The sequence below is a fragment of the Catenulispora pinistramenti genome, assembly GCF_018274385.1.
GTDB lineage: Bacteria > Actinomycetota > Actinomycetes > Streptomycetales > Catenulisporaceae > Catenulispora > Catenulispora pinistramenti.
Genome location: NZ_JAAFYZ010000043.1, coordinates 1 through 57,671 on the forward strand (window position 1 = coordinate 1; position 57,671 = coordinate 57,671).

The 57,671-nt window shown below is 71.5% G+C and carries 18 protein-coding genes; 5 read left to right on the plus strand and 13 right to left on the minus strand.

Annotated features, from left to right (window positions below; all coding sequences use genetic code 11):
• The first annotated feature begins 62 nt into the window (after positions 1-62).
• On the plus strand, positions 63-39,683 hold the full coding sequence (locus KGQ19_RS14990; protein WP_212009746.1) for a hypothetical protein: 39,621 nt from the start codon (positions 63-65) through the stop codon (positions 39,681-39,683).
• A gap of 57 nt (positions 39,684-39,740) precedes the next feature.
• Here the strand turns inward: KGQ19_RS14990 and KGQ19_RS14995 are convergent, their stop codons facing one another.
• Positions 39,741-40,832 (minus strand): hypothetical protein, encoded by a 1,092-nt coding sequence (locus KGQ19_RS14995; protein ID WP_212009747.1) that lies wholly within the window; start codon positions 40,830-40,832, stop codon positions 39,741-39,743.
• Entirely contained in the window at positions 40,829-41,158 is a 330-nt protein-coding gene (locus tag KGQ19_RS15000; RefSeq protein WP_212009748.1) for a YbaB/EbfC family nucleoid-associated protein, read from the minus strand. Before KGQ19_RS15000 ends, KGQ19_RS14995 begins: the two co-directional genes overlap by 4 nt.
• Before the next feature lie 140 nt (positions 41,159-41,298).
• Between KGQ19_RS15000 and KGQ19_RS15005 the strand changes: the two genes are divergently transcribed.
• The 4 genes from KGQ19_RS15005 (at position 41,299) to KGQ19_RS15020 (ending at position 44,021) form a co-directional block, all read left to right on the plus strand.
• Entirely contained in the window at positions 41,299-41,607 is a 309-nt protein-coding gene (locus tag KGQ19_RS15005) for a hypothetical protein (RefSeq protein ID WP_212009749.1), read from the plus strand.
• Positions 41,608-41,886: 279 nt separating this feature from the next.
• The gene (locus KGQ19_RS15010; RefSeq protein WP_212009750.1) at positions 41,887-42,459 is read left to right on the plus strand and encodes an ATP-binding protein; all 573 of its coding nucleotides are present in this window, start codon (positions 41,887-41,889) and stop codon (positions 42,457-42,459) included.
• Between the two features lie 8 nt (positions 42,460-42,467).
• A complete protein-coding gene (locus KGQ19_RS15015; RefSeq protein ID WP_212009751.1) occupies positions 42,468-43,643 on the plus strand; it encodes an ROK family transcriptional regulator in 1,176 nt (391 codons plus the stop codon).
• 90 nt (positions 43,644-43,733) lie between these two features.
• Positions 43,734-44,021 carry a transglycosylase SLT domain-containing protein gene (locus tag KGQ19_RS15020; protein WP_307856424.1) on the plus strand — a complete coding sequence of 96 codons (288 nt, stop codon included), beginning with the start codon at positions 43,734-43,736 and terminating at the stop codon, positions 44,019-44,021.
• A gap of 118 nt (positions 44,022-44,139) precedes the next feature.
• Here KGQ19_RS15020 and KGQ19_RS15025 read toward each other — a convergent pair whose 3' ends face one another.
• The 11 genes from KGQ19_RS15025 to KGQ19_RS15075 form a co-directional block, all read right to left on the minus strand.
• On the minus strand, positions 44,140-45,672 hold the full coding sequence (locus tag KGQ19_RS15025; protein WP_212009753.1) for a right-handed parallel beta-helix repeat-containing protein: 1,533 nt from the start codon (positions 45,670-45,672) through the stop codon (positions 44,140-44,142).
• 39 nt (positions 45,673-45,711) lie between these two features.
• Positions 45,712-46,242: a sigma-70 family RNA polymerase sigma factor gene (locus tag KGQ19_RS15030; RefSeq protein WP_212009754.1), complete on the minus strand. Its 531-nt coding sequence runs from the start codon at positions 46,240-46,242 to the stop codon at positions 45,712-45,714.
• 463 nt (positions 46,243-46,705) lie between these two features.
• On the minus strand, positions 46,706-49,294 hold the full coding sequence (locus KGQ19_RS51885; RefSeq protein WP_212009755.1) for a helix-turn-helix transcriptional regulator: 2,589 nt from the start codon (positions 49,292-49,294) through the stop codon (positions 46,706-46,708).
• A gap of 9 nt (positions 49,295-49,303) precedes the next feature.
• Positions 49,304-49,783, minus strand: coding sequence for an anti-sigma factor family protein (locus tag KGQ19_RS15040; protein ID WP_212009756.1), 480 nt, complete (start codon positions 49,781-49,783; stop codon positions 49,304-49,306).
• A gap of 221 nt (positions 49,784-50,004) precedes the next feature.
• A complete protein-coding gene (locus KGQ19_RS15045) occupies positions 50,005-51,039 on the minus strand; it encodes an integrase core domain-containing protein (protein WP_212009757.1) in 1,035 nt (344 codons plus the stop codon).
• Between the two features lie 464 nt (positions 51,040-51,503).
• Positions 51,504-51,845 carry a calcium-binding protein gene (locus KGQ19_RS51060; RefSeq protein WP_212009758.1) on the minus strand — a complete coding sequence of 114 codons (342 nt, stop codon included), beginning with the start codon at positions 51,843-51,845 and terminating at the stop codon, positions 51,504-51,506.
• Positions 51,842-52,375 carry a DUF6398 domain-containing protein gene (locus tag KGQ19_RS15055; RefSeq protein WP_212009759.1) on the minus strand — a complete coding sequence of 178 codons (534 nt, stop codon included), beginning with the start codon at positions 52,373-52,375 and terminating at the stop codon, positions 51,842-51,844. Before KGQ19_RS15055 ends, KGQ19_RS51060 begins: the two co-directional genes overlap by 4 nt.
• A 557-nt stretch (positions 52,376-52,932) precedes the next feature.
• The gene (locus KGQ19_RS15060; protein ID WP_212009760.1) at positions 52,933-54,813 is read right to left on the minus strand and encodes a non-ribosomal peptide synthetase; all 1,881 of its coding nucleotides are present in this window, start codon (positions 54,811-54,813) and stop codon (positions 52,933-52,935) included.
• Between the two features lie 43 nt (positions 54,814-54,856).
• Positions 54,857-55,564, minus strand: coding sequence for a thioesterase II family protein (locus KGQ19_RS15065; protein ID WP_212009761.1), 708 nt, complete (start codon positions 55,562-55,564; stop codon positions 54,857-54,859).
• A gap of 42 nt (positions 55,565-55,606) precedes the next feature.
• Positions 55,607-57,037, minus strand: coding sequence for an AMP-binding protein (locus KGQ19_RS15070; RefSeq protein WP_212009762.1), 1,431 nt, complete (start codon positions 57,035-57,037; stop codon positions 55,607-55,609).
• The gene (locus tag KGQ19_RS15075; protein ID WP_212009763.1) at positions 57,034-57,375 is read right to left on the minus strand and encodes a hypothetical protein; all 342 of its coding nucleotides are present in this window, start codon (positions 57,373-57,375) and stop codon (positions 57,034-57,036) included. Before KGQ19_RS15075 ends, KGQ19_RS15070 begins: the two co-directional genes overlap by 4 nt.
• Positions 57,376-57,671 lie beyond the last annotated feature (296 nt).

A 57,671-nucleotide genomic window follows, 5' to 3' on the forward strand; every position in this document is an offset into this window, starting at 1 on the left:
ATGTGGGGCCGGTATCTGGTTTGGGCGCGGTCTCGCATCTGGATCCGGGCGGGGTTTTGCCCGTGGGCCGGCTGGAGGGGTTGTTGCCGGGGGTCGCGAGCGGGCATGTGGAGTTGGGCGGGTTCCAGCGTGACGTACTCGGCCTGGCACCGGGTGATCGCGGGTTCTCCGGCGCCACGGTGGGCCGTCTGGATCTGGGCGGGATGCGGTTCAACGATGTGGCGTTGAACCCGGCGAACGCGTTCTCACCGCTGCACATGACGTTGGACCGGTTCCAGACCATCGGTGGCGCCTCCCGGGCCGGCGGGCACGGGGAGGCGGTGCTGGATCTGCGCAGCCCGTTGGAGATCTCCTCGGTACACATGGGGACTTCACAGATCGTCCACATGGATGATTTCTCACTGGTGATCCGACGCGCCGACCCCCACCCCGGCACCACACCGACCGGCACCATCGGGCCCCTGGACACGGCTGCGACACGCCCGGCACCGCTGCTGGAGTTCACCGGCGGCGAGGCCAAAACCCCGACCACGACCACCACGACTCACGTCCCCACACTCGACACCGGCAACGTCACCGTGCCGGCCCGCACCGCCGATCCCGCCACCACCGACCGCGCGCTGCACCTGCTGGATGACACCGCCACCGCCCATTCCAGTACCACCGTGGCTTCGACCCCGGACAAGGCCGGTGTCCCGGGCGTGCTGGGACTGCCGCAGGAGCGGCTGGCGGTGCGCTGGAGCCCCAGCACCGAACACGCCCCGGTGGCTCAGGCCGACCGGATCCTGGCCGCCCGCCTGGAGTTGCGCAACGAATACACCGCCCGCCTGGACTTCGAGCACCAGCTGGCCCGGCACCTGGACACCGCCGAGGACCGGTTCGATGAGACCGCACTGTTCCGGGAAAACCAGGCACGCCAGGGACGCGTCATCGCCTTGTCTGCCGAGGGCCGCGAGCATGTTCTGACCGGCTACCTCGACGACGTGAAGACAGCCTTCACCGACACCCACGGCACACCCGACAACCTGTGGCAGCCCACCGGCGCAGCCCGCACCGCCTTCAACGACCGCCTCACCGTACTGGACCGGGACCTGCCGGGACGGCTGCAACGCCAAGTCGACTTCGAACACACCCTCACCGAAGCACGGCTACGCCTTTCACAAGCCGAAATCCAGCACCACGGACGGGACTGGCAACAAGCCCGGGCCCAACTCCTCGGCCCCGAACACACCAGCACATCCCCCGCATGGGACAGCCTGGAGAAAGACCTCACCACAGCGTTCCAGGAACTGCGGACACACCCGGACTTCGACAGCGCCTGGGCCGGCAGGGTGCACGAGCTCTACGACAGCCTGGACCGTCGTATCGTCTACGCCGACGGCCAGCCCGCCGCCATCGACCAGGTGACCAGTCTCATCGAACACCTGGCCATCAACGAACACTCCGGACTCCCAGCCAACCTGCTGGACCGGCTACGCCAAGACTTCACCGAACAAGCCGCCACCGAATACCGGCAACTCCGTGACGGCCAGGACTGGCAGCAGCACTTCGACACACTCGCCGACACCATCCGACACAACTACCTCCGGGAAAACCACCACTACTTCGCCGGTGAGGCATTCGACCAGCGGGCCGCCACATGGGCGGCACGCCGTGAACGCGCCGGCACCGCACCCCTGGGCGAGGAGGCACTACAACAAGCCCGCAAAGACTTCCAGGAACGGGTCATGACCTTCCTGGACAACCAGGTCCCACCCGGGGGGCCACTGACCCGGTTCAACAAGTGGTACACCAAACAACTGAGCCTCCTACCCCGCTGGCTCGACCACGAGGCAGCGTTCCAAACCGAACTCGGCCGCGCCCGCCAACTGTTCGAAGACCACACCGACATCTGGAACAGCGGCGACGCCGGCGTCAGCGAACACGCCACCACCGTGGTCCGCCAAGCATTCGAAACCCGGCTACGCAGCGCCTTCTTCAACACCCGCATGCGCCAAATCCACGGCCTGGACACAGCCCGCAAAGCCGACCCCGAAACCGCCACCGCCACGCTCGACCACTTCCGCGAAACCATCCTCATAGCCGAAGACAGCAACCTCGAAAGCCGCTTCCACCTCGAAAAAGCCCTCGAAACCGGGCTGGCCCAAGCCGCCACCGACTTCCACCAACTCGCCCAAGACTTCACCATCCCCACCGACCGCTACACCGCCCTAGCCAACGACTACCGCACCGCCGCCACCACCTACATCCACAACACCCGCGACGAATTCCGCCGCGACCCACACACCTGGCTCAACAACGAACACGAACACGAACACGCAGACACCTTCACCACCACCCTCACCAACCTGCGCACCGCACCAAAGCCCGAACCAGCGCCCCCGCCCGCCGACGCCGCACCAGTCACCGGCCACCCACGCACCGACCTCCCCAAGACCGACCAACCGCCGACAGACCATTCACCGACAGACCACCCGCCGACAAGCCCTCCCCCCGCCGACTACGCCAGCACCCTGACAGACCAGCTCCTGGCCCACCACCCGGCGACCGATCATCTTGTTCAAGACGAAGGCGCCGTGCTCCGGACGCCGGCCTCGAACGTCGTCGAATCCCTGGTGGAGCAGCACGTTGAGCTACCGCGTCCCAGTGTGCGCATGGAGATCGCGCTCACCAGGGACATCAACACGATCACCGGCAGCTGGCTTCAGGCCGGGCGGCCTCCCGAGGTCGTGCGGGCGGCGGCCACGTCCTTGGCCGGCGCTGTTCGCGGCGAGTTCGCCCGGATGCACATCGGGATGACGGACATCGGACCGGCCGTGATGTCCCCGGGGTGGGACGCGCGGTATCAGGACCTGGTCAGCCGGTCCGACAGGTGGTACGACCTGCATGTCGCGCACCGGCAGGCCGTGGACGGGCTCGGGTCGGACCTGCGTGCCCGCGCCGCCGAATGGGATCGGCCGGACTACGCCGACTGGGAGCGGCAGCAGTTGGCGGCCGTGGGCGAGCAGCTGAACCGCTCGATCGACGTACAGCTCGGCCACGAGGCGCGGCAGGTGTTCGTGCGGTCCGCATCGACGAGTGCCGAGCCGCAGAAGTGGATCAGTCAAGCGGTCGGTCGGCGGATCGACAAGGTCGTGGCCGATTGGCAGGACCGGGTGGAGGCCAGCCCCGCGGTGCTGGCGGCGTTGCCGCGGTTGCGGGCCGCGACGCTCGCCGCGGTGGCTCCCGCTATACAGCCTGCTGTCGTGAGCGGGAGCGCGGTGGTCGCGCTCCAGCATTCGGAGGAATGGCAGCGGCAGCACACCCAGCTGTCCGACACCTACGCCGCGCGCATCGCAGTCGTCGAACAGGTGGAGCGGTTGCGGCCGGACGCCACGGCGGTGTACCGGGCGGTGCTGGCGGACACGCTTGCCGGCGGCGGGGCTGACGCGGTGGGCTTGTCGGCCCTGTCGAGCCCGCCGGCGTTCCGGCAGCAGTTCGATCAGGCCTTCGACCAGTCCTGGCGCGCTGTCGTCGTCACCGGGGCGGATTCACGGTCCTCGATCTGGCGGGAAGCGCAGAGCCGATGGCAGCAGGAACTCCTGCGCCTGCGTACATCGCTGGAGTCGCAGGCGCGGATCGTCGAGCTGTCGCAGGTGCGGACCGCCGAGGCCCAGACCCTCGCGCAGGCGGCCCGCCAACGCTGGTCCGATCGCGGCGAGACCGACGAAGGACTCGTAGACGCGGTGCTGGCCGACTTCAGCACACAGGCGAGGGGCCTGTTCACGCAAACCCACGTCGTGCAGAAGTCCTCCGGGCAGGTCGACGCCAATGCCCGTCTCGTCTACGACGAGGTTTTGGGAGAGCTTGTCGCCGGACTGGATGTGCGCCGGGACATCGAGCGCGAGCGGCGTGTCATGGTCGCCCAGGCGCGTGAACGCCTGGCCGAGGTGCTCGCGCCGCTGACCGAGGCGATCGAGCCCGCGGCGGCGAGGACCGTCGCCGATTCCGCGGAGGGCTCGTTCGGGTCGGCGTTCGCCGGGACGACACGTCTGGTGTCGGCCCACCTTTTCAGGGCTCTTATGACCGAGGCCGACGCCCTCGGTGGCGGCCTGCGCTGGGCCACGCAGCCGCAGGAAGCGCGGGACCGTTTCCGGGCCGAGAAATCCGCATTGCTCGACAAGGCCGCCGCGGCACTCGCGTTCACCGCCGCGTTGCCCCGACTCGGTGACCATCTGCGCCCGGTGGTCGAAGCGTCGTTGGAGGGGCTGGACCACGAAAACGAGACGCAGGCGGTCCAGCAGACCGCAGCCGGGATCATGGTTCAGGCCCAGGGAATCTACCGTCAGGTCACCGCTCTTGGCCCCACCTCTGACGCGCAGTCGCTGGTCCGTACCCGCTTGGACCGGCTGGCCGGGGACCTGCGGGCGCTGTTCGCCTTCCGGGCCCAGGCCCGATCGCGGATAGCCGATGCGGTGCGCGAGTCCGCCGGCGGCGTCACGGTCGCGGTCGCCGACCAGGTCCTGCACGACCTCGTCACCGCCGCCGACACCTGGTACGGACGCACCGTCGCCGACCGCGCCCGCCCGGCGGACGACGTGGACCTCGTCCAGCGGCGGCTCGACACGATGCTGATCGGCGTCGAAGACCGCCTCGCCTGTGAAACACGGATCCATCCGCAGGTGGAACAGGCCCTCACCCGGGACGCGGGAATCGTCGAGCACTACATCCAGGACTCCGTCACGCCGCTGGCCACCGACGGCGTGCGGCGTGTCATGAGCGAACAGTCCGCCGCCGTGCGGACCGCGGTGTCCGCCGTCCGGGATGAGATGGTCGCGGGGCGGTTCGCAGCAGAGCAGTTCGATCCCTCCGCCGAGCTCGACCGCGCTCTGGACATACTCAGCGTGGCGTTGCCCCCGCGCCTGACCACGGAGACGGAGCTCACCGAAGCGGTGAGTGCGGCCGGATCCGCCTTCGCCGCGCTGGCCGCCGGCCGGGTTCTGCCCGAGACGGTGCTGCACGGGCTCGGCGACGACTTCCGCCATGACTGGACGTCCGGACGAGTCCGCACGCTGGGAGCGCCGGCCGGCGTCGTCGACCTCGAAGCCTGGCTCGCCGACGAGGCGGCGCACGGCGACCGGTTCGCCCAGGCCTGGACGGCTGCGGCGCATCCGGTCCCGGTGGTCGAGGCGGCGACGTCGCGGACCGAGTCGTCGGCCGAACATGCTCCGGTGTCCGGCCTGCCGTTGGCGGACCCACCGGCCGGGGTGTCGCGCGGATCGGGTCGCGCGGCTGTTCCGGTGGGCGAGGTGAATTCCGCGATGAAGCGCCTGTTCGGTGAGGACGCCGCCGTGGCGGACGTCGCAATGGTCGCGCGCCACCAGCAGGAAGCACTTCGCAGACGCCCGAACGTGAGCTATCCGCAGTTGGTGGAGGAGATCGCCCACTCGGTCCAGCACGGCGGCCGGTTGGCTGCCTACGCAGGGATGTACCGGTCGGGAGAGGTGTTCGACCCCACCGCGGCGCACGCGGAGAGCAGTACCGCCGGTGCGCTCGGACATGGAACGGCGAGCACTGTGGCCCCGGTGGACGCGCCTCCGTCCGTGATCGACCACGAGCAGGGCCTCTATCGCGCCATGGTGGAACCCGTCTGGATCCCCTTCGCGACCGACGGGACGCTGCTGGGCAGCTTCGGCCAGGACAAGCTCTCGGACCTCGGCATGGCTCTGGCCCGGGCCTTCGGACACTGGCGGGGCCAAGGGGCGCAGGTCATGCCCGGCCTGCACGTCGAGATCATCGGTACGTCGTCGTTGGCCGGTGTCAGGGAACAGGAGATGAGTGCGGCGCTGGCCGCGGTGCTGTCCGGCGTCTCCGACTCCTTGGGCATCCCCAAAATCCAGGTTCCTCTCACGGTTGTGCACACGGCGTCGTCGGCCGGCGTGGACGGCGTTCAGGTGAGTCTGAAACAGGACGCGGCGGTCGATGCCGTGCTCGCCGATCCGCAGGGGACGGCACAGCGGCGGATGACGTATCCGATGTGGGCGCCCCCGGATGTGGCAGGGTTGCGCAGCGAGCTGATCGGTGCGGATCAAGCTTCAAGACTGCGGATACTCAAGGGTCTGCCGAGGCCCTACCTCCGTTGGATGGCGGCGGATCGCGACCTGATCAGCTCTATGGCGTTCGCGCTTTCCCCGCAGGAGTTCGCGGCCTTCGCGGCGGTGCTCTTGATCGAGCTGCCCGACGGCGTCGAGGCGCCGTCGGGGGCCTACGAGGGCCTGACACGGCTCGTCGGCCACATGCTCGGGCCTCGTGCCCTCACGGAGCTGTTGCTGCGGGGAACGCGCCTGGTCGTCGTGCCGCGCGGCGGCCACGCGCGGTCGTTGGGGTATCTGTCGTCCCGATGGACCGGAGTCGAGCAGCTGCCCGCGGCCGACTTCGCCGATCTCACGTTCCCGCCGGTGTCCCTGTTCGCGGAAGCAAGTCTGGCGGATGTCCCCGGCCCGTTGGAGGATCTGGCCGGATTCCTGCCCGCGGTGCGCGTGATGGCCGCGCTCGTCCACTCCGTCCTGGATTCCGAAGGGCGCGGCCTGGTCGGGGATACCATGTCCGCGATCCGCACCGCGGACCAGACTGAGCTGATCTTGACCGGGGCGGGGCTCGGAGCCGAGATCCAGCTCGAGTCGCGGTGGCCGGACGGGCCGCTGTACTCGGTCGAGCGCGGAGCGGACCGGATCAACGTCTCTGCGAGCCATGAAGGCCGGTTCTTCAAGGCCCTGGCCAGTACGTGGCTGGGAGCGAACACCGGCTCCGATCCGGTGACCGGCTTGGCGCGGAACAACGGAAACAGCTGGGTGGCCGACAAGTACCCGGACCTGGCCGAACTCCTGACCGAACTGTTCGGTCCCGGCCATGAGCTCAGGACGTATCGAGCTGAGGTGGACCCCGTCCGGGTCACCTTCGACGCCGCCACGCTGAGCCGGATCGCCCAGGACCGGATCGCCGATTTCGGCGTGGCGGTGGCCCGAGCCCTGGGGCACTGGCGGGGTCAGGGCGCGGAGGTTCTGCCCACCGTCCGGGTCGAGATCACCAGCGGCGGGCCGTTGGCCGAGACTCGGGAGCGGTTCGTCCGCGACGTCTTGGAGGCGGCGATCGCCACGCCGCTCGCGAGGATGGGGATCGAGGGATTGCTGGTCCCGATCGGGCTGTCGCGAACAGAGCTGGCGTTCGGCGAACTGGCGAGTGTCGCGCTCCGTCTGGACGAGGAGGCGGCGGTCCGTGCCGCCGCGGTGGATCCGGAGGCGATGGCGCGGCGACGGTTGACCTATCCGATGCGGATGCCTCCGAACGTGGCGGAGCTGCGCAACCGGCTGACCGGTGTGGACCGCTTGACCCGGTCGCGGATGTTGGCCGAACTCCCGAAGCCGTACCTGCGCTGGATGGCGTCGGACCAGGGCCTGATCAGCGCCCTGTCGTTCACGCTGACGCCCGGGGACTTCACGGTCGAGACGGCGGCGCTGATGGTGGACGTCGCCGGCGGTGTCGAGGTGCCGCAGGCTGTGCTCGCGGATGCCACGTACCTGGCGAGCCTGGTCATGGCCAACCACGTCGTCGCCGGCGAGATGTTGTCGCGGGGCGCGCGCGTGGTCGTCGTCCCATACGGCCACACGCTTCGATCGGTCGACTTCGCGCAGGCCAGGTGGCCAGGCCTCACCGAACTGCCGGGCACCGTCGTGTCCGTCGGCAGCGGCGGCGCGCCCCCGGTGTGGCTGATCGGCGCGGCCGACCTCGCGGGGGTCCGGAGCAGGCTCGAGGTCTCGCACGGCGCCCTGTTCCTCGTCCGGGAGATGGCCCTGTCGGTGTTCGGGATGCTGCCCGCCGGAAAGAGTCGCCGGCTGCGGATCGGCGAGGCCTTCGCCGCCCTGCGGGCGGCGGACGCCGCTGAGCGGACCCAGGTCGGGCCCGGCGTCGACCTCTCGGCGCGCTGGCCGGACGGCCCGCTGTCCTCCGTCGAGCGCGAAGCGGACGGGACCAACATCTCAGCGCTCGACGAAGGCCGGTTCCTCGCCGGCCTGGCCGCCGCTTGGCTGGGCCTGAACGCCGGCCGGGACTACCGGACCGGCCTGCGGCGCAACGACGGGAACGGCTGGGTGGCTGAGAAGTTCCCTCAGCTGGTCGGTGTCCTCACGGAGCTGTTCGGTCCCGGTCATGCCGGCCCGGACGTACTCCTGGCCGAGCAGGCGGACAGGGAGTTGCGATACGGCCGGCTGGACGACGCCACCTTCGTGTCGGTGGTGGCGCGGCAAGAAGCGGAATTGCTGGACGCGGCGCAGGGCGACGCAGCCATGGACGACACGGTCCTGAGCGACGCAGCCGTGGACGTCATGGCCCTGGACGACGTCGAACACCTGGCGGAGACCCCCGCGCAGGCGGTCGTGGCGATGACGCGTGAGCAGGTCTGGTCGGCCTGGCTGGCGGCACACGACGCGGTATACGACGCCCGTGAGTCCCGAGACGCGGTCGCGCTCGGAGCCGCGTTGGTGGCGGCATCGGCGGTCGACCAGCAGTTGGCCGCGTTCGGGGCGGACTCGGCGTCCTTGGCGGAGGAGTACGCGGGGATCCGGGACGGACTGGTCGGGATGACCGCCGCGACGGCCCGGCGGCATCGGGACGCGTGGAACGAATATCAGGCCGCTGTCCTGCAGGCGGCGGAGCCGCCGTCGCCGGCCGCGCTCACGAGCGGTGATGAGCTGGAGGCGTCCGAAGCGCCGCTGACAGACCAGGCGCGTCAGATCGCCGCCCTGGTCGACGAGGTGAACCGGGAGCGGCGTTCGCAGAGTCCCGGCGCGGCGTCGATCGGCTGGGAGCAGATTGAGCCCTACAGGCGGGACTTCCTGCGCAGAGTGCCGCACGCGAACCCCCGGCAGTTGGTGGCGGGGATCGCCGCGGAGTCGCTGGGCGGCCTGCGGGCGGGGCGCGCGGCCGGCGGCGTCCTGGTCGACGTCGAGCCGATCGACGCGACCGCGGCGCCGGCGGAGACCAGTGCCGCCGGGGCCCGGTTCGCTGCCCCTGAAACGGCTGCCGTGCTCACGGCGGCGCGGACGGAGGCGTGGCTGCTCTGGCGGGCGGCGCAGGATCGGGTGAGTGAAGCGCGTGTTTCGGTGGCTGAGCACGAGCGCGTCGCGGGGGCTGCCACCGGGCAGTCGCCGACGTGGCAGGACGCCATGGGAGTCCTCGCGGAGGCTCTGGCGACGGCGAATGTCGCTGACGGGCGGCTGCGCGCGTCGGGGATGGACCCCGGGGAACTGACGGCTTGGCGAACAGCGCAGAACACGGTCGACGCCGCACGCGAGTTGTTGCACGGCCTTGAGCGGAAGGATGAGGCTGAGGCCCAGTCTTTGGCGGAGGCGAAGTGGGCCAAAGCGGTGGGCGATCTGGGGGAGGCCCTGGATGCGGTAGACCGTTTCGAGAACCAGTTGCGTGCGGCAGGGCTTGGCTCCGAGGATCTGCAGGCTTGGCAGGCCGCGCAGGAGCGCGCGGATGAAGCACGAGCCTTGGTGGCTGAGCACGAGCGGTTCGGCGAGGCGGCCGCCGCCGGGCAGTCGCAGGAGTGGCAGGACGCCATGGCCGCCCTCGCCGCGGCGCTGGCGGCGGCGGATGCCGTCGAGGACCGATTGCGCGCCGCGGAGCTGGGCCCTGAGGATCTGCGGGCTTGGCAGGGTGCGCACGAGCGCGCGGATGAAGCACGTGTCGCGGTGGACGGCGTGGAAAGGGGCCGGGAGGTCGTCACCGATCCGTCGCGGGAGTGGCGGGACGCCATGGGTGCCCTCGCCGCGGCGCTGGCGGAGCGGGATGCCGTCGAGGACCAGTTGCGCACGGCGGGGCTGGACCCTGAGGAACTGACCGTGGCGTACGAGGCGTTCAGTCAGACCTCGGACCAGGAACCGCCTGTCGATGTGGAGCAGGAAACGACCGGTGCCAGGGCGGAGCGGCTGCTGGCGTCGGCCGTGCTTGCCTGGTCGAGCGCTGTGACGCGGAACGCGCCCTATGCGCTGGCCGGGCGAGAGGAGGGCGCGTACCGCGCGGCGATGGAACCCGTCGGCGCCGTCTACCCGGTCGGCGCCTTGCTGGACGGCGCCGGCCGGGACCGGCTCGATCAGGCGGCGCTGGCCGTGGCCCGTGCCATCGGGCACTGGCGCGGCCAGGGGGCCGCGATCATGCCGAGTGTCCACATCCAGATCACCGGCGAGCCGTCCTTCGCCGTCGACAGGCAGGGTGAGATCCACGCCTACCTGACGGCTGCCCTCTATCGGAACTTCCAGCACCTGCGTGTCCCCACGGTTCCTGCCCGCATCGACTTCGACGTGGTGGGGCGGCCGGAATCGTTGGCCGACCCGGGAACCGTCGTGGTGGGTCTGAACGAGGACGCGGCGGTCCGGGCGGCTCTGGCCGACCCCTCGGGGCTGGAGCTGAGGCGGCGGACCTATCCCCTGCGGATGCCTCCCGAGATGCGGCAGCTCCGTGCGAGGTTGACCGGTGTCACCCTCTCCAAGGACGCCATCCTGGAGGGGATCCGAGAGCTGCCGACGGCCCAGCAACGGTGGGTGGCGGCCGATCCACGGTTCATCGACGCCTGGCTGGCCCGGCTGGAGAAGGAGGACTTCGCCGCGGTGGCGGCGCAGTTGCTGGCGGAGGTGCCCGAAGGCGCCGAGGAGCCGCTGGCCCTGCGCTACGAGGTGGTACGGCAGCTGACAAGCATGCTGAGCTTCAACAAGCAGGTCGCCGCAGAGCTGTTGCTGCGTGGCACACGCCTGGTTGCCATGCCGCGCTACACCGTGGCGCGAACGGTGGGCCACTCGAATATCCGGTGGGCCGACTCCACGGCTCCGGCAGGCGTGTCCGATTTCAACTTCCCCCCGGTCGCCCTGGTCCCGGAACAAAGCGTCATCGGTCTCCCCGCGCAGTACAGGGACCCGGACGGGTACGCGGTCCTCGTGCACGAGGTGACCCACCTCCTGCAGTGGCTCACCGCGCTCCACAGCCTGGGAGGCATCCTGAAGTCTCTCGCCGTCCGGGAGATCTCGACCCTCCTCACCCCCGAGAACTGGCAGCGGGTCGTCGACGCCTTCCTCGAGCTCCAGCAGGCCGACGCCGCCGAGCTGGCCGTGGTCGGACCGGGGTTCGAACTCGCCTCGCGCTGGCCGGACGGGCCGCTGTTCTCGGTCGAGCGCGGAGCGGTGGCGAAGTGTTATGCGGCGACCACCGTGGGGGAGTTCTTCGCTCAGCTCGTCTGCGCCTGGCTGGGGACGAACACGGGGGCGGACTCTGCCACCGGCCTCAAGCGGAACAACGGGAACCGCTGGGTGACCGAACGTTTCCCCGCCCTGGTCGGACTCCTGACCGATCTGGTCGGTCCCGGCAACCGCGGCGCGGGCGAGTTCCCGTCGGCGAACCCGGTGAACGTCGAGCTGCAGTACGGCAACCTGGTCGAATTCGTGTCGATGGCAGCACTGGAACACGGTCACGAGGCCGATCTCCCGTTCATGGGGACCGTGTCCGCGCGCCAGGATGTATGGCGGACGTGGCGCGCGGCGCACGACGCGGTCTATCGCGCGCGGGTTCAGCAGGATGTTCGGGAACGGAACGGGGAAGGCGCCTCCGGGTCTTCGTCCCGGGAATGGCTCGGGTCGGTGAACGCCGTGGCGGCGGCCCTGGCGGAGGCGGATGTCGCCGATGCGCGGATGCGCAACTGGGGTCAGGATGTTGCTGCCCTGTCCGGGGCGTATGAGGCGTTCCGGGGATCGTTGGGCCCGATGCCCGCCGCCGCGATGAATCAGGCCCTTGACGCGTGGATCCGTTGGCGTGCCGCCGCCTCGGAGTTCGAGGCCCGGTCGGCGGTGGCCGCCGCCGGGGCGGTGCGGACCGGCGAGGAAGCGCTCCAGGCGGACCGGCCGGCGATCCGAGACGTCGAGCAGGCCCGGGCGGCACTGGACGCCGCCGAGGTCCGGTTGCGCGTTCTCGGGCAGGATCCCCGGGCTCTGACCGAGGTGTATTCGGCGTTCCACGCGAGGTCCGGCGGGGAGTCCGGGAGCGGGGCGGCGCAGGTGCTGGACACCTGGCTCCGGTGGCAGGACGCCTGGTCGAGGTTCGAGGTCCGGTCGTCGGTGGCGGCCGTGGGAGACGTGCGGGGGCTGACGGCGGACGAAGCGTTCGGGGCGAAGCGGGCGGCGACAGAGGACATGCTGCGGGCGTACACGGACCTGAGTTCCGCCGAAGGCGGGTTGGACGCGCTGGGGGTGGATCCGGCGCAGACGGACGACGCGTTCGCCGCGTTCCGCGCGGCGCTGGGCGAGCTGTCCGATGTCGCGGTCCGGAGCCGGCTGGACGCGTGGGTCCGTTGGCAGGCCGCCCGGACGGTGCGCGAAGCCGGGCCGAACGCGGCGCGCCCAGCCGAGTTGGACGAGCTGGACGAGTTGGAGGAGCTCGCCGAGTCCGAGAGCGTGGCCCACACTGCCCGCTTGAGCATGGTGAGCCAGGCCGGTGGGCGGCCGCTGTCCAAGTACGACGACGACCATCTGGTGGTGATGGTCAACTCCGAGCTGCGGAAGCTGGGCGATGACGAAACCAGGACCCCGGCGCAGATCGAAGGCTACAAGCTGAACCTGACCGCGACGGCGCCGAAATGGACCACGAAGTGGCTGGCGGAGCAGATCGCCAACGCGATCCTGCACGACGTCCGGCTCGTGGGGCGCGGCGGAGCCTCGCCGCGGGCGCTGATCGGCGAGCTGATCGGTGAGACGGTCGATCTCACCGCCGCGCCGGCCGAGTCCACCGCCCAAGCCCAGGCGCATGCCCAGACCCAGATGCGTGCGGCGGCGGTGGAATCGGCGGTGCTGGCGGAGACGGTGGCGGCGCAGGCCCGGGCCGCGGCGGTGGCGGCTCAGGCCAGAGCGCGGGCGGCGTCCGCGGAGGCGCAGGTGAACCCCAGTACCGGGGTGCACCTGCGGGCGGCGGTGGCGGCGTTCAAAGCCGCGGAGTTGCGGCGTGCGGTGGACGCGCACCAGGAGGTGGCGGCCATTTACAAGTCCGCGGTGTCCAGCACTGCGACGGATGTCCTCGCCGAGCCCGGCGCGTTCGAATCGCTGCCCGCGATCGGCCTGCGGCAGGCCACGTATCGCGCGGCGCTGGAACCCGTCGGGGTCCTGTACGCCGACGGCCAGGAGGAGGCCAACAGGGCTGTGCTCTACCGGGCGGCGCTGGATCTGGCCCGTGCCCTCGGGCACTGGCGGGGTCAGGGCGCTACGGTCCTGCCCGTCGTCCGGGTCACGATCAGGGGCCACCTGTCCATGGCCCGCCGCAGAAGAGAGCAGATCCAGGGCTATCTGACCGCTGCGATCAGTCAGCGCGCAGCGTTCCTGAACCTTCCGCCGCAAGCCGTCGAAGTCGCGGTCACCCTGGACCTTCAGCACGAGTCGACCGACGCCCCGGGCAGCATCGTGGTGGGTCTGGACGAGGAGCGCGCCGTCTGGGCGGCCCTGCGCGATCCGGAGGCGATGGAGCGGCGGCGGCTGACCTATCCGATGCGGATGCCCGCGGACGTGGAGGGCCTGCGGGCCAGGCTGGTCGATGCGGCCGGCCGGCATTCCGGGGCGACCGATCCGGCGACCGGACAGCTGTCGGCGGACGCGCTGCAGGACGGCGAGGCGCCGCTGGAACCGCGCACCGAGCTGGAGCGGCTGGTCCAGGAGATCCCCCGGAAGGAGCTTCGCTGGCTGGCGACCGATCCCGGGACGGTCACGGCGTTGTCGGCTCTGCCGCAGGCGGACTTCGCGCCGGTGGCGGCGATGCTGGTGGTGGAGGTCGCCGACGGGGTCGAGGCGCCGTGGGCCGCGTACACCGACGCGGCGTACCTCGTGAGCCAGGTGGTGGGCCACCGTCTGACGGCCTCGGAGATGCTGCTGCGGGGGACGCGGGTGGTGGTGGTCTCGCGCGGTGGCGGGCTGTGGTCGGTGGAGTTCGCGCACGCACGCTGGGCCGCCGGGATCCAGGAGGCGTCCGGCACGATCGTGTCGGCCGGAAGCGACGTGGCGCCGCCGGTGTGGGTGATCGACGAGGCGGAAGTGATGGGGGTCCGGGACCGGTCGGGGGTCCTGGACGGGGCCGTGTTCGTGGCGCGGGAGTTGGCACGTTTCGTGTTCCGGATGCTGCCCGCCGGCCGGAGCCGTCGGCTGCGGATCGCGGAGGCGTTCGCGGCCACGCAGCAGGCGGATGCCGCTGAGCGGCAGCTGGTCGGGCCCGGGATCGAGTTGGCGTCGCGCTGGCCGGACGGACCCTTGTCCCCGGTCGGGTACGGGGAGGATCAGAGCAATGATTCAGCGACGGACGAGGCCCGGTTCTTCGCGGGCTTGGTCGCCGCGTGGTTGGGACTGAACGCCCGCGACGACTATGGGACCGGTCTCGCGCGGAACAACGGAAACGGCTGGGTCGCCCAGAACTTCCCGGTCGCGGCTCGGGTGCTGGCGGAGTTGTTCGGCCCCGGTCATCCGGGTGGCGCCGTGGTCTCCGACGACCTGGCGGGATCCGCCGGGTGGCAGTACCGCGACGCGGCCGGCCTCACCTTCCTGACGCGGGCGGAGGTGCCGGAGCTGTTCGCCGATGCCGACGCGCAGGAGCGCGAGGAGCTGTGGCGGGCTTGGCGCACCGCGCACGACGCGCTTCGCGACGCGCGCGCCGCGGTGAGCGTGCTGCTGTCGGACGGGGAGGCTCCCGCCGAGTCCGCCGCGACCGGTGTCCTGGAAGCGGCGGAGACGGCGGCCGACGTCACCGACGCGGTGTTGCGTCAGGCAGGTCAGGACCCTGAGGAACTGGCCGGGCAGTATGCGGAGTTCCGCGCGCTGGCGGGCGGGGCGCCCGAGGCCGAGTCGCTGCTGGACGCGTGGATCCGCTGGCGGTCCGCGCGGTTCGGGTTCGAAGCCCGGACGAGAGCGGCGGCCAGGGAGGGCCTGCTGCATGCGGACGTGGACGTACTCGTCGAGCAGGACCGGCCGGCGACGCAGGCGATGGTGCGGGCGTTCGTGGCCGCGGACGCGGCCGAGGTTCGGTTGCGCGAGTCGGGGCTGGACCCGGAGGTGCTGGCCGACGACCTGCTGGCGGTGGGGCGGGAACAGGCAGGCCTGCGGGCGGCGCCGGTGCTCTTCCGCGTCGGGTTCGGCGCCGGCGTGGACGTGCTGGACGACGTCGCCACGGAAACACTCGCCGAGATGGCCCCGGTGCTGGCCCGTGCGATCGCGCGCTGGCACGGCCAAGGCGCGGAGGTCGTGCCGGCGGTCCACGTCCTGATCATCGGTGACGGGTCGTTGTCCGACACCAGGGCGTCGAACGTCCAGCAGGATCTGACCGACAGGATCGGGAGGTACCTCGGAGAGGTCCTGGACATCCGCTCGGCGTCGGTCTCGGTCGTGGTCGAGAGCGTTGTGCGGGCGGAGTCGGCTGTTGCCCCGGGCTTCGCCACGGTGCGTCTGAACGAGGCGTCGGCGATCCTGGCCGCCGAGGCCGATCCCCAAGGGATGGAACGCAGGCGGCTGACCTTCCGGACCCGGATGCCCCGCGACGCGGCCGGGCTGCGCGCCGCTCTGGTCGGCGCCGACCGGGAATCCCTGCTGGCGATGCTCGCGACGATGCGCGACGAGGAGCGCCGGTGGTGGGCGGCCGATCACGAGCTGATCGACGCCTTGGCCCGGACCCTGGAACCGGAGGTGTTCGCCGAGGCGGCCGCGGACCTGTTCACGGAGATGCCCCCGGGTGTCGAGAATCTGCAGGACGTGCGCCGTGGAGTGCGGCGCGTGGTCCGGATGCTGTTCGGCAACAAGCGCGTCGCCGCCGCGCTGCTGCTGCGCGAGACCCGCCTGGTCGTGGTGCCGCGCTCCGGCGACGTTCTGTCCATCGGCGAACTGGACGGTCGGTTGCCTGTCGCGCGGCCCTCTGCCGTGGCGACCACCTCGTTCCCTCCTGCGGCTCTGGTCGCGGCGGAGCATGTGACCGCCGGCCCGGGCTCGGCCCGGGTCCCGGACGGGGATCCGGTCGTCGTGCGCCAGTTGGCTCGCCACCTGATGGCGGTGCTCGACGTCCTCCCAGGGGGTGTGGCGATCTTCCGCCGCGACCTCCACACGGCGTTCGAAGACCTCACGGCCGCGGACGAGGCCGAGGCCGTCAGGGTCGGGGCCTCGGCCCAGCTCACATCGCGCTGGCCCGACGGGCCGTTGTACGCGGTCCGCGAGGCGCAGAGCCCGCGCGGAAGCACGAGCAGCATGGACTATGAGGCCCTGATGGCGGCCTCTGATCACGGAGAGGACCAGCACAGCGGCACCAACAGCTCGGCGACTCACGTGGTGGCGTTCTTCGCGGCGGTCGTCGCGGCGTGGCTGGGGGTGAACGCCGGGCCCGACCCGCAGACCGGGCTGGAGCGGAACAACGGCGCCGACTGGGTGACCGCGAACCTCCCGACCCTGGCCGGGGCGCTGGAGTACCTGGTTGGTCCGGGCCGGTCCGGGTCGGAGGGCGTACTGGCCGACCCCGTCCCCGACGCCGTGCCCGAAGTGCCGATGGTGTCCGGTGATCTGGCGCGGACCGCGGTCCCGGTCACCGGGTTCGGGCCCGTGCCGAGACGGCTCCCGGCGGAGGTCCTGACCACGGCGTTGGAGATGGCGAAGTCCGCCGAGATGCGGTGGCGCGGCTGGCGTCAGGACCCTGGTGTCTTCGCCGCCGTCCATGACGCGTTCCGCGAGACGCTGGAACTGGACTCCGGCGGTACCGACGGGGCGGCCGAAAGCCTGGTGCTGGAGGCGTGGATGCGCCTGCGCGCCGCCCGCTCGGAGGTGAGCGCCGGCGCGTCGGCGGCGGCGTATCTGGCTCTGGGCGCAGCCGAGGACGGGTTGCGTTCCCTGGGGTTGCACCCGCGGTATCTGAAGGCGCAGTTCGACGAGATCGAGGGTGCCGCGGAGGAGACCGTCGCGGCCGGCGAGGCGCCGGTGTACGTGGTGCCCGCCGCGAATCAGGACGAGCTGCACGTGAACCTCGGGGCCGCGGCGGCCGGCGTCGGGGAACAGGACGTGATCGGTGCGCTGCCCGAGATCGTGCCGGGACGGTTCGCCTATCGCGCGGCGGTGGAACCCGTTCGCGTCGGCTTCGCGGCCGGCCAGGCCACACTGGACGACTCCGCCCGGAACGCGCTCGGCGACGCGGGTACGGTACTGGCTCTGGCCCTGGGGCACTGGCAGGGCCAGGGCGCTGAGGTCATGCCGGTGGTCCGCGCCGTGATCACGGGGGAGCCGTCTCTGGCCACCGCCAGGGCGGGGGAGATCCGTGCTGTCCTGGAGACCGCGCTCGCGGGGTCCTTGGAGTCCCTGAACGTCTCCGGACTCCAGGCTCCGGTGACGATCTCGTCGGCGGTGTCGCTGGACGATCCCGGAAGCGTCGTGGTCGAACTGGTCCAGGCCGAGGCGGTCTGGGCCGCGCTGGCCGATCCCTGGACGATGGCGGCTCGGCGGCTGACCTATCCGATGGCGGTGCCCCGGGACGTCGCCGGGCTGCGAGACCGGCTGCTCGCCGCGGATCAGGCTTCGCGGTTGCGGATCCTGATGGAGCTTCCGCTCCCGGAACTGCGCTGGGTGGCCACGGCTCCCAGGATCATCGAGGCCCTGTCGTCGGCGCTGACCGAGGAGGAGTTCGCGACGGTCGCGGGACTGGCGCTGGTGGAGGTGCCTGCCGGCGTCCAGGATCCGGAAGCGGTTCGTGAGCGCCTGGCAGAGTTCGTGGGCAGTGTGCTCACCAATCGTGTCGCGGCCAAGCTGTTGTCGTGGGGAGCACGCCTGGTCGTCGTGCCGGAATCCGGAAGCATCCGGTCGCTGGACTATTCGCAGGCCCGGTGGCTCGGCGTCGAGGAGTTGCCCGCAGCCGGTCTCTCCCACGCGGCGTTCCCCCCGGTGTCCATGATCCCGGAAGCCGGCCTCGCCGGTGCCTCGGATGCCGTGCGCGGGATCGCCTACCTCGTCTACTTCGCTCTCGATCCCGGCGAGCGCGCGCTGGTCGAGGACGTCGCCGCCGCGGTCTGGGCGGAGGATCGGGAGAACCTGTCGGCGCCCGGTCAAGGGCAGTTCTTCGTGGAGGCGGTCTCCGCGTGGCTGGAGCGGGAGAACGGGAACGGCTCTGTCGCCGACAGGTTCCCTCTGTTGGCCGCTCTTTTCCAAGGCCTGTTCGGCCCCCGCCGCTCGGGCGAGGTCACGGTGGAGCAGGTACGCGCGATCGAGGAGGCGTGGGCCGAAACGGACCAGGCGGAGCAGATCACCCACCTGGTCCGCCTGGTGAACTTCGAGAGAAGGGTGCGGCAGCCCGGCGCGGAGGAGGTGCACTGGACGGACGTCGAGCCCTACACGCAGGGTCTCCTGGACAGGCTGCCGCACGCCAACCTCCCGCAGCTGGTGGAGTCGATCGTCGCGGAGATGCTGGGCGGGGGCCGGCCCGGGCGCGCTTCCGGCGCCGGCTGGGACACCGACTCGGCGCTCGACGACACGGCCGACCCCACCGAGGCGCCCGGCCAGACCAGCTCTGCCGGAGCGGCGGCCGGGCAGGCGGCGCGGGAGCAGGTGTGGCTGGTTTGGCGGGCCGCGCAGGACCGAGTGCGTGAAGCACGTGTCCTGATGGGCGAACTGGAACGGGGCGGGGCGGGCGTCGTGCCCGTGCCGCAGTGGCGGCAGGCGACGGAGGTGCTGCGCGAGTCGTTGACGGCGATGGCTGATGCCGGCGCGCGACTGCGGGCCTGGGATCAGAACCCTGAGGAGCATGTCGAAGCCCACACCGAGTTCCGCGCGAGGCTGGGCGAGCTGGCCGATGTCCCGGGGGTGGCGGACGCGTGGATTCTCTGGCGGGCCGCCCGGTCCGACACCGGTTCGGCGCAGGCTCTGGCCGCCGCCGAGACGCGGCTTCGGGAGTCGGGGCTGGATCCGGAGCTCCTGATGGACGACGAAGCGGCCGAGCGGGAGCAGGCTGCGTATCGTTCCGCCCTGACACCCGTCGGCATCCGCTATCCCCTCGGCAGAGCCGTGTTGGGCACTGAGGAGGAAAGGCTCGGACCGGCGGTGCGGAGCCTGGCGCGGGCCTTGGCGCACTGGCGGGCCCAGGGAGCGGTGGTCCTGCCCGCGGTCCACGTCACGATCGCCGGCGAATCCTCTCTCTTCCGCAGCCGGGAATCTGATATCAGGACCTTGCTGTACTTCCCGATCCGCCGGGTTCTCGAGGAACAGCTGAACGTGCCGTCGGTCCGCTTCACCATCGTGGTCGAAGAAGCGTCGCGGGCGGAGTCCGCCGCCGTCCCGGGGCGGATGGTGATCCGGCTCGACGAGCGGGAGGCGGTGCGGGCCGTCCTGGCCGATCCGGAGGGCGCGCAGCGGCGGCGGCAGGCCCCGCCGATGCTGATGCCCGTGGGCGTGGCCCGGCTGCGCGACCGGCTGGCCGCCGCCGATGAGGCGTCCAGGACGGAACTGCTGGCCGGGCTTTCGGCGGCCGAGCTGCGCTGGCTGGCCGCCGACTTCAGGCTGATCGACTCCTGGTTCGCCCGGTTGGCGCCGCAGGAGTTCAGGGCGACGGCCGCGAGGATGCTCGTGGAGGGACCCGACGGGGTCCAGATACCGTCGGCCCTGCGTGCCAGAGCCGAACAGCTCGTGGCCCGCACGCTCAGCAACGCCGCCGCCGCCGAACTGCTCCGGCGCGGAGCGCGGGTGAGGGTGGTGCCGGGCGGCACCGATGAAGTACGCACCGCCTCGGACTCGCCGGTGCTGGCCCTGATCAGGGAGGACCATCTCGTCGGCGCCCCGGGCCCGGACGGGCTCCCGGACGGGTACGCGCTCGCCGTGCACGAGATCATCCGGCTGGCGTACGGCACGCTCACCATCCTCGGCCCCCGCGGTCTCGGCCGACGCAGCGGGCGCGAGGTGATCAGAGACGTCACGCGCGCCTGCCTGGACGCGGACATCAGGCAACTGGCCGCCGGCGGAGCCATCGCGGACCTCGCGTCGCGCTGGCCGGACGGACCGTGGCGAGCGGTGCTCGGCGGCCCGCGCAACTCCTCGGCGCGCGGCGAATACCAGCTCTTCCTCGGTGCGGCCAGCGCGTGGACCGGGGTGAACGCCGGAACCGACCCGCATACCGGCCTTCAGCGGAACAACGGAAACGACTGGGTGGCCGGGAACCTCCCTCGCCTGAGCGGACTGCTGTCTGCGCTGTTCGGCCCGGGCCGTCACGACGCCGAAGGACTCGTCGCCGACCCGGTCGACATCGGGCTGCCGGCCGACGACCCGGCAGACGACCCGGCCGGTGTGCCGCCGATGCCGGACCTGGCGGTTCGTGAGCAGGCGTGGCTGGATTGGCAGGAGGCGCGCGACGTCCTGCACGACGCCCGGGCCGTGGTGGACGATCTGGCGCGGCGCGAACCGCAGACGGACGGCATCGGGTCTGCGCCGGAGTGGGCCGCCGCGGTGAGACAACTGGCGGACGCCGTCAAGCTGGCGGACTACTTCGGGTCGCGGCTGCGAGCCATGGGACTGGACGACGAATCGCTGGCCGAGGCCTACGCGAGGTTCCGCGGGACACTGGGCGGGCTGTCCGACGGGGCGGTCAGGAGCCGCTTGGACGCGTGGACCCGCTGGCGGGCGTCCCGGTTCGAGGTCCGCACGTCGGAGACCACGCCGGGGAATGCCGGGCATGCGGAGGCGCTCGCGGCCCAGGAGGCTGCCGAGGTCCGGTTGCGCGGACTGGGAGTGGAGCCCCAGCCGGGGACGGACGACGTCATCAGGGCCGACCGGTTCCTCCGCGACGTGCACCGGGCGGCGATCGAGCACGGCTCCTTCGCGAACCGGTACGGGACCGGGGCGCCGGTAGTGGCCAGGCCGTCCGTCGTGGCGACGTCGAACCAGGCCGTCATCGACACCCTCGCCGAGCAGAGCAGGGCTCTGCGAGCCGCGCACGAGGACGCCCTCGCCAGGGGGTTCTTCGGCGGAGTGCGCCTGCCCGAGGCCGAGGCGCCGCGCCCGCGTGCCACTGGAATCGTTGTCGTCGATGCGCAGAACCCCGGCGAGGTGAATGCCCCGGCTGCCAGGGACCTGGCTTCTCCCCGCCTCGACGACGGCCCGTCCCGCAACCGCGGCGCCGGTACCTTCACCCTCCTCGACGAGCCGCCGTCTCCCGGCGACGACACCGTTCAGCGAGCCCTGGCGCTGATCGGTGGTGACCGGCCGGCCGACGTCAGGACGGCTGAGACCACTGAGATAAATGAGACCACTGAGATAACCGAGACCACGGTCGCGCCGCCGGCCCCGGCCGCCATGCCGCGCTGGAACGACCGGATCCAGGCCGAGTTCGACGCGGCGGACCGGGCGTTCCGTGCTCGGCTCAGGGCCGCGGAAATGGCGGAACGGGAGTTGCCGGTCGGCCAGTACGCGCGGCAGCTCGCCACAGGCCAGGAGCCTGACCTGCACGCGGTGCAGGACCAGCCGCGTCGGGCCCCGCGCACGTCTGGAGCAGAACGCGCCGCCGCCGCGGCAGTGCGGCGAGCCCGCGAGGCTGTCCCCGCAGAGGTGGGGACACGCGTCCTCACCCCCGAGGAGCGCTACTACATCATCGCCAACCGTCCCGCTCGTCCCGCCACCGCCGCCCTCGAAGCGACCGCGACCGCGCGCAGCGTCGTCGCACGCCAGCAGCGGGAGGAGAGGCTCGCGGCGGTGGTGACGGCCGCACTGCCACCCGGAGTGGCTGTCAGGAGTCGCCGGGACGTGCTGGTCTTGCACACCGGCGGCCAGCCGGTCGGGTCCACCGTGGTCTGGACCGAGACCGAGCCGGGGACGCTCACACTGCTCGTCGACCCCTCGGTCCGTGATCTCGCGGTGGTCCGTGCGGCCGTCCAGGCGCTGGCCGGGCAGGACTTGCCGCTGGTGGTCCACTTCGCAGGCCTGGCCGGCCCGGCCACGGCCGAGGCCGCGCAGCGGCTCGCCGACGCGCTCCTGGCCGGGTTCCCGCAGCCCGCGGCCCTGGCCTTCGCGGCGGGCGGGATCACCGACATCGCGGGCGCCATCGCCCGCGACACGACCCGGCGCATCCGCGCCGTCAACCCCCTTCTGGAGGCTACCGCTCCGCGCCAAGCCATCGGCTACTTCTTCCATCCGTCCGACCGGCCGGTCCCCTTGTCGCCCCGGGAGTGGGCCCGGTTCCAGCAGTTGTCCGCCGGGCTCGCTCCCGGGTGGGCGGTGGCGGTCGGAGCCGGGGGCGACTCGGTCGTCCTGCACACCGGACCGACGCCGCGCCTGGCCCGCGCCGCGTGGGAGCACCGGCGACCCGGACGCCTCACGGTGATCGTCGACGAGACGATCGCCGTGGACGCCGATGCCGCCGACGCGACCGAGTCCCTGGCCCGATTCCTGGCGGGGGTCCGGGACCAGGCCCCGATCTTCGTCGAGTTCGCCGGCGCGCGGGACCAGATCACCCCCGACCGGGCCCAGCAGATCGCCGAGAGCCTGCGAGCCGGGGCCGGGCGGCCGGTCGTGGTCGTCCTGGACGCGGCCGTCCTGACCGAGCGCCCCGACGACGCGGCACCGGCGGTCGCACTGGCCGCCGACGGGACGGCGACACTGGCCGGGCTCGCCGCGCGCTTCGAGTTCCGCGCCGCGCTGGACGCGGTAGCGCCGTCCACGCCATGGGGCCTGCCCCGAGCGAACCAGCCTGGAGCCTTCCTGCTCGTCGACGACTGGATCCTGCGTCGCGACCGATCCGGGTACCGATTCCATCCGGCGGGCGAGTCGGCCGCCGCCCCGCTCGATGCCCCGCTCGACGCAGTGCCGCCGGCCGCCGGCACCCCGATCCGGGTGATCGCCGACACCGGCCATCCGGAGCGGACCGTCCCGCTCGCGGTCCGCCTTCAGATCGGACTGCTCTTCGCCGAGGCCGTGCGCGAGGGCCGCGCCGTCATCGAGGACGGAACCGCCGCCCCGGCGCTCGCCGGACTCGTTGTCGACCCGCTGCCCGAGGAGGTGCTGCGGCCTTCCGACGTGCTGCGGGTGGCGGACATGCTCGGGGTCGCTGTCGCGGTGCCCGTGGCGGGGCTGGACTTCCTCCCGCAGCGCGGCGGCCGCGCGCTCGGGTTCGATGCGGACCGCGCCTTCACCCCGACCCCGATCCGCATCGCCGAGGCGACACACGTCGTCGTCCTTCCCCGGGCTTTCGGCCCCCTGCCGTGGGCATCGGACGACCCGCAGATCGTGCCCCCGCGCGGCCGCACCGTGACGGCTCCCGCAGTCGGCCGCCGCCCCGCCGAGCCCGTGCGCCAGCTCATCCTGGACAGATCTGGGAACAGGGTCCTGTTCACCGGAGAAGCCCCGCACGAGTCCGCAGTGGAGCTGGCCGCGGGCCGCTCGCGGTCCGGGCCGCTCACCATCGTCGTCGATTCCTCGGTGCGCAGCGTCGCGCAGATTCAGGCGGTCCTCGAAACCGTGCCCGAGTCGCGCTTGACCGATCTGCGCCTGCGCCTGGTGCCCGACGCGCGGCGGCTGACCCCGCAGGGCGCCGGCCTGCTCGCCGACCGGCTCTTCGGCGCCATCGGCGGCGAGCCGTCCCTCATCGTGCCCCTGGACACCTTCACCGCGCCGCCGCCGATGTCCGAACTCGCCGTGCCGCTCGACGGTGTGGGCCGTCCCACCTTCCCCGAGCTGGCGGTCGCGGTCGCGATCAGGCCGTCGCACAGCCCGGCGTCGCGGCCGGCGCGGCTCCAGGTGCCCGAGGGCTGGACCGCCGAGCAGACCCGGTTCGGTCTGGCCGTCCGCCCCGCCGACGCGCCGCCGATCGATGCCGGGGACGTGGCCGAGCGGCCCGAGCCCGGCCTGCGCCGGGTCGTCCTGTCCGCACCCGGGGTCGAGGTCCCGGCGGCGGTGCGGGAATGGCTCGACGACTTGCTGAGCGGACTCGAGCCCCAGACGCCCGTCGAAGTGGTCGATCTCTCGTCCCTGGCACCGCGTCCGCGGATCCCTGATCCGGCGGACCGATCCGGCGGCGACGGCGACGGCGGCGGAGCCCCGCCGCCCGGTCCCGACAGCGAACCCAACCCCTTCCTGTCGCTGCGCCTGACCGCTGAGCAGCTGACGGCGGTGGCGCTCGCCGACCACGTCGTGCTGGACCGGGTCGTGGACGGCGACGGCTTCTTCGCCTCGCTTCTGGAGGCCGCCCACGAAACCATCGCGCCGCGTCTGAGCGCGGCCGGCCTGCCGGCGACGCCGACCGCGCTGCGCGCCTTGATCACCAACACGTTCATCGGCGACTACCGGCGGGACCCGGCGATGTTCGCGGCCTTCGGCATCGGGCCCGCCGAAGCCGAGCTGATCCGGACCGACCTGCCGCGGCCGGGGCACTGGGACAGCCTGGTCGGAGACCTGGCTCTGCCGCTGGCCCTGCGTACTTTCGAAGACCTCGACATCGCCGTCGTCAACCCGGACGGGAGCATCAGCGCGCACGCCGCGACGCGGGCCCCGATCGTGTCGCTGGTCCGGCTTGAGGGCACCACGCCGGACGGCACGCCGGTCAGCGGCTACCTGCCGACGGCCCCGGCCGGCGCGACCGCGGTCGAGCTGGTGCCGGTCGGCGCGGGCTTCCACATCGACGGCCCGGTGGACGCCGAGGAGCAGCTGGCGGCGTCCCGGGAGCTGCCCCGGTTCGAGCGGTTCACGGTGGTGGCGGGGCAGTTCGACCCCACGGCCGGAGTGCTGCTCACGCGCGACGGCGGCCATCTGTCCCCCGAGCGGCTCGACGCCCTGCTGCGCGCCGCCGGCGTCGCCAACGATCGGCCGCTGGTCCTGGTGCTCTGCGGTGCGGCGTCCGGGGAGTACGGGTCCTTCGCCCAGACGCTGTCGCGGATACGCGCAGTGCGGGTGGTCGCGTCCGACACGATGGTGTGGGCGCTGCCCGACGGCCGGGTCCAGGCTGGAGCCCTCGCCTACGACCTCGCCGAGGTGCCCTTCGTTCGCCACGAGCCCGGCACGGTGGGCTGGCGGTCGTTCGACTACGGGAGCCCCGACCCGCGGCAGCTCGGGATCGACCTCGGCGACGCCATGCTCCGGCTGGAGCAGCAGTCTGCGGCCTCCTCGTCCGCACCCCGTGGACTGCTTCGCAAGGCGGTCCACTACCTGTCGACGCTGACGCAGGCCCGGCCCGCCCGCTTCGTCCAGCAGGTGCTGCGCCAAGGTGCTCACCTGACCCCCGCGCAGCGGCGGCGGTTCGAAGCGCTGAACGTGAGCCCGCTGGCGGTTCCCCAAGACAGCGCCAGCTTGTTCGCGTCCTTGGTCGCCGCGGCGGGACCGTACATCTGGACCCGCGTCCACCCGGCCCCGGTCCATCCGGCGCCGGCGCCGGTCACCGCGTCCGACGTCCGCGACTTCGTCGGCCGCCACGCCGCCGGGCCGGACCGCGCGGCGACGCTCGCCGAACTCGGGATCGGCGCCGAGGCCGCCGCGGACCTCGCCGGCGCCATGGCGACCGAGCAGTTCTGGGCCGGTCCGCGCGGCGACGCGAACGCCGACTTCACGGTGCGGGCGGCGGCCGAAGCGCTCGACCTGCAGCTGCGGGTCGTGAACGAGGACGGCACCGAGCAGACGGTCGGTTCGGCCGCGCACCCCGAGGTGGTCCTGTGGCGCCACCACACGGTTCCGGGCCGCTTCCTGGCGACCGTGCCGTCCGGCGGACGGCAGCTGGCCTCGGCCGCGCCGCCGCCCGGCGCGCCGATTCCGCAGCGGCTGACCAGCACGGTCGTGGATCCGCTGACCGACGCGGTCACCGCGCGGATCAGCCCCGACCTGCTGCTGCGGCTGCGGGGCACGGGAACCCGCGTCCTGCCGGCCAGGGCCAGAGAGGACGCCGACTCCCTCACATCGCCCGCGTCGACCGCCGCACAGTTTTCCGAGACGGTACAGATTTCCGAGACGGTACAGATCTCCGAAGCGGTACAGGACGCCGGCGCGCTCGCGTACCAGTCCGCCTTGAACGAGTGGGCCGAAACCCGGATCCACGCCATCGCCCTGGTCGCGCAATTCCGGCACATCGCCACGCTCGACAGCGGGCAGACGGCCCGCGCCGTCGCCGTGGCCGTGCCAGAGCTCGCCGACGCGCCCGGCGTGGCCGCGGCCGCGCAGGCGATGGCCGAAGCAGAGGTCTACCGGGCGGCGGTCGGCGACCCGGCGATGCGCCGGATCAACCTCGGCGCCCGTGTGCTCGCCGAGCGGATCCTCCGCGTCGCGGGCCTGGCCGACGCCTCGGACGCCGCCGCGATCGCGCGGACCTTCGCCAGGCACGAGACGGAGGTGGCGATCCTCGAACGCTTCGACGCCGAGGCGCCGAGTGCGGCGGCGACCGCGGCCGACGCTGTTTTCGACGCTCGTGACGCTTTGCTGCGTGCGCAGCAGCTCTACTCGGACGCGCAGCTGCGCCAGAGCCGGTTCCGGCGCCTGAGGCAGTCCCTGCCGTCGCCGCCGGCCGAGGACGCGCGCGTGGTCCAGGCGCGTGCGGCGGTGGCGGCGGCCCAGGCCGTCTACGACCGGGCGGCGGCCTCGATCGTCGCCCGCTTTGACGCGGCGGCCGCCCGGCAGACCGCCGAAACGCTGAGGGAACTGGCCGCCGCGCGCACGCGGGTCGACGCCGTGATCGACGCCGGCCCGGAGCTCGACGAGCGGTACCTGGCCGCCCGGATCGGCGCCGTCCCGCAGCCCATGGACCCCGACCTCGACCTGCACGCCGACCCCGAGACCGTCGAGGTCGCCGAGGCGGCCCGGGACCGGGCCCGGCGCGTCGAACGCTACCGGGGCGGGGCCGGACAGGACCTGTTCGAGCTCACCGTCGACCAGGTGGCGGCGGTGCGCGCGGACGCGGACGGCCTCCTGCGGCAGGCCCGGAGCCGGCTGGCGACCGAGATCCAGCGGACCCGGGAACAGGTCCGCCGAACCCATGACTTCACCGGGATCCACGGTGCCGGGACCGGGGCGGTCACCGCTCCGGCGGGCGTGGACGCCGCGGCTGTGGCCGCCGCCGCGACCGTGGTGCGGGGCCTGCTCGACACGGTGCCCGACCGGCTCTCCGTGGAGCAGGCCACGACGCTGGGCCGGATCGATGACGTCCTGGACCGGCTCGGCCCGGGGGCGGCGCTGCCGCCGCTGCCCGTCGCCCCGGGAACGGCCGCCGCCGGACCCGATGCCTATGCCGATGCCGCCGTCCGTGACTCCGCTCGCGCCTCCGCCCACGGCCAGGCACTCGACGCCGCACTGCTGCCGCCGCCGCGCCGGCCCTCGCTGACGCAAAGGCTCCATGAGCTGCGCCGGCTCGTCGACGAGGGCGTGGCCGAGCGGGTTCCGGAGCGGGCCGCGTTCATCGAGGCGCGCGATCCCGCGCTCGCGCGCGTGCGGGCGGACCCGAACCGGGCGGCGGACCTGCTGGCCGGGCTGGACTGGATCGGGCGGTGGTCCGAGCTCGCCGAGGACCTGGCCGAGCTGCAGGTGCGCGAACGGTACGTCCCGGTCATCGCCAGGGCCGAGGCCGGCGGCCGGGTACTGGTGCGCCGCGGCCTGACCCGCGACCAGCTCGACGCGGTCGTCGCCGCGGGCGCCCGGGCCGCGGTGGCCGAGCGGGATGCCGCGGGCGCCCGGGGCGAGGTGCTCTCCGAGACCGCCGAGGCGGCCGCCGTGGCCGTCGCGCAGCTGGCCGCCGAACGGGAATTCCTCACCGCCCCCCGCACCGCGGCGGAACTGGACGCCGCCGGGCCGGACTACGCCGAGTGGTACCAGGCCGGGCAGAACGCCTACCGGGCAGCCTTGGAGCCGGTCCTGACGGCCGCCCGCGGCGCGGCGACGGACGCCTGGTGGCAGGCGCTGGCCACAGCGCTCGCGGCGGCGGGCTTCACCGGCCTGGCCGCCGCGGACACATCAGGGGACCAGAACGCTGAAAGGGCGCTCACCGACATCTTCGCCGCGGCCGCCGCGAATCCCGCGCGCGTCGAGGCGCGAAACGTCATGGTCCTGACCCACCTGGCCGAGGAGTCGGCCGCGCTGCGGGACATGAATCTGCGCACTGACGATCCCGACCAGTCCCGGGTGCTGCACCAGGTGATCGGCGCGCTCGACCGGGTGCGGGAGTCCCGCCCCGACCCTGAGCTCCGACTGCGGGAACTGGCGGCGATGCGCGTGAACGCGCCCGGCGACTACGGACGGCTCGTCCAGCGCACCATCGGCCTCCCGGACTTCCGGGACACCGCCGTCCACCGGCTGATCAGCGCCGCCGACCTGTGGCGTCCGGCCCACGCGGCCGCGCTGGACCAGGCCCGGATCGCGCACGACTTCGTCCTCGCCAGTGCCAGGACCCAGATCCGACAGCCGGGAAGCGCCGCCCCGATCCTGCTCCGGGGCACGCCCGTCTCGGCCGAGACGGCGGCGCTGCATGCCCGCGACCTGGCCCGGGCCCGGATCCGGGCCCAGCAGGTCCGCTACGCCGCCAACCCGGCCCCGGCCACCCAGCCCGCGGCCGTGATCCGCACGCTCACCGATGAGCAGGCCATCGAGGTCCGCCTCGCCGAGTCGCGGGCGGCCGATGCCGCGCACCCCGAGGCGAGCCGGGCCGCGAGCACCACCTACTGGATGTTCCTGGCCGATCAGGCGCGCCGCGCCGACGCCGAGCGGGTCGACGCGCCGATGCGGCGTTACGAACGAGCCGTCGCGCTGCTCAGGCAGGGGCCGGTCGCGGCCCTGGAGCCGGCGGACCTCGGCGCGCTGGCCGCTCTCCGGCAGCAGTACCCGAAGCTGAGTCCGGGCCACCTGCAAGCGGCCGTCACCCGCTCCTCCGAGGTGAGCGCCGCCGCGGTGTCGTCCGGCGCCGGCACGGACGAGGCAACTGAGCTGTGGGCCTTCGTCAACCAGTGGTATCAGGGCCGGCACCTGGGGAGCCGGCTGAACGAGTTCACGGCGGCCGCCGACCACGAGACAGCGCGCTTCGTCGGGCTGGACGCGGCCCGGAGGGCGGCTGCCGGCCACGCCGCCGCTGATCAGCAGGCCGCTGACCGGGCCTACCAGGACGCGGTGGCCGAGGTCTTCAAGAAGCTCGATCCCCGGGGCTTGTTCTGGGGCGGTGCCCTCACACGGATGCGTCAGGCGCACCGGGTCCTGCTCGTCTCGGAGGTGGTGAACACCCACCGGGCAGCGGCCAACGAAGCCGAGAACCAGAGGTACGCCGCGGAGATGGGGCTGCGGCAGGAACAGATCCGCGCCGCGGGCCAGCTCGTCGTCACCAGGATCCGCGAGGAGCAGGCGCGGGTGGACGACGAGGCCGGCCGGCGCTTCCTGCCCGCCGGGCTGACGGCGCCCCCCACGGCCGGCGGCCGGCGGCAGCTGGGCTGGGGCGAGCGCGGCGGCGTCGTCGCCGTCGACGGCACGGCACTGGCCGGCGGCGAGGCGGCGATCGCCGGCCGGGTCGCCGAGCTGCTGCCGCGCCGGCTTCCCGGGGCCGCGATCGACGCGCCGCGAGCGGTGCGGACCCGGTTGCAGGATCAGCTCAGGGCCGGCGTCGCCGCGCACTTCGACCGGCTGGGCAACCGGGCGGCCGGCCGTCAGCTGGCATCGGTGCGCGGACTGCGCGTGCCCGTCACCGAAGCCGGAGTCACTTACGACGCCGTGGTCCGCCTCGTCCTGGACCCGACGCCCGACGCCGCGAACGTGCGCTCCACCGACGTCGAGCAGACGCCGTCCGGCGAGGGCCAGGGCACGCCCGCGGACCTGCACCACGAGAACATCGGCGTGCAGACCAGCGGTGTGACCGACAGCCGGTCCGCCGCCGTGCCGATCGACGGGGTGGCCGTGGGCAGCCACTTCGGCGCCACCACCGTCGGCGTCGGCGCCGGGATGAGCGTCGGGATCGGCGGCAACACCACCTACGGCGAGGCCAAGGTCCAGGTGCTGACTTCGGTACGCACGCTCGGCTACGGCGGTGCCTCGGCCTACTTCGCCGTGCCGGCCCGGTGGACCGTGGAGATCGTGGCCGCGGATGGCGCCGCGCGCAGGGCGAAGGGACCGGCCGGCTCCGCGGTGCTCTCCTTCCCGGTCGAGACCGCGCCGACCCAGCAGCCCACCGAGACCGACGTCCCCGGAATCCCGGAGCACCCGACCCCGGACCAGCTGGCCCGGATCAGGGCCCTGCCGGGCCAGGTGCTGAACGCCATCGAGTCCATCAGCGGCACCGACGAACTGCTGCAGAAGGTCCTCGCCGAGTTCCCCGGCGCGCCGGCGGCGTTCGCCACCGAGGCCGACGACACCTTCAACGAGCTCTACCTCTACCGGCAGGGCGGGAACCTGCTCAACGGCGGCACGGCGACCTCGCAGCTGCCGATCGGCGGGGGCCGCCGGGCCGGATTCGTGGTCGACGCCCGGTTCACCTCCGTGACCCGGATCGCCGTCCGCGACGCGATCCCGGTGAAGATCGAGAGCCGCCGGTTCGCCCAGCTCGGGTCGAGCCGCGGGTACGGTTCCTCGGTCTCGGCCGGCCCCTACGCCAGGTTCACCCCGACGTTCGGCACCGGGACCGACGACGCCGCCGACCAGACGCCCCTCACCTTCCGGGTGGCGGGCTCGCTCGGCACCGGCGGCTCCTCCGGCGTCTCGGCCAGCCACGGCAGCGGCGAGTGGCGGGCCGTGGCCTACACCGGGCCGACGGTCGTCTACCGGGTCGGGGTGGATCTGGCCGCCCGGATCTTCTCCGACGACGCCCGGCGCACCGGGAACGTCGTGCGTCAGGACGGTTCGATGATCATTCACGTCCCGGAGCGCGAGTCGGCCCGGTTCGAGGCGCTGGTCGCCCAGGTCGGCGACCGCGACCACCCGGTTCCCGAGACCGACGGCGCGCCGCCGGAGAGCCAGGCCCACCCGCCGGCCGCGCTGGCCAACGGCACCGCCCTGGGCATGGGCGTCGTGGACCGCCTGCCCGGCTCCGAACGGCTCGTCGAGACCATCGTCGACGCCCTCCGGACCGTCCAGCGGCGGACACCCAAGCTGTCCCGCTGGGGTGATCTGGAGCTGCACCATCTCCGGCGGCAGCTGGAGAACGAATTCTCGACCGAGGCGCTCGTCGGCCACCAGAGCAACCTCGTCCGGGCCTGGCTCGACGGCCGGACCGGCGAGCCCGACCCGGACCACCCCTTCGGGCCGGGGCTGCGGCACTCCTTGGTACGCCAGGTGCCTGGCGGCCGGGAGGACATCGACATCACGGTCACCGCGGTCCGCCGGAAAGGCGCCCCGCGGCAGGGCCGCGCCGAGCACGTCGGCATCGACGTCATCCCCAACTTCCTGGGCGATCTGGGCGCCAGCGGCACGCAGAGCTGGAGCCTGGGGGCGTCAGGGTCCTTCAGCTTCGGCAAGGGCGTGAAGAACCACTACATCGCCTCGATGTTCCCGTTCCTGAACTTCTCGGTCTCCGGCTCGCACACCGAGACCGGTGCCAGGACCACCGGAGTGGGCAAGTTCGACTTCGCGGTCCGGGCCGGCCTGTACTCCGGCCCGGCCCGGACCTACGACTACCGCCTCGACTATCAGGTCAAGGCCAAGGTCACGTTTGTTCCCCAGGAAGCCAACGGCGGCGGAGTCTGGGCCGCTGCGCGCCGGTTCGTCGGCGGCAACGACCTCGTTCGCCCGTCCACCGCCCGCCAGCCCAACGTGCTGCACCGGGGCGGCCCGCCCGGCCCGCGGGCACTGCCGCCGCAGGCAGTGTCAGAGATCGAGCACGCCGTCGTGCCCGGGTCCATGCGGGTCGTGGTGCCCGAGCCGCTGACCCACGCCCAGCCCGACCCGGACGCGCTCAGCCGGATCGGCCGGGTCCACATCACCCGGCTCGACCCGCTACGGCCCGCGGCGCCGCCGCCCGGAGCCGAACCGCTGACGTCCGACGACATCCTGACCGAGGTGCACGGCGGCGCCGCGCTGGAATCCGAGCTGAACCGGATGCTCGCGGAGTTCGACGTCGACCCGGCCGAGATCCGCGAGGCCGTCCGCATTTCGACCAGCTCCGACCAGCTGACGGCGTACCTCAACCGCGACGCCAGGGGTGCGCTGACGTTCACGTCCCGCGCGCCCGGAATCCTGTTCAACAAGAGGATCCACGTGCGCCTGCAGGCGACCGCCCACGATCTGACGCCGGGCGCCACCCTGCCGATGCGGCACCTGGACATCATCGAGTCGAGCATCAAGCTCGACCAGGTGAACCAGAAGGGCTGGTCCACAGCGGGCCAGCTCCAGCTGCCGACCGCCGGCGTGCCTATGCACAAGGACACTGACACCGGAGCGACCGAGACCGCCGGCATCCCCTACTACAAGCGATCCTGGAGCACCTCCCAACAGCGGACGCGGACCATCGAGCACCAGATGGTGAGCGGGCGGTGGCTGACCTTGCCGGTCGAGGACCACACCGAGCACCGCGGCACGATCGTGTGGCGGGCCACCGTGGAGAGCCTTCAGGAGAACGCGGCCTGGCAGCGGACCCCGGCGGTCCAGATGAGCGAGATCCGGGTGGAGGGTGGCATAGCCCTGCTCCGGCCCGCCCCGCTCAGGCCCGCCGACCCGCCGCCCGGCATCCCGGCCGTGTTGCAGCCGGAGCTCATCCCGGCGCTGGCCACCACCGAGCGGCTGGAGACCTTGCCTGGCGCGCAGTACACCGCCGACGGACTGAACCCGGTCCAGAAGGCCGCCCTCGACCTGCTCCGCCGGCACGCCCCCGAGCTGCTCACCAGCCAGTGGCGGTGGGAGGGCGACCGGGCGGACACCGGGGGGCGGCGCGCGCCCCAGGAACTCCAGACGGTGCTCCAGCTCGGCGCTCTCAGCGGGCAGATGCACCTGCTGCGCGGCAGCGGCGTGGTCCTGCACCCGGTCTCCTCCGGCCCTCTGCACACCAAACAGCACCACCTCGTCCTGCGCCTGGTCCGTGACGAGGCCTTCCAGTACGTCGGCGACGTGCCCGGCATGTCCATCGGCCTGTATTGGACCGGGTACCTGAAGGACAACCTCAAGCTGACCCAGTCCCAGACCACCGGCTACGAAGTGGGGGCGTCCTATACGCAGGGAAGCCTCAACGACGCACACCAGCACCACGTCAACTCCTACACCCCGTCCGCGGCCTTCGACCGGAACGTGACGAGGATCGTCGAGCACGCCGCCTCCGACACCGACGTCCAGCGCGACACGTTCCGCATGATCGAGACCGGCCACCGCTACGGGGCACCCGTGCGGTTGGAGCTGGCGCTGATGACCGCGACCCAGCCCTCCGCCGCCGCGAACACCATCGGGCTGGGAGCGCCTAACTGGATCGCCCGCACTGCTTACACCAAGCCGCACATCGACGGCGGGGAGAGCGACCAGAACCGCCGCGGCGAGGCGGCCCTCTACGAGCGGGTCGTGATCCCGCACGACGTCATGCCGACCGTCGAGCACCAGCGGGCTGCGGCGGAGCGGCCCTTCCAGGCGCCGGTGGCCGAGCCGGTACAGCCGCGGGCCACGCCTCGCGAGATCATCGTCGAGCACGGGCGGCGGCCGTTCGACGTGTCCGCCCAGCAGGTCAAGGACCGCCGGGTCCTGCTCACCTCGATCGACCCCGTGCAGATCCACGACCTGCACGGCAAGGTCGCCGAGCGACTGTCCGGGTCGGTGGTGCCGGAGAACGGCCACACCAGCGGCGCGGTCAACGACCTGTACGCCCTCGGCGGCCTGCCCCTGGACGCCCTGCGGGAGACCTTGTCGTTCCCCACACTCGTCCGGATGGCCTTCAAGGCCGTGAGCGACCAGGCCTACCGGGCGCCGAAGACGTCGGCGGCGGGCAACGCGTTCACCGACATCGAGGGCGGCCTGGAGATCAGCTACGGCTTCTACGACGCCAAGCCGGGCGAGCACGTCAAGTCCTACCTCTACTCGGAGACCTACCACCTGCCCGACAAGGAGACCGGCCGGCACTCCGCCGTGAACACTTCCGCCCACGTGGCGAACTCGCTCAACCTCTCCGGGGGCGGGATCGACCAGCCGGCGACCTCGCTGAACAACGACTCGATCGACCTGAACATGGCCAACGTGACCCTGGGCCAGACCCGCTCCAACACCGACACCGTGGTCACGAAGATGCTGCGCGGCGTCTTCCGTAACCGCATGGTGGCCTACCAGCAGGTGAAGGCCGGGCTGATGATCCGGATCAAGGTCCGGGCCGACCGGCTGCGCTGGGACAGCGCGTGGCTCGGCAAGATCACGCCGAGGTGGCTGGCCGGCGGGTACGTCGAACTCGCCTTCCGCCTGGACGACGCGGCCAGCCTGCTGGTCGACCCCGAGACCGCGCTGGAGATGGCGGACCAGTTCGTGCTGCCCGAGGGCGAGTCCTTCCTGCCCGAGGGCATCCCCACCCCCGCCGGGCTCGCGCTCCCGCCGCCCGGCGCCGAGGCCGAGTACTTCCAGGCGGCCAACGCGCTGCCGCAGTTCGCGCGGAGCTACGTGGTGGCCGGCGAGTACGACGCCGCCACCGACACCATGACCGTGGGCGAGCGGGCTCTGGACGTCGAGCGCTTCGCCCGGTTCCTCGTCGAGCGCCGCGGCTGGAACGCCGCGACGCTCCTCGTCCTCGTCGCCGGCGGCGCCGGCCGGCCGGCGCTGGCGGGCCCCTCGTTCGCCGCCCGCCTGGCCGTCGCGCTCACCGCGTTGGCCAGGGCGGCCGGCTCCGAGGAGTCCGTGGCGGTGCTGGCGACGCGCGACTCCGTCCGGCAGGACCCCCGCGTCCAGGACGCCCCGAACCGGACGCTGTCGGGCCAGGTGCGCGCGGTCAGCGCCCCGGTCGGCGCCGACGGAGCGCCGATGTGGGACCGGGCCATCCCCGGGAACTGGATCCACTTCCGGCCCGATCTGCGCTCCACGGTGTACGGCGACGACCTCGTCGAGACGGTGACCGCGGCCCTGCCGCGGGACGCCGCCGGCCAGGCGCACGGCCTCGTGCCCGCCTACCCCGGCACGCGGCCGGCCCCGGGCGGACACGTCTGGGGCGCCGCCGGGCGCGCCGCGGGCATCTCCCTGGGCGACGAGAGCGTGACCTTCCACGACGGGGGCAACGTCTGGTCGCTCCTGCGTCAGGGCACGGATTCCACTGTCGCCCAAGTACGTCCGCTGCGTCCCGAGCAGTTCGTTCTGTACGTCGACGCGAACATCGCCGAGGACGTGGTGTTCAACACCATGGACCACATCCTGGCGATCGGAGCCCACCGCCGTTCCCGGGACGCCCGTCAGCAGCACCGCGTCCCGGTCATCCGGCTCGCCGGCCCCCCCGAGTCGGCGGCGCGGTCCCTCGGGCTCGCCCAGCGGATGGCCGACCACTTCGATGTGGGCTTCGTCGTGGGTCCGACCACCGACCGGATCTTCGTGAACCCGTTCCAGGCTCCCAGCCGCACAGCGCCCCGGCCGCTTTCAGCGCCGATGACCCCGCAGCTGCGCGGCGGTGTCGGGACGCTGATGTTCCGCAGCGCCGCCGGGACGCCGATGCCCAGCCGCGTCATGAGCCCGGTCGCCAGCCGCACGGAGAGCCCGGTGGGCGGCCGGACGCCGAGCGGCCCGCTCGGCGGCCGTCCGGAGACGCCGGAGGACAGCCTCCTGGAAAGCGGCATGTCGACGCCCAAGCCCGAACAGTGGATGTCGCCGGCCACGGCCGATCCGACCCTCACGCCCCCCGACCCGCGGAGCTTCTCAGCCCCGGGCCTGGCCACGGGATTCTCCGGGTATCTCACCCTGCGATGGCTCCTGGACGGCCGGTCCGCGGCCGGGCCGCGGTACACCTCGCTGTCCGCGGAGCTGCGCGGCGAGGCCCAAGACATGGATCTCAGAGACGTCCCGCAGCAGATGAACAAAGTCGAGCAGGAGCTGCGGGCGATGGCCGCCGACCGGGACGTGACCACGCCGTCGCAGCTCTCGGCGAACCTGCCCGTGGGCACCCTGATCTGGTTCACGGGCCCGACCGGGGCGCGGGCCGCCGAAGTCCTCGAAACCCCCGAAGGGCTCCGGTTCCGGGTGTTCGAGCCGGCTTTCAAGCGCACGGAAGTCATCACGGCCGCCGAGTTCTCGGGACTGGTCGTCAACAGCGGCGCGTACTCCTTCGTCGTGTCGATGCCGCCCCAGCCGGACACCGTCGCCGTCGGCGGCCACCCGCTCGGCCTCGGGCTGTGGGCCGGCCGCGCGGAGCCGCCCGAGATCATCGGCGCCTACGGGCCGTCGGCGGCGCACGAAGCCGGGCCGCCCCGGACCGTCCGCTTCGATCCGTTGACCGACGGCTGGCGTGACGGGGGGCGGGCGGCCGTGGAGTTCGGCCGCGAGGCAGGGACACTGCGCGCGGCCTTCGAGGCCGGCCGGACCCGGCCGGAGGCCACCGACGAGGTCCGCCAGGGGTTCGAGGGCCTGCAGGCCCAGATCGACTGGATCGTCGGACAGTTCGCAGGCGCGGACGTGCTCCAGCGGATCGCCCTGGCCCGGACCCTGGACAACCTCCGGGACCTGATCCGCGACACCGCGCTCGATGTGACGGACGCGCTGCCGGCGCGGCTGGCGCCGGACGGCGGGGACTGGCCGGCCGACGCCGCCGGCCACGCCGTCCGCGCGTCCGTCGTCGCCCCGGCCTCGGCCGCCCCCTCTCGGCTCACCGATGCGAGCCAGGAGGATACGAGCCAGTGGGGCGACGGTGGCGACTACGCGGAGGATCTGGCCACCGCCGTCCAGGAGGTGCGGGGCCGGCTGGCCCTCGAGGGCGCCGACGCGGCGGTGGCCGAGCTCGACGGCTGGATGCGGGTGTTCCTCGACGCGCCGTCCCACCTGCGTTCAGGGATCTCCGACGAGATCGTGGAGGCCTCGATCAGCCTGCTCAACGCGGAGGTCGCGCGGTCGGGGGTCAGTTCGGTGTCCGCCGGCGGCGGGATCTCCGGGCCGCGGTCCGGATACCGGACCGCTCAGTGGCTGCTGGCCGGAGCCCCCTTCGCCGGCTTCGATGTGCCGCCCGAGCTGGAGGAGGAGGCCGCCGGGTTCGACGAGCAGGAGCTCGGTGTGCAGGCCGCGGGACTGGCCGGCCTGCTGGAGCAGCAGCACCGGATCGTGACCCTGTTCGACAGGATGCCGACGGTGTTCACCCCCGGAACCCTGATCTGGTTCGCCTCCCACGACGGCGTCCGGGCGGCGAAGGCGGACGCGGCCGGGCTGTTGCTCGTCTTCCAGCCGGGCCTCGGCGTCGAGTTCATCAGGCCCTGGGAGTTCGAGCAGCTGGCCGGCGGCTGGGACCCGAGCCTGGTCCTCATCGCCGAGGTGCCCTACGCCCCGACGATGCCGCTGTCGGGCGTGGCCAGTCCGCGGACCCCCGGGAGCCCGCGTTCCCCCGGGAGCCCGCGCATAGCCCCGGCCGACCACCTGCCCGGTGCCCCCGCCATGGACTCCGCGCCGACCGGCCGCGCCGCCGATTCCGCGCCACCGGCGCCTCCGGCGGGCAGGCAGCGGACCACCACTCCTCCGCCGAGCGGCGATGCGCTGGCCGATATGCGGGCCGCCCTCGCCGTCGCCAGACAGCTCGAGGAGGACGACGAACGCGCGGCCACGCCGCCGCCGGGCGCCGAAGCGATCGCCGACGCTCCTTTCAGCGCGGTCGGCCGGATGGGGATGCGCCTGGACCCGGTGGCGCGGGCCCTGGCGATGATCGAACAGCCGCCGAGGGGCACGGCGCCCGAGCAGCCCTCGAAGGCGACGATCGAGCAGCCGCCGAGCGCGATGGTCGAGCCGCCGCCGAGGATGGCGACACCCGCGCCGTCTGCCGCGCCGTCCGTCGAGTCCTCCTCCGCATCTCAGCTCTCGTCCTCCGCGCCACCGTCCCCGTCGGCCGAGCACGGGTCGCAACCGCAGTGGTGGTGGGAGGGCGTCCGCAACCGGCCGGGCAGGTTGTACGTGCCGAACGAGGCCCAACAGCGATGGCTGACGGAAAACAGCCGCCAGGTGGGCTGGGTGGAGTCGGACGGCGACTGTTCCTTCAGCGCCGTGGTGCGGACCCTCGGGCAGCCGCTGATCAGGAACGCCATGACGATCGTCGCCGGCCTGCTCGGGCTGACCGGATGGCAGGACGGTTCCCGGACTGTCACCGGCGGGGATCTGCGGCTGTTCCTCGCCGACGTGATCGAAGCCGGCTACGGCGGACCCCACCACGACGACCTCGGCCTGGGAGTCCTGCTGGAAACGCCCGATCCCGAGGGGGAGCTGCTGGTCCTGGCGTTCTCCGAGCTCGTGGACGCGCTGCGGCGGCTCGGCGACTACGGCAGGCCGCACGGCTACTACTTCGTCCCGCTCCTGACCAACCTCCTGCACCTGGCCGGGCAGACCCCCGACGGATCCGGGCTGCCACTGCGGCTCTGGGCCCTGTCGGTCTCCGACACCGGCGGCGTCGTGCTGGAAGGACCCCGGGGGGAGGAGGGCTTCGGCGACGCCGACCACGTCGTGCTGCTCCGCAACGGCCACTACATGCCGACCCGCCCCGTCGGCGCGGCCGACCACGCACCGCCCGCGCCCCCGGCGGCCCAGCCGGTGCCGGGTACGGTCGCCACGGCGCACACGCTCTACAACCGTCCCGTCTGGGCACTCGACAGGCGCGGTGTCTTCTCAGCGGTCGAATACCGGGACACCGGCGCTCCCCGCGAGCTGCCGCCGGGACTGCGGCCGACCAGGGCGTGGGGAGGCGACGCGGCCGCGCGCTTCGTCGACAGCGTGCGGCGGCAGCTGCCGACTCCGTTCCGCCTGGTGCAACGGGACATCCATCCCCGGATGACCCAGGCGCAGCACGAGGAGCGCGTCGAGCGCCTGCGGGCGGTGAGCGCGCACGGGCCGACTCCCGAGAACCTCCGGCTGGTCGCGGACCTGTTCGGAGTCAGGGTTCAGCTGTTCACCACGAGAGCCGATCGGACCGTCGTCGTCGAACCGCCCGTCGGCGTGGGTGAGGAGATCATCCGGCTCCACCGGATCGAGCACGCCGGCCGGCCGGCCGACATCCAGCCGATCCTTCTGGACCCGCCCGGACTCGGACGCGGCTATCGGCCCTCGTCGCTGCGGGCCGTCCCGGCGGTGAACCTGGCCGCGTCCCGGCGGATCGAGCTGCCGCAGGCGACGTGGTACTTCACCGGCGAGCCCGACCAGGGGCAGCGAGCCGCGGTCCTGTCCCACCAGGCCGAACCGGACCGGCTCACCGTGTTCCTCGGGGCGCCGGGGACCCCGTTCACCCGGGAGCTGGCCACCGACGTGGCGAACGAGCTCGCGACGGTCCCGTACGACGTCCGGCCGCTGCTGGACCTCGTGGTCTTCGCCGACCCCGCTACCGCGACGCCGCTGCTGCGAGAGATGCTCGGCGCCGCCGCGGACCACTTCACCTTCACCAACCGTGTCTTCGGCATCGGTCGCGCGGACGGCGAGCCCACGCAGGACACGGAACCTGCGACGCGGCTCGGACTCGCGCTGACCGTCCGGTTCGTGCCGGTCCCGACTGCGCCGCCGGTTCCGTCAGCCTCGACGGCCGCATCGGCTCCGCCGGTCCCGCCGGCGCCGTCCACGTGGCGGTGGCCGTGGCGACAGTGACGCTCGGGCGTGGCGGATGGGCCGCCGCCCTTTGCCCGGCGGTGGCGCGTCCGGCTCTCAGGCCGGCATGTCGGACGGGTCCGGACCCGGATTGCGCAGCGCGGCCAGGGCCCGATACGCGGCCGCTCCGTCGACCGCCGCCGCCACAAAACCCTGCGCCCTCGCGTGCTCGACCAGATCGTGCTCGGGGCTGAATCCGTACCGGTCCAAGCACCGGGCGACAGCCTCCGACCAGGCCCAGTAGCCGTCGGTGCGCACCGACGACGGCACACGCTCGGATCGATCAAGAGCCTGCGGATCCGCCAGCGGATCGGCCATCGACTCGTCCGTCTCCAGCACCAGCTCTCCGGCCCACAAGTAGGCCGACAACTGCTCGCGCTCCGCCTTGTCGAGCACCGGACGATCTGAGGTCTCGCCGTCCTCGCCCGGGAACGGGTCCGCGATGCGCACGCCCGGATCCGGCGTGCGCGACCACAGCAGAGCCCCACACGCTCGAGCCCGGCGCTGGTACTCGGGCAGCGCGGCTCCCGCCGAATAGCTCTCGACCTGTGGGGCGGTCTCGCCGACCGCCTCTAGTGCCTGCTGTACGGCGTGGGTGATGCCGGCCAAGTCCGCGCCGGCGCCCGCCTCCACGACGTAGACCCGGCGCGGGACCGGCCACGGCGAACCACTTGCCGGGAACCGCCAGGCGCGCCACAGCGCCTTCGCCTCCGGCGTGGCGGCAACGGATCCGACAGCCGCCCGGCACACCTCGTCCTCAGGGGCGGTGGCATCCGGTCCACCGTCACCCGGCCAGAACGAAGAGGGCTCAGCGCGACCAGAAAGACAGTCCTGCGCCAGCGCGAAGGTTGGCGCGAACCCGTACATCAGTCCCGACGGCCCAGACCGCGCGATCAGCCCCAGCACTGACCGATCGGCCCCGGCCGCACTGAGCAGCATGTCGAGCAGATCGAAGTCGGCGTCGGACACACGGACCCCCCACGCCAGCGCGACGTGCGTCAGCGCTTTGCCGACGTCCGGCAGCCGCTCCTGTGCGAGCCAGGCCCGGCAGCGCGTCAGCAGATCGTCGGGTCCGTGCCCGGCCAGACGCAGCAGCATCTCGTGGAGTTCCGGCCACGCCGCGTCCTCGACGCCTGCGCCAGCAGTCATGAAGTGCGCGCGTTCGGGACCGGATACGACTCCGTGGACAACGCGGTCTCCCGCATCATGCCGGACATCTTCTGAGCCTCGTTCGCGAGCCGCAGCGCGGTGAGCACCAGCTCGGACAACTCCTCCGCGTCACCGTCCCCGACCAGCCGCTGGTCGATCAGCACCGCGGTCACTTCGCCGCCGCGCACCGTGACCTTCACCAGGCCCCCGCCGGCGGATCCGACGTGCTCGATGGCTGGGAACCAGCCCCGGGTCACGATCGCGTCCTGAGGCGGGTCCGCCGCCGGGCGGCCCGGGTCGTCGAAATTGCTTCGTTCAGTCGCCATATCAGTGTCTACGGCGCGCGCGGAGGTTTGCTTCGACGCTTTGAATGCCGAGCCTCCGTGACGCGTAGTTCAGGCTGGCGGAGCTCTCCGCCACGTTGACCGACCATCTGGAGATGGATCTCCACGAAGGGAGCCCACCTGTGCCTGCTCTCAAGAAGATGCGCCACGTGACGGCGATCGCCGGAGGCGCGGCCGTGCTGATGCTCGGCGGCTTGGCGGCCGCCAGTCCGGCATCAGCGGACACGAACATCTCCTGCACCGAGTGGAACGACAGCCAAACAGTCGGCTACGCGTGCTACGGAGACGCCAACGAATTCATCGCCCGGGCGATCTGCTGGGACGACTCGACGCAGTACGGCACGTGGGAGCCGGTGAATTCCGGGGAGGTGTCCTACGCCTACTGCGCCGGACACGGCGGGCTCCAGTCGTCAGGTATCGACTGGTACTGAGGTTCCGCGGCGCCGCAGCGCGGCGACTCAGTGGGGACCCGACGACACCAGAAGACCTCAGGGCGGCCGTCCGCTAAGCGGACGGCCGCCCGCACCCGGTTTCGGGGCTGCCGGACTCCAGGTGCCACAGCAGCATCACCTTGTTCGCACCCGGATTGAATATGCGCGCCGCTGGCACCGTAGTCAGTCGCAGATGCAGAAGTTCACGCCCGGCGGCGGGCTGGCCCTCACAGGCAGCAGGCCGCGATCCGAGCCACCGTCATGATTTGGGAACCGGCCATGCCAACCACTGCAGTGCACCCAGACGCCCTGCTTCGCTCCGAGGAGAACCCTGACTGGCTTCGACCCGCGCTCCGAGAGGTCTGCCACGTCGCTCACCTCGTGCGGCCGGGCGCGACCCGTGGCTGTCACCTCACGGCGCATGCGGCGGCCGCCGCGCGAGCCCGCGCCTTCACCACCGCGACCCTCCAGGCCTGGGATCACCGGCAGTTCGTCGACGACGTCGCGCTGGCGGTGACCGAGTTGTTCTCCAACGCTCTGCGGCACGGGCTCGGCGTCCGGCCCGCCGCCGAGTGCCATGGGTCGATTCGCGCCGTTCTGGCCTGCCTGCCGTCGGCGGTGATCTGTCTGGTCGCCGATCCCGGACCTGGCGGCCCCGCCGTCGGCGAACCCGGCCCACTGGCGGAGTGCGGCAGAGGGCTGCGGGTCGTCGCCGCCTTGGCGACGGCGTGGGGATGTGTTCCCGTCCGACCGGACGGTCCGGGCAAGACCACTTGGGCACTGTTCACCGGGGCCGGCGTCGGCCACTTCATCAAAGCCGAGGACCAGCACGTGGAATCAGGTGCGCGATGACGATTCAGATGACTGACACTCGAAGCGAACGGGGCCGCCTGGCCGTCGTCCGCCTGCTCCGCGAGCGGGGAACCTTGAGCCGCGCGGACATAGCCCGGGCCACGAACCTCTCCCGCGCCAGAGTCTCCGGCATCGTCAGCGAGCTCGTCGCCGACGACGTCGTGGTGGAGCTGGGGACGTCCATCCCGGCGGCCGGCGGCCGGGCCGGCCGCCCCGGTGCCGCCGTCATGCTCAACCCCACCAGCGGTGAGGCCATCGGGGTCGATTTCGGCTACCGCCACGTCCAGGTCGTCATCGCCAACGTGGCTCACGCTGTCCGCATAGCGAAGTCCGCGCGCCTCCCCGTCGGCTACGCCCCGGCCATGGGCATCGATGTCGCCGTCGACCTGGTGCGCACGGCCATTTCGCAGGCCCAGACGGAGCCTTCACGCGTTCTCGGTATCGGCGTGAGCGTGTCGGGGCAGTTCGGCCTCCGCCCCGGCGAGCCGGATAAGAACGGGTCCTCGACCTGGCCGGGGACGCGCATAGGAGAGGAACTGGCGGCCCGGTTGGGGCTGCCCGTCCGCGTGGACGGCGACAGCCGACTCGGCGCGCTGGCCGAACGCCGGTGGGGAGCCGCCAGGGGATGTGACGAGTTCATCTATCTCAGGCTGCACGGGGGAGTGGGCGGCGCGTTCGTCTCGAACGGGCTGCTCGCCCACGGGGCCGCCGGCGGTGCCGGCGACATCGGGCATCTGGTGGTGGACGGGAACGGGCCGCTGTGCCGCTGTGGGAACCGCGGCTGCCTGGAGACGTACGTCGGGCTGTCGGTGGTGATGCGGGACTTGGTGTCGGCTCACGGAGATCGGCTGACGTTGCGAAACGTCGTCACGATGGCGTCGCAGGGCGAGGCCGACTGCGTCAGAGCCCTGGCGGAGGCGGGGCGGGTGGCCGGACAGGCCGTGGGGATCCTGAGGACCATCCTGGACCCGGAGAAGGTGATCATCGGTGGGGCGCTGGCATCGGCCGGCGAGTTCCTGATGGCGCCGTTGCGGCAGGCCGCGGCGTCGGCCTCCGCGCGGCGTGCCAGCACGCCGGTGACGATCACGACCGGAGCGCTCGGGCCGCAGGCCTGCGCGCTGGGAGCGGTGGCGATGGTGCTTGAGGAGACGGACGAGAAGCTGCTGGCGGCGATGAGTGCCTGACGGGGATTTCCAGCCCGCCGAAGGCGGCCCACTCCGTCCGGCGGCCTGGACGACTGGATCGACCAGGCACGCATCCTGGCCCAGAACGGCATCCAGGTCTCCCACGACGCGATCCACATCACGGCGATGAACGAGTCCAGCGGTGACCCGACCGCCGTCAACCTCTACGACGGGAACGCCGCCGCGGGGCACCCCTCCATCGGCCTGATGCGGACCATCCGGCCCACGTTCGACGCCTACGCCCTCGACGGCCACCGCGACATCTACAACCCGGTGGACAACATCGTCGCCGCGGTCCGCTATGCCACGGCCACATATGGTTCCCCGGAAGAAGCCGTCGCGAGTGAGTGCGGCGGATCGTGCTGGCGCGGCTACTGATCCTGGAGCAGTCCCCGCAGGGGCGTGGCTGGCGTATCGGTTGCGTGAAGGATTCTCGGACGATGTGGTTCCCGGTGCCGGCCGCTGCCCGGGCAACCGTCGATCGATGTCGCACAGATCAGGGGCGCGGCCCCGTCTCCCACGACGATCCCGGTTCCACCACGCACGCCCGGAACGTGGGGCTGGTCTCGGCCGCGGCCTCGATGCCGGCCAGCACAGTTCGGCGGACCTCGCAGGCTTCGAACAGTGGGTGGTGTGGGGTGTCCTGGACCCGGATGCCGATGTTCGCACCTTCGACGATCAGTCCGCGAACCGTGGCGTCGGCTTCGCCCTCGATCTGAAGCCCCGTCATCCCCGCGGCTTCGACCGCCGTGCCGCCGTCCAGTCGGAGTATCGCGCTGCCGGTGAGCCGGATTCCGTGCTCGGGCGTGCCGACGATCTTGCCGCCGTGGATCCACGCATGGACCGTGCCTGCGAAATGAACCGCGGTGCGGGCGCAGTCGCGGATCTCGGAGTCGACGATGTCGACCGAGGCGGATTCGGCGGCGTAGACGCCGAATCCGCCGGGATGCGTGATCGAACAGCCCGTGACGTTGAGCTTCGCAGTGCCCTGTGCCGCAGCGCCGCTGCTGCCGACCGCTTCGATCCGGCAGTCGTCGAGCACGATGGTGCCGGCCGCGTTTCCGGTGACGCCCGCGCCGCCGCATCGGCTGATGACCGTTCCGGTCAGCTCGACCGTGGCTTCGCCGGCAGTGTGGACCGCGTCGGTGGACAGGTCGCGGAGCCGGGAATCGTGGACCTTCACTACGGCGCGGCCGTCGGCGAGGATCCCGGCTCCGGACTCCGCGAGTTCGCAGTCCGTCAGGATCATGGCCCCACCCGTGACGTCGGCCGCGGCCCCGGTGGCGCGCAGGACCACGACGCCGGTCGCCTCGACGGTCGCGGTCTGAGACACCGCGATCGCCGAGCCGTCGATGTCCCGCAGGACGCAGCCGGCCAGGCGCACGGTCGCGTCGCCCCTAGCCGCGACAGCAGGCCCGACGCATCCCTGCACACGTCCTCCGGCCAGCTCCACGACCGCCGAGTCGCCGACCCTGACGCCTCCGCCGATGACGTCGCAGTCGCGCAGCACGAGGCGGCCGCCGGAGACGACGACGGCCGCGTGATCCGGACGGGGTTCCCGGACCGTCAGTCCGTGGACGGTGGCCTGGCCGCTTCGCACATGGATCGCCGGGCCGTCCAGCGGACTCAACTCGACAGCCCCGTCCGCGACGAGGGTGACGTCCCGGTCCAGGATGAGGTCTTCCTGGTAGACGCCCGCAGCTATGGTGATCACCGCGCCGTCCTGCGCACCGCGGATCGCCGCGCTGATCGTCCGGCGCGCGCCGTATCCGTGGTCATGCGAGATGGTGGTCGGGACTTGAGAGTCGGTCGTCGCGAGCTGCTCCAGAGCTGCCTCGCCGCGCGCATTGGTTACGAAGCATGCGCCATCAGGTGCGGCGGCGCGGCGGGCAGGTAGGTTGCCTGGCAAAGACGTCGACGACTTTCCAGACCCGTTGGCGGCCGGCTCCCCGCGCGCCGCGATCGATCCCGGTGCTGCTTCCTTCGGATGCACGGCCGGCTCACTGAACGTCCGTTCTTCCTCCGCCATATTTGCTAACACGTTCAGGGCCGCGGATTGCTTCGATGCTCAGTCCGCGAGCAGGCCGCGCAGCGCGCGCTTGGCGTAGTAGCTGCGAGACCGGACAGTGCCGATGGGCACGTTCAGCCGCGCGGCGATCTCATCGGCGGGCCGGTCCCGGATGTAGAGCTCGACCATCACGTAACGGTGTTCCGGCGACAGCGCGAGCAAAGCGGTGCGCAGCTCTTCGGCGTGCAAGAGGTTGCCGATGACGTCATCGGCCGCCGGCCCGGCCCCGGCGTCGTCCATGGCGACCTCTGCCGGGCGTGCCTTCCTGGCCCGGTGCGCGTCGATGACCAGGCGGCGGGCCACCGTGTAGAGCCACGGCCTCAGGTTCTCCGGATCGGCGTCCTCGTGCGCGCCGAGATACTGCCAGGCCCGGGTGAAGGTCTCCTGCACGATGTCCTCGGCCGAGACGTGGTTCCCGACGTTGGTCTTGGCGACGTAGCCGAGCAGTCGCTGGCGGTGCAGCCGGTCCAACAGCTCCAACCGGTCTTCGAGGGTGTGCTCGGGTCCGCTCCCGCAGCGTTGTGTCAGCACGTTATCGCCTCCTACGTCGTCGTCTGCTTCTGAGGCTCCTCGACGGGGAGTGCGCGGGCCATCGTTGAATCGAGTGATTCAGTCCGGCGCGTCACCGCCTCCCGACACCGATTTGTTCGACAGACCGCCAGGTCCGCACGCTCCCGACCAAGGCTGCCGCGCGCGACCTCTCAGGGGACGGCTGACACCTGGCCGGACCTTCGACGAACGGGCCGCCGACCGCGGAAACGGTATTTTGATCGGGGGCGACGCCGGGCGTGCAAAGTCACATCTTGTCACCGAACTCGCATGCCAGGTGGCAGATCAGGGCTTGACGACGTTCGTCGGACGCGGGGAACGACTGATGCGGACTTTCGGCTTCGCTCCGCTGCGGATGCGCCGGGAGGCATCACGAGCGGGCGCTGGATCCGGACCGGGCCCGAGTGATCGCCCAGCGGCGAAACAACAGCCCGCGAGGTGCGTCTCAGGCCGACGGCTCCGAGCCTCCGCGAGGCTTGACCGGATCACGGCCGGCGTCGGCCCGGAACCCGGCGGCTCGGGCGATGTCCAGCCGCGACCGCAGTCCGAGCTTGTCGCGGATGCGTGCCAGGTGCGTCTGAACCGTGTTCTGGCTCAGGAACAACTCTTCGGCGATGGCCCGGTTCGACAGCCCACGCGCCACCAACCGCACCACCCGGAACTCTGCGGGCGTCAGCGCAGCCCACCCGCTCGCGGGCTGGTCCGCGGGCGTCCGTCGGCGAATCCTGTGCTGCTGAAGCCGAGCGTCCGCGCGGGCGACATCCCACGCCGCGCCGACACAGGCATAGACCTGGACCGCTTGCTGAAGTGCCCGCCCCGCTGCCCGGCGGTCGCCGGCCTCGGCCAGGCAGACGGCTGCTTCTTCGAGTGCGAAGGCCTGCTGCGCGATCGCCCCGTGTTCCGACAGCCGGCTGGCTGCCGCAGTGAGGCCCGCGGCATCGCGCTCCACAACGGCCCGAACCAGAGCGGCCATGGCGATCTGGACCGGTAGCAGCTCATCGTCGGCTACCCGCTGGCAGTCCTCGACGATGCTGTCGGCGTCACCACCTGTGGCCCGACAGAGCCGGACGACGTGCTCGGCCCCGTAGAGCCGGCTCGGCGGCCTTCCCAACGCCTCGGCCAAGGCCCGACGCCGCAGATCCAGCGCCTCTTCAAGATGCCCATCCGTCTCGGCCTGGATCGCCAGCGGCTCCCAATGCGTTCGCAGGGCGGTGTGGACTGCGCGCTGGCTCGGACGCTGGGCCCGTCGAGCAGCCACGGTTGCCGCGACCCGGGGATCAAGTGCCGACGCGGCGTCCCACTGGCCGATCGCGTAAGCCGCCCAACCTGCAGCGGCCTGGATCCGATCGAGAAGGCCGCTGTCGGCGACGGCGAGGATTGCGGGCGTCTCACCCAGGACTCCCGGCACCGCGTCGGGCGGTCCGATCTGCGGGAGAAGTTCGAGAAGATCACAGTGGAGCAGGGCACGGAGCTCGCGGCCTTCGGCGGTGTCCGCCAGCGCGTCGCGAACGGCGACGATGTCGGGCTGGACTCGGACTCCCCGGCCAGTCCGCACCAAGGCGTGCGCGAGCGCCGCCACCGCGGAGTCATCACCCTGATCAACGGCGATCTCCTCGATGTCCGCGCGGGCGGCAGCCGTGGCGCCGGCGGCCACGAGAGCCAGAGCCCGCCAGGCCCTGATGTGCGGATCGCCGCTTCCCGCGCTGAGCACCAGCGCGTCGTCGGGCCGCTCAGTACGTATCAGAGCCCGGATGGCGAGCCGCGTCAGCTTGTCGTCCTCAACCCGGGAGTCGCCGTCCCACTCCGTAGCAGTCCGAACCACTGCCTCGTAGTCGCCCTGCCAGTAGTCGGTGATGGCGCTCCGCGGGTCGGCCGGTGCCATGTGCAAGACACCGGAGAACAGCGCCGGATCGTCCAGCAGTGTCGACTCCGTGAGCCCGGCGCGCCATTCCACTGCATCGGGCGACAACTCGCCCGCCGCGCGGACATGGTGGGCGATGGTCAGCGGCCGGGCGCCGTCGGCGAGCAGCCGTGCCACTGCGGCTTGGTGTGACGTCCGGCGCTGAGGCGCCGACAGCGCCCGAACACAGGCGTCCCGCAGCACTTCATGACGGAAGACGAGGCGGTCGCCCTCGGTGCGCAGGATCCCCAGGTGGGTCGCGCTCGACAGGGCGGCGGCGACCGTCGGCAGCGCGAGGCCACCGGCATGGGCGACATCGGCCGCGTCGAATCGCGCGGGGGCCAGCGCCGCCTCGCGGACGACCGCTCGCTCAGCCGCCGAGAGGCCCCGGCACGCGTGCGCCGCGAGAATCGCCGCGGAATCCGCGGCGCTGCCTGAGAGCTCGACTCGTTTTCCCGTCCGGCTGAGCAGGCCCAGGAAGTCGAGCCCTGAGAGCATCCCGACCGCGGCCCCGGGATTCCCCTGGAGCGCTTTGAGATACCGGACCAGCCGAGGCCCCGGCGCGCGTCCGAGATGGTGTTCGGCCAGTGTGACCAGTTCCGCGTCCTGGAGCGGACGCAAGGACAGAATCTCACCACCGTGGTCGTGTACTGATTCGCGGAGCTGGCTGAGGCGTTCCCGGTACGGCCGTAGCGAGCAAGTGCTCACCAGCAGGACCGGCAGTCGACGGGCCATCTTGGAGAGCTGGCTCCAGGCGAGCAGACTCGACTCTTCAGCAAGGTGCAGATCATCGGCCACCAGAACGACGGGGCCCTCGGCGCAGACCGCCGCCATCGCCGCCCCGAGACGGTCGACGGCCTCCGCGACCGACCCGAACTGTCCGAGCCGGCAGCCCGACAGCTCCGCCAACGCTGCGAGCGGGACCTCATCCGAGCCGAGCGACTTGATGCGCACGGGCAGTCCGGAGCGGGTAGCCAGCGTGGCCAACGCGGTCGCGACGGCAGACTTCCCCATCCCGGCGTCCCCCTCGACCCAGACCGCTGCGCCGGTCCGCGTCTGATGGAGGTGACGGAGCAGCGCGTCGAACGCCGCGAGCTCGCGGCCCCGACCGACAAGCGCCTCTATGCCTCCCACCGCGCGACCTTAGGAGCCGGCCGCGATCAGGAGCACATCCCACCGCCCCTGAACCACGGCGTAGAGCCGGACCTGGTCCGGCGGCAGCGGTACCGTCCCGGCGATCGTCTGCGGATCATCGGCCGCGACACCATGAGCCGCCACGTACTCACGGCCATCCGCCCCGATCGCCAGCAGATCGAACGCCACGCCGGCCCGCATCCCGACGGCGACGGCCCGCACCCGCGTACCGACGCCGTCCGAGCTCGCCGAGACAGTGAGCTGCTGTTGCCCGGCCGGCACCGGCGAAGCGGTGAGGGAGATGCCTTCGACAGCCTCCGGAGGCACCCGAGCCAGCGCGACGGCGACCGCGCTCGCCTCGTCAGCCTCCACCCGGCAGTCCTCGCACCCCAACAGGTGCCTCTCGAAAGCGCGCTCGTCGTCGGCAGTGAGCGCCCCGGTCAGGTATGAGTCGATCTGCTCGCCCACGTGCGAGTGCCCTGATCCCATGGCGTCGTTCTCCTCAGCGCGGTCGTTCGAAGGCTACCTCTCTATATCGGATGGCGGACCGAACTGCTTCGACCGATCTCACATCGGTCGCCGAGCGGCTGTTCGTGGTCTGTGCGGAGGCTGTCGTCGCCCTCGATGTGACGCCGGTCGAATCGTGTGGGGCTCGGAAATACGAATTGGGAGTTGACCTGTGGCCCTCTTACGTGGAGAGCGAGGTGTGGTCAGTCGGCGATCTGGTACTCGTGGGTGAGTCCGCCGAGGATGGCCTTCCGGCGGATCCGGTAGTCCGCCAGGTTGATCGGGGTTGGCTGTCCGGTTTCCGCTTGGGCTGGAGTCAACTGGCTGAGTGCGCGGTGCGGCCTGGACTTGTTTCGGTGTGCCAGGTAGGTGGTCAGGGTTCGGCGTAGGTGCTCTTCGTTGATGATCAGCATCCGGTCGAGCAGCTCGCGGCGTAGCTCCCCGATGGCCCTTTCGCAGATCGCGTTAGCTCGAGGAGCCCGGGCCGGGTTCTTCAGGATGCGGATTCCTTCGTCGGCAAACACGGCGTCGAAGCTGTCGGTGAATTTGGCGTCGCGATCTCTGATCAGGAACTTGAACTTCCTTCCGCGCTCAGCCAGGTCCATCGGGACGTTGCGGGCGGCCTGGGCCGTCCACTCTCCGCTCGGATGGGCGGTCACCCCGGCCAGGTGGGCCCGGCGGGTCCCGTGCTCGATGATGATCATGGCGTACAGGCGTTTCAGGCCGATCGTGTCCACATGCACGAAGTCGATGGCGAGAATGCCGTGGGCTTGAGCGGTGAGGAACTGCTTCCACGTCGGGCCTGACCGCCGTGGCGCCGGATCCAACCCGGCCTGGTGCAGGATCTCCCACACCGTCGAGGCAGCGATCTGGTGGCCGAGCTTGACCAGCTCGCCCTGGATTCGGCGGTGGCCCCACATCGGATTGTCCTTCGCCATCGTCAGCATGAGCTTCTTGACCGCCGCAGCCGTCGGCGGCCTGCCGGGTTTTCGCCGGGCGCTGTAGTCCCACTTGCGGGCAACCAGCCGGCGGTGCCAGGCCAACAGCGTCGCCGGACTGACCGGGAACACCTCAGCCCATCGCCGACGCGGGATCAACGATGACAGCGCCGCGAACCAGAACCGGTCGGCCGGCTCGTAGCGAACCCTGATGATCTGACGACGCAGGATGGCGTTCTCGTGGCGTAGCACCAGCAGCTCAGCGTCCTTGGACACGTCACGGCGGAACAAGACCGCCACGGAACCCAGGACACGGCGCGTTACACGGTACGCAAAAGACAGGAACGTCGAGCCAGGATCGCAGCCCGGCACTCCGAAGCCGCACGTACCCGGGTCACAGGCGTCATCGTATTACCGAGCCCTACAGGGTCTATCGGCAGACGGCACGGCATCGGCACGTGCCGGACAGCTGCTGGACGACGACGAGGGTGCTGACTCGGCGGCGCGCAGTCGCTGGCGAAGCTCCGCGATCTCGGCGGCGAGTATGGCGTTGTGTTCCAGCGCTACATCCAGCCGGATACGTAGCTCGGCGGGGTCGTCCCAGACCCAGTCGTCCATGCTCCTTATGATCCCCGCGACGGCCGTGACGAGTCAGCAGAACGATGCTGGCGCCACTGGCACGTCTTGCGGCGGCACGGCTGAACTGTTCAGAACTCGTACCGCTCGACCCAGTAGTGCCAGTCCGCCACTGCCTCCACGGTGGCCTAGTCCTCAGCGTGGACGACGTCGAGCTGGGCCAGCGGCACGGCGAGGCTGTCCGAGGCCCGATGGCCCCAGCGGATCGCGACGTACATCTCATGCTCGCATTCGTCCTCATCCGCCATCGCGATGACGTCGACTTCGTCGCCGATCTGTAGCGGGGAAGCCTGCCTTCTGATCCGGCAGGTGGCGATGAACGGGAACACCAGGTGATCCTGAAGGTAGTAGTACCAGCTCATCGCCTGCTCTTCAGGACCGTACGCATCCACGACGATCTCATTGGCGATCCGTTGTTCCCGGGCCTCCTCGCGTGGCGGAGTCCTGGACGTACCGCTGCGCGTGCTCACCGCTGCTCCTGTTCGGGAACGTAGGGGATGATCCCGACCCGAGCCAGCTCGTGCTGTACCGGCACCGGCAGCGAACGGGCATCCATGATCAGGCCGTCTACCTCGACGAGCCAGGACATGAGATTCTTCTCGATCATGTCCGCGCGGATGAACTCCTCATGGAACCTGCCGATACCGAACAGGTCCCGGATCAACGCGCCCTTGTTGCCCATCGTCGTCTGCTTCACACCGAGCAATTCGGCAAGCCGCTCCATCTTCAGATGCGGCGTCTGAGCCGGGTCCGCCAGGAAGTTCACCCAGCCGATCGTGTGCACGATCCCGGCGGCCCAGATGCGGCGGTCCCCACGGAGCAGCGGCGAAGGGTGCTTGCGGGCGAGCTTCACCGCCAGAGCCCGACACAGCCCCGCGTACTCGGCGTCCAGATGCTCGGCACAGAACGCGTCGGTGATCTCGACGATATCCGCGACCACGGGCAGCGCTGGCGCCGGCACGCGCTGCGCCTTCAACCAGGAAGCGACCTGTTCCTCCACCCCAACACCCATCACGACGGCTGCTCACACGGAATGACTGTCAGCTCCACTCTATTCGGCGGTCCTTCGCGCCGGGGCGCTATCACCGAACACCAAATACGGCGCGTCAGGAACCGGGAGCAGCCTTCGAGTGGTTTCTCGGTGACCATGTGGGTTTGTTTCCTACGTTCAGGCCGCGTGCGGGTGTCGGTGTTCGGTGTTCGGTGTTCGGTGTTTAGGAACCCTGCGTCGCCACGCGGGAGGGGGGCGGGTCGTCCGAGGAATTGGAGGCGATCACAATGTGTGTGGAGGCCGGGTGTACAGGCGGCACATCGTGGGCGGTCACTGCCGTGGCGGCGATGACCGTCAGCGTGGCGAGGGCGGCGAGGAGTCGGGCGGCAGAAACAGTCGAACGCACCATGAGTTTCCCCTGTTCGAAGGTTGTGTGTGCTCTGTTGCGTTTGATGTTGCTGGAGACCTCTCCTCTTTCATTCCTCCGGCGTTACCGCGGATACACGTAGCCGGGGATCCGGCCGAAACCGCAGGCTGGCCTGGGGAGTTCCCGGCGATTGCGTTCGTCATACGATCTGCCGCTGTAGTACTTTCCGGCGCTCCAGTTCTTGCACGATCAAGTCGAACTCGGACCTTTCCATCAGGTCGCGAAGCGTCAGCAGCCCACCCAGTTCGGTGGCCACTTTGACCATTCCGATCGATGTGCCGCCGAGATCGTAGAAGTTGTCCGTCGCCTTGATGTCATGGACCTGTACGCCCAACACCTTCGCCCAGGCCTGGCCGACGACAAGCTCAGCCCATTGCCGCTGCTGTCTCCGTGACGTTGGGGGCTCGGCGGCGGGCATCGGGACCGGATCCGTCGATGGGGGCGCCGGCTCGGGCAGTGCGGCCCGGTCCAGTTTCCCGTTCGCTGTCAGCGGGAGCTGGTCCAACTGCAGGAGATGGCTGGGCACTGCCGCCGGGGGCAGGATGCGGCCCAGGTGTTCCCGCAGCGTCGCGAGAGCGACGGGGGCCGGGCCGACCACGTAACCGTACAAGAGGTTCTCGGCTTCGGACGTTCTGCGCGCGATCGCGACGGCCGCGGTGACTCCGGCGTAGTCCCTCAGGGCGTTCTCGATCTCGCCGAGCTCTATCCGTACGCCGCGGATCTTGACTTGGTCGTCGTTGCGGCCCAGGTACTCGAACGTTCCGTCAGGCAGCAGGCGGGCCAGGTCGCCGGTGCGATAGATCCGGCTCTCGCCGGGGAAGGGATGGTCGACGAAGCGTTCCCGCGTCAGCTCCGGGCGCCGGAGATAACCGCGAGCCAGGCCGACCCCCGCGATGCACAATTCGCCGGCGCCGCCGGGCGGGACAGGGCTGAGGTCCTGGCTGAGGACGTACAGCCGGATGTTGTCGATGGGTCTGCCGAGGGGGACGAGTTCGGGCTCCCGGTCCGAGCAGGCGTGATGGGTGACGTCGATCGCCGCTTCGGTCGGTCCGTAGAGGTTGACGAGTGCGGGGGCGGACAGGCCCAGAGCGGAGTGGAATCTGCGGACTTGGTGGGTTGTCAGCGCCTCGCCGCTGGTGAAGACCTGCCGGAGCGAGCTCATCCGGTCCAGCCGGTCGCCGGTCGCCTCCAGGTAGTCCAGGAAGACGTGCAGCATCGAGGGTACGAAGTGCAGGGTGGTGACATGCCGCGAGGTGATCGTCGAGGCGATCGTATCGGGGTCCTTCTCGCCCCCCGGTTCCAGCAGGTGCACACTGGCCCCGGGGATCAGCCACCAGAAGAGCTCCCAGCCTGACACATCGAACGCGATGGGCGTCTTCTGGAGGATGACGTCGTCGCTGCCGAGCGGATAGGCCCGTTGCATCCACAGCAGCCGGTTCACCACCGCCCGATGCTCGACCATCACACCCTTCGGGTTGCCGGTGGAGCCCGATGTGTAGATCACGTAGGCCACGTCGCCGCTGTCGAGGTCCTGCCCGAGAGCGCTGTGGTCACTGGCGTAGGAAGAGGGCGAGAACGGGTCGATGACAGTCGAGGCGCCGGGCCCGGGCGGGATCGAGCCCGGTCGGGCCAGCACCACCTTGGCCGCGCAGTCGTCGAGTATGTACCGGATCCGTGCCGCGGGATATGACAGGTCCACGGGTACGTAGGCTGCCCCCGCCTTGAGGACGGCGACGATCGAGACGAGCATCTCCAGTGACCGCTCGACCGCCACGGCTACGAGGTCGCCCCCGGCGACGCCGTTCTCCTGGAGTCCTCGGGCGAGTTGGTTGGCTCTGCGATCCAGCTCTCCGTAGGTCAGCGCGCCTTCGCGGCTCGTCACGGCCGTGCGGTCGGGTTGGGCCGACACCTGGGCGGCCAGGAATCCCTCGATCCGCATGCGGTCGTCGAATTCCACTACTGGCCCGGCGACTGAGCAGTGCCGGAGCTTGTCGGCCGTCGAGTCTGTGGATGCGGGCATTGCGATGGTCCTTTCCCCCAAGCGCTATGGGATGTGCTGTTTGTCAGAGAGCTGCGATTCGTGACCGGACGACGTCGATGAGCGCTCTGGGGTTATCTGTCAGATACATGTGCCCGCCTGGCTGGAGAACCAGCTCGAAGTCGGCCGTGGTGACCTCTGCCCACTGTTCGCACTCCGCCGTGTCGATCAGCGGATCCTTGTCCCCGCGCAGTGCCGTCACCGCTATCTGTAGCTTCTCGTCCGAGAGCGGCTTATAGCGCTCGTGCATCGTGACGTCGATGCGTAGCGGCGGCAGCAGCATTTCGCGCAGGTCCGGGTCGCCGAAGGCCGGGTGGCTGTAACCGACGGCGTCCGCGACGCACGTGATGAACTCCTCGTCGGGCAGGTCCGCGGCCCCGAATCCCTGCTTGCAGGCCGGACCGCTCACCCCGCTCACGAACAGGCTGCGCAGCGGGAGTGAGGTTCCGGCCAGCCGGCGCGACGTTTCGAAGGCGAGCAGCGCGCCGACGCTGTGCCCGAAGAGGTGGACGTGGTCCATGGGATGCGCCGCCTGGTGCTCCTGGAGCCATAGGGCGGCCGCCTCCACCACCTCGGCCATGCTTTCCAGCGGCGGTTCCAGGAAACGCTTCTCGCGGCCGGGCAGAGGTATGCCGACGATGTCGAGATCCGGTGCACCCAGCTTTCGCCAGGATGCGAAGAAGGAGGCGCCGGCTCCCGCATGCGGGAAACAGTAGAGTCGGTGTGGGGCCATCTTGCTCAGTCTCATTTCGTTTCGGCCGCCTCGGCTCCGGACCTATCCGGTTGTGGCGTGCTGTGTCTCGTCCAACAATTGCGCGACGGTGTCGGCGAGAAGGATCTTGCGACTGGTTATCGCCAGGCCGAGTTGTCGGCACTGCGCGGCCACCTTCATCGCGCCGATCGAGTTCCCACCGAGGTCGAAGAAGTTGTCGTGCGGTGCTACCGCAGGGATCTCCAGCACTTCGGCCCAGATCCGGCATACCGCCTCGAGAAGTGAGCTGTCCTCGGCGTCCTGGTTCGGGCCCGCTCGCAGCACGGCTACCTCCGGCAGCCGTGCTGCGAGCGCCTCGGGTACGGCCGAGGTCTCGGGCGCCGCCCCGGAGCCCGTGACCACGAACGCGGTCAGACGCTCGTTGCGCGCCATCACCACCGCGGCGGCACGCACGTACGGCAGTTGTTCGAGGTGAGCCTGCACCTCGGACGGTTCCAGGTGCCCATCCTCGTCAAGGGTGGCTACGTCACCGGCGCGGTGAAGGAGCTCGTGCCCGCCACCGGCCGCGCCGCCGATGAGCAGGACGCCGGGGCCGGCCAGCCCCGCCTTCCCGTCCAGTGCCGAGGCCAGGGCCTGGATCTGCGGTGGTGTCAGCCGGACCAGGTGCAGCCCGGGGTCCTGAATCAGCCGTGCGAGTTGCTCCGGCGGCGATCCCGGCGCGGCGAGTCTGAGGGTGCCGCCAGTGGCCAGGGGGAGGAACAGCCCGGTAAAGGAGAAGTCGAAGCTGAGCGAGCGGGGCAGCAGGCTGTTGACCGGCCCGGGGCGAAACACCGTGGCCGCGATGCCGCCCAGGTGGTTCGCCAAGCCGCGGTGCTCGATCGTCACGCTCTTTGGCCGGCTCGTTGAACCGGAAGGGTAGATGACGTAGGCCGGCTCCCCGGGTCGCGGCCTTGAGCGACCAGCCGCTGCCGCGCTGGCGGCCGGTGCGGGCGATGGTGCCGGCCAGCCGTTTGCCTCGGGCGCGTCGAGAGCCACTACGACCGCGTCGAGTTCCGGCAGCCGGTCCGCCTGAACCCGCGCGGTGAGCAGCACCGCGGGTGCGGCGTCAGTCAGCATGCGCACCAGGGAGTCGGTCGGGTACTGCGGATCCAGGGCTAGGAAGGCGCCGCCCGCCTTCCACACCGAGAGCAGCGCGGCGATCAGCGTCGGAGAGTGTTCCAGGCACACGCCGACCAAGACGCCGGGGCGCACTCCGAGGCCACGAAGGCGGTGTGCCCACGCCTCGGCCAGGGCCTCGAGCGCGGCGTAGGAAAGCTGTGCGTCATCGGCGATGACCGCGACAGCGTCGGGGGTCCGCGCCGCCTGCCGCTCGAACAGCTCGGACACGCAGACGTCGGGGGAGAAGGATCCCTCGTCCGCGCCAGCGGACTCGGCCGCGCGCCGCGTGCGGATCGTCCCCGAGGACTTCTCGAACTCGCGGACCGGGCTTGTCACCGAGGCCCCCCGCCGCCGCCGACCGGCTCGGCCTCCGTCGCCGTGGTGCGCGCCCGGTTGTGTGCGTCGCGCACGGCCATCGACGCCACGACGACGGCGGAGCGAGCCAGGCCGTGCATGTCGTGCAGCTCCGAATTGCGTGCGTCGGGCAGCAACGCCGCCGCGCTCGCGGCGGTATCGATGAGATAGCTCGCGGCCCGCGGCAGCATGCCCGCCGCCGAGCCGTATTCCTGATCGACCAGCTGTTTGGCTTCGGCCAGCAGGTGCGCGACCCGTTCGCCGACCGGCTCGGCCGGTCGTTCGATGGGCGGGCACCAGTGTGCGGTTGCAGTCTCCATGGATCGGCTTCACATCCCGACTCGAAAGTTCCGTGTTCCGGACGATGCACTTCCAGCCACTGTCCTGTGCCCCGGTTTTCATGTGCTTTCCGAGCTATATCGGCCGCCAGGCCCCGGCCTGGCGCACCGCATCGCCGCACCGCCGGCAGCGAAAAGGATTCGAAACCACTCGCAAAGCGCGGCGCTTCATATTCGGCTTGGCGGTCGGTACGGCCGGCCGCCGGCCGCCGAACCGAACGGGAGGGGACGACTTTCGCCGGAACCCAGCCGCCGTTCGCCGTCGCCCCCGCTCCCCA

Coding starts and splice junctions, on each gene's coding strand:
- KGQ19_RS15025 (WP_212009753.1), bottom strand. CDS start 45,672: ATGGCGGAGGAAGAACGGACGTTCAGTGAGCCGGCCGTGCATCCGAAG.
- KGQ19_RS15010 (WP_212009750.1), top strand. CDS start 41,887: ATGCCAACCACTGCAGTGCACCCAGACGCCCTGCTTCGCTCCGAGGAG.
- KGQ19_RS15060 (WP_212009760.1), bottom strand. CDS start 54,813: ATGCCCGCATCCACAGACTCGACGGCCGACAAGCTCCGGCACTGCTCA.
- KGQ19_RS15065 (WP_212009761.1), bottom strand. CDS start 55,564: ATGGCCCCACACCGACTCTACTGTTTCCCGCATGCGGGAGCCGGCGCC.
- KGQ19_RS15075 (WP_212009763.1), bottom strand. CDS start 57,375: ATGGAGACTGCAACCGCACACTGGTGCCCGCCCATCGAACGACCGGCC.
- KGQ19_RS15015 (WP_212009751.1), top strand. CDS start 42,468: ATGACTGACACTCGAAGCGAACGGGGCCGCCTGGCCGTCGTCCGCCTG.
- KGQ19_RS14995 (WP_212009747.1), bottom strand. CDS start 40,832: ATGACTGCTGGCGCAGGCGTCGAGGACGCGGCGTGGCCGGAACTCCAC.
- KGQ19_RS15000 (WP_212009748.1), bottom strand. CDS start 41,158: ATGGCGACTGAACGAAGCAATTTCGACGACCCGGGCCGCCCGGCGGCG.
- KGQ19_RS15040 (WP_212009756.1), bottom strand. CDS start 49,783: ATGGGATCAGGGCACTCGCACGTGGGCGAGCAGATCGACTCATACCTG.